39 protein-coding genes (1 of these 39 only partly in view) are annotated in these 42,767 nt (G+C 68.1%); 14 read left to right on the forward strand and 25 right to left on the reverse strand.

The genetic code is table 11. The features are described from left to right. Window positions 1-17 carry the 5' end (the start) of a hypothetical protein gene (locus R5W23_RS12035; protein ID WP_261184970.1) on the reverse strand. Its footprint begins 214 nt before the window's first position, so only the first 17 of its 231 coding nucleotides appear in the window; the start codon lies at window positions 15-17; the stop codon falls past the left edge of the window. Window positions 18-126: 109 nt separating this feature from the next. Here R5W23_RS12035 and R5W23_RS12040 point away from each other — a divergent pair, with 109 nt between their 5' ends. The 6 genes from R5W23_RS12040 (at window position 127) to R5W23_RS12065 (ending at window position 4,755) form a co-directional block, all read left to right on the forward strand. After that, window positions 127-702, forward strand: coding sequence for a glutathione peroxidase (locus R5W23_RS12040; RefSeq protein WP_407936120.1), 576 nt, complete (start codon window positions 127-129; stop codon window positions 700-702). Window positions 703-765: 63 nt separating this feature from the next. After that, window positions 766-1,614, forward strand: coding sequence for a dihydropteroate synthase (gene folP / locus R5W23_RS12045; RefSeq protein WP_320686528.1), 849 nt, complete (start codon window positions 766-768; stop codon window positions 1,612-1,614). Between the two features lie 12 nt (window positions 1,615-1,626). Next, window positions 1,627-2,919, forward strand: coding sequence for a glutamate-5-semialdehyde dehydrogenase (locus tag R5W23_RS12050; protein ID WP_320686529.1), 1,293 nt, complete (start codon window positions 1,627-1,629; stop codon window positions 2,917-2,919). Window positions 2,920-2,929: 10 nt separating this feature from the next. Further along, on the forward strand, window positions 2,930-4,297 hold the full coding sequence (locus R5W23_RS12055; RefSeq protein WP_320686530.1) for a hypothetical protein: 1,368 nt from the start codon (window positions 2,930-2,932) through the stop codon (window positions 4,295-4,297). Next, on the forward strand, window positions 4,294-4,470 hold the full coding sequence (locus R5W23_RS12060; protein ID WP_320686531.1) for a hypothetical protein: 177 nt from the start codon (window positions 4,294-4,296) through the stop codon (window positions 4,468-4,470). The genes R5W23_RS12055 and R5W23_RS12060 overlap by 4 nt, the downstream gene beginning before the upstream one ends. 81 nt (window positions 4,471-4,551) lie before the next feature. Next, the gene (locus R5W23_RS12065) at window positions 4,552-4,755 is read left to right on the forward strand and encodes a hypothetical protein (RefSeq protein ID WP_261184978.1); all 204 of its coding nucleotides are present in this window, start codon (window positions 4,552-4,554) and stop codon (window positions 4,753-4,755) included. Here the strand turns inward: R5W23_RS12065 and R5W23_RS12070 are convergent. Together R5W23_RS12070 and R5W23_RS12075 are read right to left on the reverse strand one after the other, a co-directional pair. Next, window positions 4,736-5,869, reverse strand: coding sequence for a WD40 repeat domain-containing protein (locus tag R5W23_RS12070; RefSeq protein ID WP_320686532.1), 1,134 nt, complete (start codon window positions 5,867-5,869; stop codon window positions 4,736-4,738). The two genes, R5W23_RS12065 and R5W23_RS12070, sit on opposite strands and share 20 nt — an antisense overlap. A gap of 447 nt (window positions 5,870-6,316) precedes the next feature. Continuing rightward, the gene (locus tag R5W23_RS12075; protein WP_320686533.1) at window positions 6,317-6,880 is read right to left on the reverse strand and encodes a hypothetical protein; all 564 of its coding nucleotides are present in this window, start codon (window positions 6,878-6,880) and stop codon (window positions 6,317-6,319) included. A 155-nt stretch (window positions 6,881-7,035) separates the two neighbouring features. Here R5W23_RS12075 and fumC point away from each other — a divergent pair, with 155 nt between their 5' ends. From fumC to R5W23_RS12095, 4 genes are all read left to right on the forward strand, one after another. Next, the gene (gene fumC, locus R5W23_RS12080) at window positions 7,036-8,571 is read left to right on the forward strand and encodes a class II fumarate hydratase (protein ID WP_320686534.1); all 1,536 of its coding nucleotides are present in this window, start codon (window positions 7,036-7,038) and stop codon (window positions 8,569-8,571) included. Between the two features lie 373 nt (window positions 8,572-8,944). Next, complete coding sequence (locus tag R5W23_RS12085) at window positions 8,945-9,862, forward strand: hypothetical protein (protein WP_320686535.1); 918 nt, start codon at window positions 8,945-8,947, stop codon at window positions 9,860-9,862. 32 nt (window positions 9,863-9,894) lie between these two features. Next, window positions 9,895-10,755, forward strand: coding sequence for a hypothetical protein (locus tag R5W23_RS12090; RefSeq protein WP_320686536.1), 861 nt, complete (start codon window positions 9,895-9,897; stop codon window positions 10,753-10,755). Between the two features lie 151 nt (window positions 10,756-10,906). Beyond that, a complete protein-coding gene (locus tag R5W23_RS12095; protein ID WP_320686537.1) occupies window positions 10,907-12,055 on the forward strand; it encodes an aromatic ring-hydroxylating oxygenase subunit alpha in 1,149 nt (382 codons plus the stop codon). A gap of 313 nt (window positions 12,056-12,368) precedes the next feature. On the opposite strand, the gene R5W23_RS12100 is transcribed toward R5W23_RS12095, so the two are convergent. From R5W23_RS12100 to R5W23_RS12110, 3 genes are all read right to left on the reverse strand, one after another. After that, the gene (locus R5W23_RS12100) at window positions 12,369-12,818 is read right to left on the reverse strand and encodes an RrF2 family transcriptional regulator (RefSeq protein WP_033199238.1); all 450 of its coding nucleotides are present in this window, start codon (window positions 12,816-12,818) and stop codon (window positions 12,369-12,371) included. A 90-nt stretch (window positions 12,819-12,908) separates the two neighbouring features. Next, the gene (locus tag R5W23_RS12105) at window positions 12,909-13,640 is read right to left on the reverse strand and encodes a phosphoadenylyl-sulfate reductase (RefSeq protein WP_320686538.1); all 732 of its coding nucleotides are present in this window, start codon (window positions 13,638-13,640) and stop codon (window positions 12,909-12,911) included. A gap of 830 nt (window positions 13,641-14,470) precedes the next feature. Next, window positions 14,471-14,794, reverse strand: coding sequence for an Mpo1-like protein (locus R5W23_RS12110; RefSeq protein WP_320686539.1), 324 nt, complete (start codon window positions 14,792-14,794; stop codon window positions 14,471-14,473). A 110-nt stretch (window positions 14,795-14,904) separates the two neighbouring features. Here R5W23_RS12110 and rpe point away from each other — a divergent pair, with 110 nt between their 5' ends. Beyond that, window positions 14,905-15,561, forward strand: coding sequence for a ribulose-phosphate 3-epimerase (rpe, locus tag R5W23_RS12115; protein WP_320686540.1), 657 nt, complete (start codon window positions 14,905-14,907; stop codon window positions 15,559-15,561). A 347-nt stretch (window positions 15,562-15,908) separates the two neighbouring features. Here rpe and R5W23_RS12120 read toward each other — a convergent pair whose 3' ends face one another. Continuing rightward, on the reverse strand, window positions 15,909-17,219 hold the full coding sequence (locus R5W23_RS12120) for a BBP7 family outer membrane beta-barrel protein (protein ID WP_320686541.1): 1,311 nt from the start codon (window positions 17,217-17,219) through the stop codon (window positions 15,909-15,911). A 595-nt stretch (window positions 17,220-17,814) separates the two neighbouring features. Here R5W23_RS12120 and R5W23_RS12125 point away from each other — a divergent pair. Continuing rightward, on the forward strand, window positions 17,815-18,783 hold the full coding sequence (locus R5W23_RS12125; protein WP_320686542.1) for a DUF1571 domain-containing protein: 969 nt from the start codon (window positions 17,815-17,817) through the stop codon (window positions 18,781-18,783). A 1,818-nt stretch (window positions 18,784-20,601) separates the two neighbouring features. On the opposite strand, the gene R5W23_RS12130 is transcribed toward R5W23_RS12125, so the two are convergent. From R5W23_RS12130 to ispE, 7 genes are all read right to left on the reverse strand, one after another. Then, window positions 20,602-22,212 carry a response regulator gene (locus R5W23_RS12130; RefSeq protein WP_320686543.1) on the reverse strand — a complete coding sequence of 537 codons (1,611 nt, stop codon included), beginning with the start codon at window positions 22,210-22,212 and terminating at the stop codon, window positions 20,602-20,604. After that, the gene (locus R5W23_RS12135; protein ID WP_320686544.1) at window positions 22,209-22,784 is read right to left on the reverse strand and encodes a chemotaxis protein CheB; all 576 of its coding nucleotides are present in this window, start codon (window positions 22,782-22,784) and stop codon (window positions 22,209-22,211) included. The genes R5W23_RS12130 and R5W23_RS12135 overlap by 4 nt, the downstream gene beginning before the upstream one ends. Then, complete coding sequence (locus tag R5W23_RS12140; RefSeq protein WP_320686545.1) at window positions 22,781-23,608, reverse strand: CheR family methyltransferase; 828 nt, start codon at window positions 23,606-23,608, stop codon at window positions 22,781-22,783. The genes R5W23_RS12135 and R5W23_RS12140 overlap by 4 nt, the downstream gene beginning before the upstream one ends. 93 nt (window positions 23,609-23,701) lie before the next feature. Further along, entirely contained in the window at window positions 23,702-24,073 is a 372-nt protein-coding gene (locus R5W23_RS12145) for a hypothetical protein (RefSeq protein ID WP_320686546.1), read from the reverse strand. Further along, entirely contained in the window at window positions 24,070-24,612 is a 543-nt protein-coding gene (locus R5W23_RS12150; protein ID WP_320686547.1) for a TPM domain-containing protein, read from the reverse strand. Before R5W23_RS12150 ends, R5W23_RS12145 begins: the two co-directional genes overlap by 4 nt. A gap of 507 nt (window positions 24,613-25,119) precedes the next feature. After that, a complete protein-coding gene (locus R5W23_RS12155; RefSeq protein WP_320686548.1) occupies window positions 25,120-25,698 on the reverse strand; it encodes a SpoVG family protein in 579 nt (192 codons plus the stop codon). 32 nt (window positions 25,699-25,730) lie between these two features. Then, complete coding sequence (ispE, locus tag R5W23_RS12160) at window positions 25,731-26,684, reverse strand: 4-(cytidine 5'-diphospho)-2-C-methyl-D-erythritol kinase (RefSeq protein WP_320686549.1); 954 nt, start codon at window positions 26,682-26,684, stop codon at window positions 25,731-25,733. Window positions 26,685-26,953: 269 nt separating this feature from the next. Between ispE and R5W23_RS12165 the strand changes: the two genes are divergently transcribed. Both R5W23_RS12165 and R5W23_RS12170 read left to right on the forward strand, forming a co-directional pair. Next, window positions 26,954-27,967: a hypothetical protein gene (locus R5W23_RS12165; RefSeq protein ID WP_320686550.1), complete on the forward strand. Its 1,014-nt coding sequence runs from the start codon at window positions 26,954-26,956 to the stop codon at window positions 27,965-27,967. Window positions 27,968-28,107: 140 nt separating this feature from the next. After that, the gene (locus R5W23_RS12170) at window positions 28,108-31,557 is read left to right on the forward strand and encodes a PVC-type heme-binding CxxCH protein (protein WP_320686551.1); all 3,450 of its coding nucleotides are present in this window, start codon (window positions 28,108-28,110) and stop codon (window positions 31,555-31,557) included. Window positions 31,558-31,587: 30 nt separating this feature from the next. On the opposite strand, the gene R5W23_RS12175 is transcribed toward R5W23_RS12170, so the two are convergent. The 11 genes from R5W23_RS12175 to R5W23_RS12225 all read right to left on the reverse strand — a co-directional run bounded on the left by R5W23_RS12175 (window position 31,588) and on the right by R5W23_RS12225 (window position 42,535). Further along, the gene (locus tag R5W23_RS12175) at window positions 31,588-32,040 is read right to left on the reverse strand and encodes a hypothetical protein (RefSeq protein ID WP_320686552.1); all 453 of its coding nucleotides are present in this window, start codon (window positions 32,038-32,040) and stop codon (window positions 31,588-31,590) included. A 17-nt stretch (window positions 32,041-32,057) separates the two neighbouring features. Then, a complete protein-coding gene (locus R5W23_RS12180) occupies window positions 32,058-32,468 on the reverse strand; it encodes a hypothetical protein (RefSeq protein ID WP_320686553.1) in 411 nt (136 codons plus the stop codon). Next, window positions 32,468-32,698: a hypothetical protein gene (locus R5W23_RS12185; RefSeq protein ID WP_320686554.1), complete on the reverse strand. Its 231-nt coding sequence runs from the start codon at window positions 32,696-32,698 to the stop codon at window positions 32,468-32,470. Before R5W23_RS12185 ends, R5W23_RS12180 begins: the two co-directional genes overlap by 1 nt. A gap of 47 nt (window positions 32,699-32,745) precedes the next feature. Further along, a complete protein-coding gene (locus tag R5W23_RS12190) occupies window positions 32,746-33,909 on the reverse strand; it encodes a hypothetical protein (protein WP_320686555.1) in 1,164 nt (387 codons plus the stop codon). Between the two features lie 68 nt (window positions 33,910-33,977). After that, window positions 33,978-35,126, reverse strand: a complete 1,149-nt coding sequence (locus R5W23_RS12195; protein WP_320686556.1) for a zinc ribbon domain-containing protein — start codon at window positions 35,124-35,126, stop codon at window positions 33,978-33,980. Window positions 35,127-35,154: 28 nt separating this feature from the next. Further along, window positions 35,155-36,282: a hypothetical protein gene (locus R5W23_RS12200; protein WP_320686557.1), complete on the reverse strand. Its 1,128-nt coding sequence runs from the start codon at window positions 36,280-36,282 to the stop codon at window positions 35,155-35,157. 135 nt (window positions 36,283-36,417) lie between these two features. Then, window positions 36,418-38,631, reverse strand: coding sequence for a hypothetical protein (locus R5W23_RS12205; RefSeq protein WP_320686558.1), 2,214 nt, complete (start codon window positions 38,629-38,631; stop codon window positions 36,418-36,420). A 33-nt stretch (window positions 38,632-38,664) separates the two neighbouring features. Beyond that, window positions 38,665-39,903, reverse strand: coding sequence for a hypothetical protein (locus tag R5W23_RS12210; RefSeq protein ID WP_320686559.1), 1,239 nt, complete (start codon window positions 39,901-39,903; stop codon window positions 38,665-38,667). Between the two features lie 39 nt (window positions 39,904-39,942). Further along, window positions 39,943-40,089, reverse strand: coding sequence for a hypothetical protein (locus tag R5W23_RS12215; RefSeq protein WP_320686560.1), 147 nt, complete (start codon window positions 40,087-40,089; stop codon window positions 39,943-39,945). After that, a complete protein-coding gene (locus R5W23_RS12220) occupies window positions 40,086-41,342 on the reverse strand; it encodes a hypothetical protein (RefSeq protein WP_320686561.1) in 1,257 nt (418 codons plus the stop codon). Before R5W23_RS12220 ends, R5W23_RS12215 begins: the two co-directional genes overlap by 4 nt. After that, window positions 41,339-42,535 (reverse strand): MBOAT family O-acyltransferase, encoded by a 1,197-nt coding sequence (locus R5W23_RS12225; RefSeq protein ID WP_320686562.1) that lies wholly within the window; start codon window positions 42,533-42,535, stop codon window positions 41,339-41,341. The genes R5W23_RS12220 and R5W23_RS12225 overlap by 4 nt, the downstream gene beginning before the upstream one ends. Window positions 42,536-42,767 lie beyond the last annotated feature (232 nt).

Consider the following 42,767-nt stretch of genomic DNA (forward strand, 5'->3'; position numbering starts at 1 on the left):
TTCAACCGATGGTTCATCCCGCGCCCCCGCGTTGAGCCGAACGGATTCCGCGGCCGTGAATAGCACCGGGCGGCCGCGCCGTCTACACTAGGCACCGCCCGCTTCGCCCCACACCCGAGGTTTCGCATGAAGGCGCTGTTCGTCGCGGCCGTCGCCGCCGTTGCCGGGTTCGCACTCGTCGGTCACGCGGAGGACAAAAAGGTGAGCCCGCTCGACTACACCCTGAAGGACATCGACGGCAAGGACATCGAGCTGTCGAAGTACAAAGGTAAGGTGGTGCTGTTCGTGAACGTCGCCAGCGAGTGCGGCCTCACCCCGCAGTACACCGCCCTCCAGAGCCTGTACGAGAAGTACGAGAAGGACGGGCTCGTGCTGATCGGCGTGCCGGCCAACGAGTTCGGCTCCCAGGAGCCGGGCACCGACGCCGAAATCAAGAAGTTCTGCAACACCAAGTACAAGGTCACGTTCCCGATGCTGTCGAAGGTGGTGGTGAAGGGCGACAAGCAGGTGCCGCTGTACAAGACCCTCGTCGAGGCCACCCCGAACAAAGACGGCAAGGTCGAGCAGGTGAGCTGGAACTTCGAGAAGTTCCTGGTCGGCCGCGACGGCCACGTGGTCGCGCGCTTCAAGCCGCAGACCAAGCCGGACGCCCCCGAGGTCACGAAGGCGATCGAGGCCGAACTCGCCAAGAAGGTCAAGTAAGTCGGACCGGTCCGCGGGCGGCCCCGGCCCACCGGGGCCGCCCGCGGATACAACTCTTCTGTAATGTCTCCTCTCGTGTGGCACCTCCGGGATCGCGTCATTCACTTCGGGCGGCGCCCGCTGGTGATGGGGATCGTCAACGTCACCCCGGACAGCTTCTCCGACGGCGGGCGGTTCTTCGACCCGTCTGCGGCCGTTGCGCACGCCTTACAACTGGTCCGTGACGGCGCCGACATCCTCGACATCGGCGGCGAATCCACACGCCCGGGGGCGGCGCCCGTGTCTCTCGCGGACGAGTTGCAGCGGGTGGTGCCCGTCGTCGCGGAGCTGGCGCAGCGGGCGGACGTGCCGCTCTCCGTGGACACGATGAAGGCCGAGGTCGCACGCGCGAGCCTGGGGGCCGGAGCGGCGATCGTCAACGACGTTGCGGGGTTCCGCGATCCGGCGATGGTTACGGTCGCGCGCGAGTTCCGCGCCGGCGTGGTTGTGATGCACATGCGGGGCGAGCCGGCCACAATGCAGCACAACCCGCAGTACCGCGACGTCGTCGCAGAGGTCGCCGACTACTTGCAAGAGAGGTTGCGGGTGCTGGGCGAATCCGGTATCCCTCCAGAAAGGGTGTGCCTCGACCCCGGTATCGGGTTCGGGAAGGCGCTGGAGCACAACCTCACCCTGCTTGCGAACCTGAACACGGTCGCGGCCCTCCGTCGTCCGGTGTGTCTGGGGGTGTCCCGCAAAGGGTTCATCGGAAAGCTCTGCGGGCGCGAGTTAACCGAACGCGACCCCGGTTCACTGGCCGTCGGGTGTTTCGCGGCGGCCCGCGGCGCCGCCCACGTCCTCCGCGTCCACGACGTGAGGGGCGCCCGCGACGCCGCCGTCCTGCTCGACGCCATCGACCAACACACGCGCTGAGGCGATTTCACCGTGGCCGCCGCTCTCCCCGCGAGCACGCTCGCGCCCGACGATTTGTCCGCCCTCTGCCTCGGCCTCGCCCGGCGGGCCAGGGCCGCGTCCCGCGTGCTGGCGACCGTACCGACCGCCGCCAAGAACCGGTGGCTGCTGTCGGCCGCCGACGCGCTGCTCGCGCGCCAGGACGAGTTGCTCGCGGCGAACGCGAACGACGTGGCCGCGGCGCCCGGGTTCGGGCTGAACGCCGCGGCGATCGACCGCCTCACGCTCAACCCGAAGCGCATCGCTGCGGCCGCAGAGGGGTTGCGCCAGGTCGCGGCGCTCCCCGATCCCATCGGAGAGGTGCGCGAAGCGACCGAGCGACCGAACGGGCTCCAGGTGCTCAAGGTCGGCGTGCCGCTCGGCGTGGTGTTCTTCATTTACGAGTCGCGCCCGAACGTCACCGCCGACGCCGCGGCGCTGTGCGTGAAGAGCGGCAACGCGGTCATCCTCCGCGGCGGCAAAGAGGCCCTGCACTCGAACACCGCCCTGCACCACCTCCTGAGTAACGAACTGCTCCGCGCGGGGCTCCCCGCGGACGCGGTCCAAGTGGTACCGACCACGGACCGCCAAGCGGTCGGCCACCTGCTCGCGATGAGCGACCTGATCGACCTGGCCATCCCCCGCGGCGGGAAGTCGCTGATCCAGCGCGTCGCGGCGGAAGCCCGTATGCCGGTCATCAAGCACTTCGACGGCGTGTGCCACGTGTACGTCGATGCCGCGGCCGACCTCGCGGTTGCCGAGCGCATCATCGTGAACGCCAAGTGCCAGCGCCCCGGTACGTGCAACGCGGCCGAGTGCCTGCTGGTTCACGCCGGCGTGGCCGACGAGTTCCTGCCGCGCGCGGCGGCGGCGCTTCAGGCCAAGGGCGTCGAGCTGCGCGGGTGCCCGGAAACGTGCCGCCGGGTCCCGGGCGCGCGGGCCGCGACCGAGGACGATTACCGGACCGAGTACCTGGACCTCGTCCTCTCGGTTAAAGTGGTCGCCGGTTTCGACGAAGCGGTGGACCACATTGCGACTTACGGCTCGCACCACACGGACGCGATCGTGACGCGGGACATCGGCGCGGCCCGGACGTTCACCCGCCGGGTCGATTCGGCCGCGGTCATGGTGAACGCCAGCACGCGCTTCAACGACGGGTTCGAGTTGGGGTTGGGCGCAGAAATCGGTATCAGCACGGACAAGTTTCACGCGCGCGGCCCGTGCGGGTTGCGCGAGCTGACGACCTACAAGTTCGTCGTCACCGGCGACGGGCACGTCCGCGAGTGAGTCACGGCCGATGATGTACGGCGCGCTCGTCCTGGTCATGGCGGCGGTCGGGCTGGCGTGGCTGGCCTGCCGGCGGCCCCGCCCCCGGCGGTGGCTGCTCCCGCGCCGGGTCGTGCCGCGCCCCCTGGTGGCGGCGGTGGACCGGCAGCACCGCCACCTTCTAGCCGGCGGTATGCTCGGCGAAACCGCCTGCGAGCGAACGAAATCACACTTCCGCGAGCTGCTCACCGCCGGCCGAGACGACCTCGTCAGCCGCGAGTTCCGGCCGGGCCTCGACTTCGCCGTCCGGGTCCGCGCCCTCGCCGAGCTGGGTACCCCTGAGGGGGCACGAATACTCGAACGGCTGCTCCGCACGTCGCTCACCGGCGACCGGGGCGAGCAGTCGTGGTACTGGGTCGATGTGGCGTCCGCCCTCCGGCGGCTGGGGCGCACCGAGGCGCTCCCCGCGGTGCTGCGGTGTGCGGCAGCGGCGGCCGGGTCCGCACAGGGGGACCTGCTGGCGATCGAGGCGGTCACGTTCGCGAACTTCGCCGCCGCACTGCGCCACCCGACCACGGCCGTTGGCGACCGCGCGCGGGCCGCGCTGGTGACGGCGGCGCGGGCCGCCCGCCGGGGCGGGACCGAGATCGCGGCGCTCGTGCGCGCGGGGCTGGGCGACCGGCTCGCGGAAGTGACGGACCGCACAAGCGCGCGGTCCGCCGACCCCTGGGCGACCGCCGCGGTGATCGAAGCCGAGCGGCTCGCACGACGGTTGGGGCACTGGGCGCGGGTGCTCCCGCCCGACGCGCGTGCCCGGGCGGGAGCCCAGGCCGCGCGGCTCGTGGCAGCGAACGAGCTCCGGCGCGTCTGGCTCGGCGGCGCGAGCGGACGGCTGCTCGATCGGTTCCCGCACGCGAGCGCGGACGAGCAGGTCGCGGCGCTCCGCTGTCTGAACGACCTGCGGGCGGACGTGGCCCCGCTGTTCCCCCACCCGCCGAACCGCCGCGCCGCGTGGTGGGGCGACGCCATTCGGGCGCTGCGGTGGTCGCGGTCGGCGGTGGTCGGCCCGGCGCTCGCGGGTCAGGCGGTCCGGCTCGCGCGGGCGGCGCGGCACCGCGGCCGTGCCGTCATCGCGCTGACGGCCCTCAAAGGGCACCCGTGTTACGAGGCCGAGCAAGCGCTCCTGCAAAGTGCGACCGCCGCGCATCCGGCGCTCCGGGCCGCCGCGGTCGGCTCTCTTCTCTGGGCTGGTGGGCGCCGTTCGCCCCGGGCCGCGTCGTGTGCGCCCTCCGAACCGCCCGCACCGACCCGGACGCCCGCACCCGCGGCGCGGCCGTGTACGCGCTGGCGCGACTGGGGGTCCGCTCGGCCCTTGCGGAGGTGGCCGCCGGGCTGGTGAGCGAGGAAGGGACGATCCGACAGGAGACCGCCGCCCGGATCGCGACGGAAGAGCTCACGTGGCTGTGGCCCGACCTCGAAACCGCGGCCGAATCGAGCGACGCGGAGACCGCGTTCGCCGCCGCCGAAGCGCTGGAACAGCTCCGCGAGTGCCGGTTCGGGCTCGCGGACTGAACCGCGCCCGCTCGTCAGTCCGGTTCAACTGCCGCAACCCGGCGCGCCGATAAAGGAGTAGTTCCAGCGCGGGGTCTTTGAATGCGATCAGCCGTGCGCTTCGCGGCGCTCTGCGCCGGGCTCGCGACTACCGGGTGCGGGCTCGCCGCGAAACCCTATGCGAACGACCCGCTGTTGCGCGGGAGCCGCGCCGTGTGGTTCGCACGCGACCCGCTCCCGCAACCGCCCCCGGCCGCGCCCCGCGCGGTCGAACCGCCGCCGCCACCTACTTCCCGGTGGGAGTGAACGCGACGGTCCCGTTGTCGTGGCCGGTGAACACCCCCGCTCCGTCCGCGGTGAACGCGACGCAATAGCCGGGCGACTTGACCGCCTTCGTCAGCCGCGGCTTGTCCGAATCGAGCCCCCACAGCGTAACCTGTCCGGAGTAGCCGCACACCGCCAGCGTCTTCGTCTTCTCCGACCACGCAATCGCGTAGGGGTCGTCCGAGGTCGGCCCGAACTTCTTCAGCTCTTTCGGGTCCTTGTACTCCTTAGCCTCTTTCGGCTCCTTGGCGTCCTTCGGTTCCTTGGCATCCTTTTTGTCCTTTCCGTCCTTCTTCGGTTCGGCGTCCTTCTTGGAGTCCTTGGCGTCCTTTTTCGGCTCCTTGGCCTCCTTCTTGGGTTCGGGCACGTCCTTTTTCGGCTCGGCAACGTCTTTCGTGGTCCAGGTCCGGATGGTACGGTCCATCGATGCGGTGACGATCATGTCGTTACCCGCGAACGTGACCGAGGTGACCGGTTGCTCGTGCCCCTTCAGTTGCGTGACCTCCTTTTGGCCTTTAACGTCCCATACCTTCACGAGGTTATCCTTTCCGGCCCCGGCGGACACGAGCAGCTTCCCGTCCGGGCTGAACGCGAGGCTGTACACCGAGCCGTCGTGGGCGCCGAGGTTCTTGAGTTCCTTGCCGTCGGTCGGGTTCCACAGCCGGACGGTCTTGTCCGCCCCGGCCGTGGCGAGGGTCTTGCCGTCCGGGCTGAACGCGACGGCGTCCACGATGTCGGCGTGCCCCTTCAACTCGACCTTGGACTTTCCGTCGGTGAGGTCCCAGATCTTGGCGGTCTTGTCCTGACTGGCGGTGGCGACGAGCTTGGCGTCGGTGGGGTGGAACGCGACGGCGTACACCGGCCCGACGTGTCCGGTGAGCGCGACCTTGCGCTCCGTGAGCGCGCCGTCGGGGCCGACGCCCCACAGTTTGACGACATTGTCGAACCCGGCGGTGGCGAGCGTCTTGCCGTCGGGGGACACCACGACCGCATGGACCAGAGCGGTGTGCGCTTTCACGGGCGCCGGCTGTGCCGCGGCGGGCGGCAGAACGCTGATGAGCCCGAGGAGGAAGAGTGCGACGCGAACGCGGAGCATAAAGCAGCGCCTCGAAAGGGGTCAGGTGGGGCTGCCATTGTGTGCGACGTGACGGGTTGAGGCAACGGCCAAATCGGCCCTACCAAGCAGGCGGCCGTGGTTGTGCGGCACGTTTCGACGAGCCGCGCCCGCCCGGGAGCGGGCATCGCCGCAACCGCGAGGCGATGCGCCGGCGCTACGCGGCACACGATCCGGGTGGACTGCACCCGTGCTCGACGGGCTACGAAAGGAGCGCCGGCGCGGCGCACGTGAAACGGCGCGAGCGGTGTAAAGACGCCGCGGGCGCGCAGCGTTATTTCGGAACAGGAGCCGCTTCCATCACCTTCACGGCCACAACGATACCTGTGCGGGTGAGTTTGGCCGCGGTCCTGCTTCAAACGCCCCTCAGCGAATTTCGTCTTCCGTGGGCAGAGTTGGTTCCTCGGGCGCGGAACAGCCCCTTTCGGATCATGCGGCCAACGGGCTGGCGTGAGCACCGGACACCTCGGCCGGCAAGCTACCGAAACTCGGAAGCTGTTCGCGCCGTCGTGTTAACGGATCGAATGTAGCGTTAAGCGCTTCGGCCACTTCCTTGATGCGTAGATCCGCGCCGTTCAGGTCTGCCGGCGTCAACGTGAATACCACTTGCCCCGGAGCCGCTTTTGCCTCCGTGAAGATTAACCCCCGCCCGCCGAGCTTGACTTCATATTCGCCCAGCCCTGCGAGGAGGCGCTCAGAGTCCCGCGCCAAGCGCCCGACATCGACCACCAAGTCAGGGTCGGTCAGATCGAGCGTGAGCCGGAGCACCGACGGCTTCGCCCACGCGGTGACGAACTGGCTCACGGGCAGTTCCGGGTGTGCCGCCGCTTCCTGAAGTTGGGCGAGGAATCGCTTGTGCTCCTCGTCTCGTTTCGCGCGACGTGCGATATTCGCCTCGATCTCGTTCCGCGTCTGTCGCACGGTCCGCAACCCGACGGCCACAACGACTGCGCAGATACAAAACTGGAGGGCCAGTAACCCGTAAAGGCTCATGATTTCGTCCCCTTGTCCGCTTGCCCGAGCCGGTCGCTCGGTTCGCTCACCTTCTTCTCGGACATGGGCGGCACCGTGAGCGCGGGTGTCGTCGGCCTCCGGCTTCTACAATACCCGCAATTCCCGCTCGTCTCCAGCACAGGAACCGCACGCCGATGCGCGAGTACCGCCTCGAAACCGACAGCATGGGGCACATCCGCGTCCCCGCCGACCGCCTCTACGGTGCGCAGACCGCCCGCTCGCTCACGCACTTCGCGATCGGCGCCGACACCATGCCCCGCGCCGTGATCCGCGCGTTCGGCACGCTCAAGAAGGCCGCCGCGCTCACCAACAGCGCCCTCGGGCTGCTCCCCGCCGACCGGTGCAAGCTGATCGCCGACGCCGCGGACGAGGTGATCGCCGGGTACCTCGACGACCACTTCCCGCTCCGCGTGTGGCAGACCGGCAGCGGCACGCAGACCAACATGAACGTCAACGAGGTGATCTCGAACCGCGCCATCCAGATGGCCGGCGGGGTGCTCGGCAGCAAGAAGCCGGTCCACCCGAACGACGACGTGAACATGTCGCAGTCGTCCAACGACACCTTCCCGACGGCCATGCACATCGCCGCCGCGGAGGAGCTCGTTCACGAGTTGGTGCCGAGCGTGCGGGCGCTCCGCGACACGTTCGCCGCGAAGGCCGCCGAGTTCGCCGACATCGTGAAGATCGGCCGCACCCACCTCATGGACGCGGTGCCGCTGACGCTGGGCCAGGAGTTCGGCGGGTACGTCGCGCAGCTCGATTACGGCATCGCGGCGGTCGAGAAGGCGCTGCCGTTCCTGTACGAACTCGCGCTCGGCGGCACCGCCGTCGGCACCGGGCTCAACGCGCATCCGGAGTTCGCCGTCCGCGTCGCGAAGCAGATCGCCGACCTCACCAAGCTGCCGTTCGTCACCGCGCCGAACAAGTTCCAGGCGCTCGCGGGGCACGAGCCGCTGGCCTTCGCGTCGGGCGCGCTGAAGACGCTCGCCACGGCCCTGATGAAGATCGCCAACGACGTCCGCTGGCTCGCGAGCGGCCCGCGGTGCGGCCTCGGCGAGCTCACCATCCCCGAGAACGAGCCGGGCTCGTCGATCATGCCCGGGAAGGTGAACCCGACCCAGTCCGAAGCGATGACGATGGTGTGCGTGCAGGTCATCGCCAACGACCTCGCGGTGGGCCTAGCGGCGTCGCAGGGGAACTTCGAGCTGAACGTGTTCAAGCCGGTGCTGATCCACAACTTCCTGCACTCCGTCCGGCTCCTGACGGACGCCTGTCGGAGCTTCCGCGAGCACTGCGCCGCGGACATGCCCGAGACCGACTACGAGGCGCTCGAGTACGTCGTCGGCAAGGACAGCGGGATGGTGGAAGTCGATCAGTCGAAGATCGCCCCCAGGGCCGGCGGCAAGGTGCGCAAGGGGATCGACGCCAACCGCGCGACCATCGCCCGGATCGTGAACGAGTCGCTGATGCTGGTGACCGCACTAAACCGGCACATCGGGTACGACGCGGCGGCCAAGATCGCGAAGACCGCGCACCACAACGGCACCACGCTCCGCGCCGAGGCGATCAAGCTCGCGCCGCCGCTCAAGGACGGGACCGGCCCGCTCACCGCCGAGAAGTTCGATCAGATCGTCCGGCCCGAGAAGATGACCGCCCCCGGGACCGACTGAGCTGAGAAATTCGGAGTGCGGAATTCGGAATTCGGAATTAAAGAGACAGAGAAGAGCCAAAATACGCTCCGCACTTTGTCTTCAATTCCGCATTCCGAATTCCACATTCCGCATTACTAAAGAACACCGCCCGGCGGTGCGGGGACACCACCGGGCGGCCGGGAGACCGACCCACGCGGGGTGCGATCTTGCTGTCAGCGTAAACACGTCGCGCGGCCCGTTCAATGGCCTGACACGTTTTTTCTTAACCCTTCCCCGCCCCGGCCCGCGACAATACGGCCGATTTTCGCCTGCGCCCCAACTTTTTCGGCCGCCGTATCGTCCGGAATCGAGAAGCCCAGATGTCGCTCTCACCTTTCTCAGGCTCAACGAAATGCGGAAGTTCCTGCTCGCAACCGCCGCTCTGGTGCTCGGCGTCGGCTCGACCGACGCCCTCATGATCGCCATCCGCCCGGCCCCCCAGCGTGCCATCACGGCCGAGGCGGTCGTGGTCGGGAAGGTCACGGCGATCGAAAAGGACACCGTTGAAGCGGTCCCGCCGTTCCCGGGCGCGAAGGAAAAGGTCACGTACCGGGTCGCGGTCGTGAAGATCGAATCGATGCTGGCCGGCGCCGACAACCTCACACACATCAAGATCGGCACGCAGCCCCCGCAACCGGCCCCCGTTCCGGCCCCGCCCGGCGGCCCCGGCGTCCGGCCCATTCGCCCCATCCGCCCCGGGTTCCAGGTTCCTGAGCTGAAAGAGGGTCAGGAGATGCTGTTCTTCCTGACCAAGCACCCGTCCGCCGACTTCTACATCATCCCGAACATGAGCCTGCCGGTCGACATCAAGACCGACGCCGGGAAGAAGGAACTCGAAGCGGTCAAGAAGGTGACCGGGGTGCTGGCCGACCCGATGAAGGCCCTCAAGAGCGATAAGGCCGAAACCCGGCTGCTCGCCGCCACGACGATGGTGACCAAGTACCGGTCCTACCCGGATTTCGGCGGCGAGGTCGAACAGGCGGCGATCCCAGCCGACGAGAGCAAGCTGATCCTGAAAGCCCTCGTCGAAGCGGACTGGAGCAACAAGGTGCGTCCCGCCCCGGGCGCGGATGTCTTCGCGAACCCGATCAACGCGTTCTACCAGCTCGGGCTGAGCGAACAGGACGGGTGGGCGCAGCCGGCGTTCCCGCGCCCGCAACCGGGCCAACCGCCGGTGGACTTCAACGCGCTCACCAAAGAGGCGTTCGTGAAGTGGCTCGACGGCCCCGGCAAAGACTACCGGGTCAAGAAGCTGGTCCCGAAAAAGTAACAAGCATAGGAGCCCCGCTCCGGGGTATTTACATGATCCGCACGCTGTTCGTCGCGGCGCTCGCCGCGCTGCTGCTCGTGACCCCGGCGGAAGCCAAGCGCGTCCGCATGTTCACGCCGCTGGAGAAGCTGGCCCGCGCTAACGCGGTCGTGGTCGGCAAGGTGACGGCCATCGAGAAGGAACCCGCCCTCGTGCCGGCCGAGCCGGGCGCGAAGGAGAAGGTGTCGTACCGGGTCGCGGTGGTGAAGGTCGAGACGCCCCTCATCGGGGCGGGCGAGGTGACGCACATCAAGGTCGGGTTCGAGCCGACCGGGACCAACATCGACGCCCCGGCCCCGCCGCGCCGCGGCGGCCTGTCCCCGTTCCGCCCGACCGTGGACGCGGAAGGGCTGTTCTTCCTCGTCAAGCACCCCACCGGGGACTTCTACACCATCACCCCGATGCTGAGCCCCATCCTGGCCGACACCGCGGACTACAAAGACCGCGTCGCGGAAGCGAAAAAGGCCGCCGCGGCGCTGGCCGATCCGATGAAAGCCCTGAAGGCCGATCAGGCGGCCGACCGCACCCTGGCCGCCAACGTCCTCGTCGCCAAGTACCGGGCGTACCCCGAGGGGGGCGGCGAAGCCACGATCGCCAAGGTGCCCGCGGACGAGAGCGCGCTCCTACTCAAGACGCTGGCCGAAGCCGACTGGAAGGCCGAGGCGAGCGGGCTCACGGCGTACCAGTCGTTCAGCATGCTCGGGCTGAACGACAAGGACGGCTGGACGTTCCCGATGGTGAAGCCCGGCGAGGACTTCATCACGAAGACGAAAGAGGCGTTCGTGAAGTGGCTCGACGGCCCCGGCAAGACCTACCAAATCGACCGCTTCACGGTCAAAGTGCCCGGCAAGTGAGCCGGTGATTTCCCGACGTTGAGTTGCCCCACCCGCCTGCTGATGCCGGCGGGTGTAACTTTTGGACCGTTTGCATCCCGCGAGACGTTCTCGTAAACCCAACAAGAGGATCTGTCGCCCCCGTTTGCCTAAATCCCCCAGACGCGCCGCGATGTTCACCAACCAACACCACCTCAAGCACCTCCTGCGGCCGCACCATTACACGTCCGAAGAGCAGTACCGGGCGGAACTGCGGCACCTGTTCCAGCCGGCGTGGCACCCGGTCGCGACCACGAGCGACCTCGCCCGGCCCGGCGACTTCGTCACGCTCGACCTGCTCGAAACCCCGTTCATCATCCGCAACTTCGACGGCGAGCGGCGGGCCTTTCTGAACGTCTGCCCGCACCGGCACAGCAAACTCACCGAGAAGCCCCGCGGGCACGCCGAGAAGCTCCGGTGCCAGTACCACGGGTGGGAGTTCAACAAGGACGGCGGGACCGGCAAGATCCCGGACGCGAAGGTGTTCCGCCCGTGGGACCGCGAGAACTCGTGCCTGAAAGCGTTCCGCGTGGACACCTGCGGCGACCTGGTGTTCGTGAACTTCAGCGCGAGCGGCCCGAGCCTGCGCGAGTGGCTCGCGCCGGTGTGGGACGCGTGGCAGGACTACGGCGGCGCGTACCGGCACGCGGCGACGTGGGAGAAGGACTTCGCGTGCAACTGGAAGGTGGTGCTGGAGAACTCGCTGGAGTCGTACCACATCCCCGAGGTTCACCCGCACACGTTCAAGGAGTTCCCGCCCGAAGAGAACGTGTGGCACACGCTCTCGGACCGGTCCACGTGGTTCAAAACGGTACCGCCGAACGACTTCGCCGGCCGCGCGCAGGCGTGGATGGTCCGGCGCATGGGCCAGCCGGTGACGAACGAGTACTGGCACCGCGTGCTGCACCCGCACGCGACCGGCAGCTCGCTGGACTCGTTCCGGATGATGCAGTGCGTGTTCCCCACCGGCCCGACGACGTGCCGCTACCGGTGCATCTTCTTCACGCTCCGCGGGACGCGCACCAACCCGCTGGCGTGGGGCCTGTACCGCACCCTGAAGTCGATCGCGACGGCCATCGGGAAGAAGGTGTTCGCCGAGGACGGGTCGATTTACCTGGGCATCCAGCGCGGGATGGAGGCGAGCCCGTTCCCGGGGGTGATCGGGACGCGCGAGGAGCGCGTGTACCACTTCCAGAAGTACGTGCTGGACAACACGAAGGGGCCGCGCGAGTTACCGCAAGCGCCCGCCCCGTCCGAACCGACGCCGGTCTGCGCGGGCTGAAAACCGAGGGCATCTTGTCTTGAGTGTGGCCCGCTCGCTCCGCGAGCGGTCGCGATGCACGGACGGTTGCGAAATCGGTCAACCCGCGCACACTTCACAACAACCGTCTCATCTTCTGCCTCTAACGGTTGCGAAATCGGTCAACCCGCGCACACTTCACAACAACCGTCTCATCTTCTGCCTCTATGGGCCAGCTATTCCATCCCGGCCCACACAACCAGAAATAGCTCCGGCCGAGCCGTTCATGACACCCGACGCACCGCTCGCGGAGCGAGCGGGCCACACTCAAAACAGGAACGGACGGCCGGCACAATCAAATCACGTACTGGAGCGGCTCGCCGGAATCGACGAGTTGAGCGAGCGTCGTGGACTTGAGAATCGCGGCCTGTTTCAGAAGGAAGTCTTCGTGCGCGGTGCGGACGCGGTCCCACACGTCGTCGAGCGCGGCAGCCAGCGGCGACGTGGGCTTGCGGGCCTTCGTCCGCGTCCCGGCCTGCTCCGTCCCCTCCACCGCGGCGATCACGTCGGCCAGGGTGATCGCCGACGGCGCCCGCGCGATGTGGTACCCGCCGGCCGCCCCGCGGGTGCTGGTCACCAGCCCGTCCTTGTTCAACTGGATCAGGATCTGCACCAGGAAGCGCGGGGACGAGATCCCGTGCTTGTTCGCGATGTCCGTCAGGCGCACCGGCTTCGGGTCGCCGTAATGGGCGGCCAGTTCCAGCATCGCCAGACACGCGTATTCGGCACGAGCGGAAAAAAGCATAGCGTCACTAAGGAGTGAGAAGTGAAGCGCGAGGGGCCGAACGGGAGCGGCCGGCGCTCTCACGTTCCTGCCCCTCATCCTCACCCGAAACTAGATCCCTTCCCCGTCCTTGACCTCGATGACGTGCAGCCCGCACTCCTTCTTGGCCTTGCCCGCCCAGCGGCCGGCGCGCTCGTCCTCGCCCGGCGCCACCGGGCGGGTGCAGGGCCAGCACCCGATGCTCGGGTAGTCGCGGTCGTGGAGCGGGTTGTACGGCACGTCGTGCTTGTGGATGAAGCCCCACACGTCCTTCTTGGTCCAGTTCAGCAGCGGGTTGAGTTTGACCAGCGAGAACTTCGCGTCCCACTGCACCACCGCCGCCTTCCCACGATCGGCCGTCTGGTCCTTGCGGATCGCCGAAATCCAGGCGAGCGGGTCGATGCGCTCGACCGCGCGCCGGAGGGGGAGGATCTTGCGGTCGTGGCAGCACTGGTCCGGGCGGAGTTGGTGCAGCGGCCCGCCGTGCTCGGCCTCGTAATCGGCGACGGTCTGTTCCGGGTAAATGTACTCGACCTCGGTGCCGTAACGGGCCTTGATCCGCTCGCGCAGTTCCAGCGTTTCGGGGAACTGGTAGCCGGTTTCGAGGTTGATGATCCGGGCGTTCGGCTGGATCTCCGCCAGCATGTGAATCAGGCAGCACCCTTCCGCACCGAACGCGGTCGCCATCAGCAGGCGCGGCGAGAAGCGGTCACTCGCCCAGCGGAGCACGTCTTGTGGGGTCGCGTTCAGGAGCCGCTCGTTCGCCGCGGCGATCTCCTCCGGCGTGGCCTGCGTTACCGGCATCCCGTTCTCCGGACGATTCCAACACATCCCGCATTGCCATCGTAAAGATTCTACACCCGAACGCGCAGGGCGGAACTATCAGAATGCGAATTGCGGAATTCGTAAACCGTAACGGAACGCAGAACGCGCAACACTTCTCCGTTTTCCTCTGCCCCTTGGGTGGAGCGAATGTCGCCCAGACAACCGGCCCATTGCCGTTACGCCGTAACAACTTATGGCGAATGATCTTGAATGAGAATAAGAGCCGCGCGCATCTGACTCCGGTTGGAGCGCATCTGTGTTCTGTAGCCAGCTTGCAGCGGCCGGGCGACCCCACCCGTTTACCACCGCCACACAGGGGCCGGCTACAGTTCGAGAGCGAGGTGATCCAAACGGCCACGAACCTGATCCGGTAGCCGCCGCAGAGTCACTCCGGGTAGCGAGTTATCGCGCCCGGTTGCCTACGAGCCGACCGGGCGCGACAACTCGTGTCTTGTCGTCGAGAAGACAGTTTTTGACAGGATAAACCGGATGAATACAGATCAATTTGAAATCTTGTTTATCCTGTTGATCCTGTTGATCCTGTCAAACTCTTCTTGGCCCCTCTGTCGCGCGTTGGTGTGATGCCGAATCTGATTGATCCGCATCCACACCGCATTCTGTAGCCGGCCTCTGTGAGGCCGGTGCGACATCGGTCGTATCGCACCGGCCTCGCAGAGGCCGGCTACAGAATGCAGTCACTCTTCAATTGAATCTGGTACGAGTGCCCACCGAACGACCTCCGGGCGCGACACGCGGCGTGTCCTCTTCCGGGTGCTCACAGACCGCGCCCCAAAGTGCCTCGCGTTCGCTCACGCCTTGGTCTCGCTCAGGGGCCGGTGCTGCGGGGCGATTGCCACCACCGGCTGCCCCAGCAGTCGCTTGATCGGGATGAACTCCCCGACATCATTCCCCTCGATCCGGTGCCCCACCCATTGCAGGAAGTACCCCAGAACGATCGCCCCCGCGCCCCAGTACCATTCGGCGAGGAACAGCAGCGGGACGCCCGCGAACGCGAGCGGGATACCCAGCATGTGTATCCAGAAGTTCGCGGGGGTTTGGTGGCGGTCGAGCCAGTTACGGCGGGCGCGGCCGGCGAACCGGATGAGCGCGCGTGCGATCGGAAATCTCGGCATCGCTTGGGGTGTTTGGCGTTTCGTGGTTGGTGTTTCGTGCTGATTGTGTACTGTTTTCGGGGGGCGGTTTGCAGCCCCGCGCCGCCCCGAACACGAACCCGGCCACTCACATGATCGCACCTTCCATTCTGGCGGCCGACTTCTCGAAGCTCGGCGAGTTGGTCCGCGAGGTCACGAAAGCCGGCGCCGACCGCATCCACGTCGATGTCATGGACGGGCACTTCGTCCCGAACCTGAGCATGGGCGCGGTCGTGGTCGAGGGGCTCCGGCCGGTCACCACGGTCCCGCTGGAAGTCCACCTGATGGTCGAGGACCCGGGCCGGTTTCTGGACGGGTTCGTGAAGGCCGGCGCGGACACCCTCATCGTTCACCTGGAGGTGCTGCCGGACCCGCGGCCGATGGTCGAGCACATCAAGAAGGCGCTGGGCAAGAAGGTGGGTCTGGCGTTCAACCCGGACATGCCCGTCGAGCGCATCGAACCGTACCTGAAGGACATCGACCTGGCGCTCTGCATGACCGTGTTCCCGGGGTTCGGCGGGCAGGCGTTCATCCCCGAGAGCCTCGAACGGCTCCGCAAGCTCAAAGCGCTGACCGCCGTTCACAACCCGGCGTGCGAGATCGAGGTGGACGGCGGCATCGGGGCGAAGACCATCGCGGGCTGCGCCGCCGCGGGCGCGAACGTGTTCGTCGCGGGCAGCGCGGTGTTCGGCGCGAAGCAAGGCCCGGCCGCCGCAACGAAGGATCTCATCGCGCTAGCCAAACAATAAGACAGGATTGGCCACAAAAAGACGAAGGCAGGATTGGCCGCAAAAAAGCACAAAAAGCACAAAAGAAGGCAGAAGAGGAAGGCAGAAGGCAGGATTGGCCGCAAAAAAGCACAAAAGAAGGCAGGAAGCCAAGACAGAAGAGGAGTTTTTAAAACCACTTTTTGTTTTTGTCTTCTGTTTACTTTTGTGCTTTTTGTGCTTTTTTGCGGCCAATCCTGCCTTCTGCCTTCCTCTTCTGTTTACTTTTGTGCTTTTTGTGCTTTTTTGCGGCCAATCTCTCTTCTGTCTTCCTTTCGTGGCCAATCCTGTCTTATCTCAACTCTATTGCGGCCGTTTGCGTCACGTCATCAGTACCCGACTTCTAACCCGAGGTTCACGGACTGCACGGAGAAGTCCGTCAGTTTGAGCCCGTTTGCGGCGGGGTCGAGCACATTACTCAAGCGCCCGGCGCGGCTCAGGTACTGGAACGAGTAGCCCACATACGTCCGCATCCGCGGGGTCAGCTGCCAGCCCGCGGACACGTTCACCACCGGCATCACCGCGAACCGGCTCTCGTCGCGCGTGTCCAGGGCGGCGAAACGGCGGTAGTTCCCTCCGAGCAGCCCCTCGGCGCCGGTGAACAGGCCGCCGGCGCGGACCTCCGGCGTGACCGCCCCGAACGCGACCTTGGCCGACCCGGCCACGTACCACCCGCTCTCGGCGCGGTAGTGCCCGGACAGCCCGATCTGCCCGCCATGAAACGGGTTCGCGACCGAGACCCGGTACGGACCCGGCCCGCGCCAGTTCCGGCCCCGGTCATCGTTGTCGTTCACGCGGTCCGATTCGCCGATGAACAGTTCGTCTTTCAAGTACGCAAAGCGGTATCCCGCGAGCGCGTCGAGCCAGGCGTGGTGGTCGCCGTAGAGCCGGTGCCGGTAGTTCACTTCGGGGGTGACGAACGAGTTCGTGAGGCGGACGGGGAACACGCCCGTGAACATCGACGCGAGCGGCTCGAACAGCGGGAGCAGTTGCGGCGCGCGGGCCGTCCCCTGCGGGAACAGCACGACCACTCCCGGCGCGTACCCGTCGAATGAGTTTTCTGACGAGCGGAAGAAGAACCCCAGGTCCACACCGGACGTGTTACTCGCGCCGAACCGGCGCCCGACATCCAGCCCCAGCGCGGCGTCGAACCGGTTCGTTGAGCGCCCCGCGACCGGCAGCATCAGCCCCGGCCCGGCCCCGCCGAGTCCGGACACGACGGGGAGTCGCACGGTCGCCGGAAGCGTGTCGCGATCCGCCCACGCCAACCCCAGCGCCACACCGCCCCACCACTTCCCGCCCGGCTCCTCTTCCGCACGAAACCGCGGCCGCTCGGGCTCGCGTTCCGGGAGGTACAGGTAGTTCGGGTCGTACTCGACGGGTGGCGGGGTGCCGCCCGGCTTGGGCACCTCGGCGAGAGGGGGAACGGGCGGGACCGGCAGCAGTGGTGGCAGGGTCGCGTTGTCAGGTAGTGGGGGTGACGCGGGCGGCGTCGGCGCGACCGATGCGACCGGCGGGGGCGGGGGCGCGACCGGCGAGGGCACGAGCGGTGGGGGCGCGGGCGACGGAAGCGGCTGCGCACGCCCGACGCCGACCGAGACCAGCACCACCCCGACCGCGACCGGCCAACGGCTGCGCATTCCTCACCCCCGTGCGTGTACTGTTTTGTACCCCGCGCGGATAGTCGCCGCTGACGGCGATTTCAACTGGAGTTTCGCCCGGCAGAGGGCCGAAGGCGGAGAACCATCTCGTTTCACTTCCGCCCGCGCCCGTTCCGGTGACTCGTACCGAGTCCAGTCGTTTCGAGTTCGGTCCGTACCGCGGTTCCGGCCTGGAGTGTGGTCCGCTCACTCCGTGAGCGGTCGCTCCGCGGATCCGATCCGCTCCCGGTGTCATCCGCTCCGTCGCTGTGCGCCACGTGCATCCGATACCCGGAGCGACCGCTCACGGAGTGAGCGGACCACACTCCGAACCACGGCACGGGTGCTCCACACTCACTTGAAACGACTGGAATCCGGTTGGTGCGTATCCAGGCCGTATTCTGTAGCCGGCCTCTGTGAGACCAGTAGCAGACGAGTGGTGTCGCACCGGCCTCACAGAGGCCGGCTACAGGAAGCCGTTACTCTTCAATCGGATTCGGTATCACCTGCCCCACGCACTCGTCCGCGCGTTGTTCGGGCTCTCGGCCCGGAGTACACTGCCTGAACACTCGCCCCCAGGGCCGGAGGATTCAGGATGAACCGGGTGTTCGCTCTTATCGTCGCGGTGCTCGCGCTGATCGCGTGCGGCGGGTACGTCGCCTACGACCAGTTGTTCCGCGCGCCGCCGCCCCCGCCCCCGCTGGCGCACGAGGACCACGGCGACAAGCTCCCGACGCAAAACGAGTTCGACACGTTGGCCCGAACGGACCCGGTCAAGGCACTGTCGATGTGCCTCACGCGGTACCAGCGCGAGGTCCACGGGATGCGCTGCGTTCTTGAGAAGCAGGAACGGGTGCAGGGGAAACCGGAGCCCCCGCAGCCCCCGCCGGTCGAGGTGCTTGAGTTGTGCGTGCGCGGCGACGTGCCCGACCCCGAAACGAAGAAAACCGCGATCGAGGTGGCGGCGAAGTGGCGCTCCGGAGCGCGGTCGTTCCTCGGGTCCGAGATCACCGGCACGCTGTTCAGTGAACGTCCTGAGGCGGAGGGCGGGTTAGGGAACAAAGCCGTAACCTGGCGCCCCAAAGCCTTCGTCAGCAAGCTGAGCACCCCGATCCCGCCGGACAGCCCGCTCGCAACGGGCCAGTCGCGCTACTGCGTCCGCGACGCCGGGCTGTACCGCACCATGCTCCGCACCCACGAGGCGTGGAAGGACCGTCAGGAAACCGGCAAGTTCAAGTACGAGTACCTGGGAACCAAACCGGTCGAGAAGGCCGGGAACCGCGAGTGCCATGTGATCCGGCGCATGTGCGAGGGGGTCGAGGTGGACGCATTTCAGTTGGGCGGGGCCGCCAGCAAAGACCCGAAGGTGATCGCGGCCGAAGGGTTCACGGAAGTGACCATCTTCATCGACCGCGAGCGGTGGCTCCAGGTCGCGACCGAGACGCTCCGCGACGCGCCGGGCGGCACGAAAGTGACGATCGGCACCTACTACTTCCGCGACATCGAACTAAACCCTACCTTCCCACCCGACACGTTCACGGCCGCCTGGTTGAAGACGCCGTAGTACACGAACCCACCCGCGGCGCCACTGTCTTGACGAGCCACGCACTCCCGGGAGTGGGAGACGTGGCACCGGGGCCGCTCGCCCTTCACGCTCCGGTGGTCACCCCCGGTCACCCGGTGGGCCGGGGGTGTGACCGCCGTAAGTCCTTGCGGCACAAGGCGCGGTCACCCCTGGTCACCCTGGTCACCCCTTTTCTTTTTTATTTGTCGAACATCTTCTCGCGGGTGTAACGTTCTCCGGTGTAACGCCGTCCGGCGCTCGTTACACACGCGCCAGGGGATGGGCGGCGGAGTGTTACGGGGGTAGAGAGGGGGTGACCGGGGTGACCACGGGTGACCAAGCCTTGCGCCGCAAGGAGTTACGGCGGTCACCCGGGGTGACCAGAGGGTGACCAGGGGGGGCCGGGGGGGGCCGGCGCGACATGCGCACGCGGGGCGAAGACCCACCCCCAGCCCCTCCCTTCAGGGAGGGAAGCAAAGGCAACCTACCACCCCCGGCCCCCCCCTCGTCGTGCTCGCCGGCCCGGTCAGCGAAGCTTCCGTGGGCCGGCGGAAGGGAGGGGGAGCAAAAACCACCGCGGCCCCGAGGCGGAATCGATGCGCCGGTGCCTTGCTCCCCTCCCTTCAGGGAGGGGCCGGGGGTGGGTCTCCGCCCCCAGCACCCTCTCGCACCGGGACCAGCCCTCCCGGCGCCCCTCTCCCTATCAGGGAGGGGGACGGGGGGTAGGTCGTCTTCGGGGCCGGGGCACCTTCACAGGCCAAGCGCCCTTCTAGCTCAACCGGCGCAAACTATAAAACAGATACGCAGAAAACACGTCTGATTTCTTAACGAGCCGTGTCCCCCACTGTCATTTCCCGTTCGGGCGCGTGCCTTGGCGAGCTCTGCGGTCGCGGCCCGTCAACACACGCGACACCGCAAGCAGGTTCACAGATGAGAAACAGACGCACCCGCCGGACCGAAAGCCGGTGCCATCTGCCGTAAGGGGGCGTTGCGCAGACACGCGACCGGGAAAAAGTGCCCGCAGCACCAGAACGGAGCCAGAACATGACCGCTGCTAACAGCGCTGTGTGTGGTGATGCGGCGTACCACGGGTACGGGGTAGTGACTTCACCCACACGTTTTGCTAACGCTGGCCCTGGGGCTGTCCCCAAGTTCACTCGGCACTGTAACGGAGGTTACACGCGCGACGCCACTGTACCCCCCCCGTTACACTCGCGACGCGACACCACTGTAACCTCCGTTACACTCGCGACGCGACACCACTGTAACCTCCGTTACACTCGCGACACGAACCCGCTGTCCCCCCCCGTTACACTCGCGTCGCGACACCACTGTCCCCCCCCGTTACACTCGCGTCGCGACACCACTGTAACCTCCGTTACACTCGCGACACGAACCCGCTGTAACCCCCCGTTACACTCGCGACGCGACACCACTCGGGGGTTACAGTGCCGACGCGACCGCTGCCGATGGGTCACCGACTGGACGTTCGCTCGCGTTCGACTGGTCACGAGCTGGCAGTTCGCTGGTGCATCGCTACCACCGAATCGCACCTAAAAACCCGCGCTCCGAGCCGTCAAAGGTTGAGAAGAATGGTTCCCGCGACGGGCAAGAGATGCGTCGCAACAGGTTTTCAGGATGTCACTTGCGACCGATATGGCCCAGCCGAGCGGTACCCGCTCGGGCTCCAAGCCGGTGGGAGTTTCGCGGCCCGCAAGCAGCGAAACGAGACGAAACGAACGACCGGAAACACCACCAGGGAAGCACCCGATGCCAATCGCAACGCAACAAACGAAGGGGCCGGTTCCCGAGCGGGCGCTACTGCCCCAACCCGGCGAGTACGGCATCGACCTGGCTCAGGTCGGCGGGCTTCACGAAGTGGTAATCGAACCCGGCCTCTTTCGTGCGGCGTCGGTCCTCGTCCTTGCCCCATCCGGTGAGCGCGGCGAGCGCCACGCCGCTCAGGGCCGGGTCGTCGCGGAGCCGCTCGGCCAGTTCGTACCCGCTCATGCCGGGCAGCCCCAGGTCGAGCAGCACCAGCCGCGGGCGGAAGGTGCCCAGCACCCGGATCGCCTCCGCCCCGTCGCGGGCGGTGCGCACCGTGTGACCCTTCATTTCGAGCAGCTCGGCCAGCGACTCGGCCGCGTCCAGGTTGTCGTCCACGATCAGCACCGGCGCGCCGCCCTTCAGCCGCGGCTCGGGGGGCGCGGCAACCGAAGCCGCCGGTTCGGCCGCGGCGGGGCGGTTCACGAGCGGCAGGCGCACGACGAACTCGCTCCCCTTCCCCTCCCCGGCGCTGTGCGCGGCGATCTCCCCGCCGTGCAGCGCGACCAGCCGCTTCACCAGCGTCAGCCCGATCCCCAGCCCGCCCTGGGCGCGGTCCACCGCGCTGCCGACCTGGGTGAACAGGTCGAACACCTGGGGCAGCATCTCGGCCGAGATGCCGATCCCGTTGTCGCCCACGCGCACCACCGCTTTCTCCCCCTCGCGGGCCGCCGAGAGGGTGATCCGCCCGCCCTTGGGGGTGTACTTCGCTGCGTTGTTGAGCAGGTTCGCGAAGATCTGCGTCAGCCGGGTGCGGTCGCCGTCGAGCAGGAGCGGCTCGGCGGGCACATCGACCGTCAGCTCGTGGCGCCCGACCTCGATCAGCGGGCGGCTCGTTTCGACCGCGGTGCCGAGCACCGGGGCCAGTTCGAGCCGCTCCTTCCGGAGCACGATCTTGCCGCTGGAGAACCGGGCCACGTCCAGCAGGTCGTCCACCAGGTGGACCATCTGCCCGAGCTGCCGCTCCATCATGGCGAGCGTGCGCGCGCGGGCGGGGCCGTCTGGCTGCCCCACGCTCATCAGGTGGACGCCGTTGCGCATGGGGGCCAGCGGGTTGCGCAGCTCGTGCGCCAGGGTCGCCAGGAACTCGTCCTTGCGGCGGTCGGCCTCGCGCAGCGCCTCGGCGGTGCGCTGCGTCTCGGCCAGGAGCCGGGCGTTCTCGGCGGCGATGAGCTTCAGCTCGTCGCGCTGCCGGGCCACCTCCTGGCGCTCGCGCCACAGCTCGAAGAACACGTCGGCCTTACTCTGGACCACGTGCGCTTCGAGCGGCTTGGTGAGGAAGTCCACCGCGCCGGTCTCGTACCCGCGGAACCGCCGCTGCTGGTCCGGGGTGCCGGCGGTCAGGAAGATGATCGGCACGCGCCGGGTGCGCTCGGTGCCGCGCATCAGCTCAGCCAGCTCGAACCCGTCCATCCCGGGCATCCGCACGTCCACGAACGCGAGCGCCACCTCGTGGACGAGCAGCAGCTCCAGCGCCGCGGGGCCGGACCGGGCCTTCAAGAGCGTCAGCCCGTCGCGGCGGAGCAGCCCCTCGAGCGCCAGCAGGTTCTCCTCGAGGTCGTCCACCAGCAGAAAGTGAACGGGTGCCGGTGCGGGTGTGCTCATGACGTACCTCCGAGTTCGCGGAGGTGAGCCGCGATTTGATCCAGCGTGAGCGCGCGGGCGGCGGGGTGGGCGGCCAGCGCGGCCAGGGGCATCGCCGTCGCCGCGGCGGTTGTGGGGGCCTGGACCAGCCCGATTCCGCCGGCCGCGAGCACGGCCCGCAGCCCCCGGGCGCCGTCGGCGTTCGCGCCCGTGAGCACGACGCCGACCAGCCCGGGGCCGAACACGTCCGCGGCGGACTCGAACAGCACGTCCACGGACGGGCGTGAGAAATGGACCTGCTCCTCGCTGGAGAGCGAGAGGCGGCGGTCCGGTTCCACGAGCAGGTGGTAATCGGGTGGCGCGAAATACACGGTACCGCCGGTCAACGGCTCCTTGTCGTCGGCCTCGCGCACGTCCACCGCGCACTTCCCGCGGAACAGCTCCGCCATCACGCTCTTTTTATCGGGCGGCAGGTGAACCACCACCATCACCGGCAGCGGGTACCCCTTCGGCAGCGCCGGCAGCACCGCGGAGAGCGCGTCCACCGCGCCGGCGGACGCGCCGATCACCACCGCCTCGGCCCCGGCGCTCACAGGTCCCCCTGCTTCTGGTAGATCCGCTCGTCGAGGGCGAACGGGGCGAAGGCGTCCGCGTGCGCGGAGAACCGGAGACTCTCCTTGGCCCCCAGGCCCAGGAACCCTTTCCGCACGAGCGAGTCCTTAAACAGCCCGACGGCGCGGTCCTGGAGGTCGCGGTCGAAGTAGATCAGCACGTTGCGGCACGACACCAGTTGCACCTCGGCGAACACCGCGTCGGAGGCCAAGCTATGATCCGAGAACACGGTCCGGCGGCGCAACGACTTGTCGAACACGGCGCTGCCATAAGCCGCGGTGTAGTAGTCCGACAGCGACGACTTGCCGCCCGCCTTGCGGTGGTTCTCGGTGAACAGCGGGAGCCGGTCCAGGTCGTACACCCCGGCCTCCGCCCGCTTCAGCGCCTCGGGGTTGATGTCGGTGCCGTAGAACATGGTGCGCTCGTCCAGCCCCTCCTCGCGGAACAGGATCGCCAGCGAGTACACCTCCTCGCCGGCGCTACACCCCGCGACCCACACCTTCAGCGACGGGTACGTTTTCAGGTGCGGCACCACCTGCTCGCGGATCGCGCGGAAGTACGCCGGGTCGCGGAACAGTTCGCTGACCTGCACGGTCAGGTAGGGGAGCAGGGCCGGCAGCACGGCGGGGTCGTGGAGGACGCGGTCCTGGAGTTGCGAGAAGGTGTCGCAGCCGAACCGCTCGCGGGCCTGTGTGAGGCGCCGCTTGAGCGACGCCACGGAGTACCCGCGGAAGTCGTAGTGGTACCGCTTGTGGATCGCTTCCAACAAGAGCCGCAGTTCGATGTCTTCGGTCTTGTCGCCCACGGCGGGAGGTCTCAGATCAGAACGCACGAGGGTTTACGGCGCTCCACGAACGCAGTGCGGGCACTCCGACGTGCAAGCGGCGGGCCAATGTCTTCACCCATTTGCGCCGAGCCATTCCCCGATCTTCGCGTCGAGTTCCGTCACGAACTGGCTCCGCGGCATCACCCGGTCGCACCCCGCCTGCCGGGCCGCGCGCAACACGTCGGCCTCGACGTGCGACCCGTAGGCGGTCACGCGCGGGGCGGGGTCGCAGACCGCTTTCAGGTCGGCGAGCAGCGCGGGCAGGTCCAGCCCCGGGTTGTGAACGTCGAGGATCACGCCCCCGGGCGCGGCCGCGCGGGCCGCGGCGAGCAGATCGGCGGCGGTGCGCACCATGCGAACGGTCAGACCCGCCGCCCGCGCGGTCCCGGACACGCGGCTGAAGAAGATCAGGTCGTCGCACAGCATCAGTCCGGGCGCGCTCACTTCTTCTCCCCCAGTCCTTTCGCGTCGAGCGTCATGTCGATGGCCTTGTTCAGGCCCTCGTCGAACTTCTGCTCGCGGAAGCTGGCGATCAGCGCGGCCTTCAGCTTCGGGCCGAAGCCCTTGGGCAGGTCGGCGGCCTCGGAGACGTGAACGTACAGCGTCTCCGGCTTCTTGCTCACGAACACGTGAACCCCTTTGAGGTTCAACTCCTTGGCCCGTGCGTCGGTGAACTCCTTGAAGAACTTCTCGCGCTCCGCCGGCCTCATCGCGGCGATTTTATTGGGATCGCCTTTCGGCGGGGACGGCGCCGTTTCGACCACAAAGTCGATGCCCTTCTCCTTGAACAGCCGCTCCGCGGCGGGCGCGAGTCGCGCCCACGCGGCCTCGCCGAACCGCTTCGCCTCGTCCTTGCTTTCCAGCGCCTTGTCGCGCTTGGGCGTGTCCTTTTGCGTCCCCGGCGCAACCGGTTCAGTTTTCTGGGCCAGCACAACCGAGCCAAAAGCCCCCGAAACAAGCAAAGCGAACAGCGTGCGGCGCATCTTTCACCTCATGAGCGAGTGGGGAGAGCACTGCCAATTCTACGCCGGTGTGCGTGGCGCACAGGGGAGAAGGCTCGAATCACCTGCGACCCGAGCAAGTGGGCAGCCCGCTGGAAGTGGATTTGAACCGTGATCCATCGAGGAGCCGAAATGCCTGCGACCGTGCTTACAAAGCGCCTACAACGGCCTTGGTTGGTTGCGCGCGTTCAGGTCGCCGCTCTGCGACAGGCCGATGTTGCGTCGGCCGGGCGTTCCGCCTCACACCCCGCGTGGGGAGCGCGGTTCCCGCACCGTACCGCCTGTGGCGGAAGTCAAAAGGTCGAAGTGAAAAGGCCGCAGTCGCAGCCGGTGGGTGCTCTCCTTTTGCCTCTTCACTTTGACCTTCTGACTTGCTCCGGTGCCGTGAGCGCTCCGCGCCCCAGGAAGGGAAGTGAGTCGCGCAACCCACGCCGTCGGCCCCGAGGTGCGACCCCGGGGCGGATGCGTTTCGTCGCTCACGCGAACGATTCAGGCGATGCCGTCGGCGAACCCGTCGGCCTTCTTGATGCTCTCGGCGGGCGCGTCGGTGCTGTGGAAGTGCGTCCCCTTCGGGCCGGTGTGCGGGCCGTGCGCCTTCACGGTCTTGCCCATCTCCGTCACCATCCCGCCGTAGCTCACCGGCACGTCGTCGTCGTAGTCGAACTCGTCGTAGGTGCAGACGTAGCCCGGCAGCTTGGCCCGCTCCTTCTCCTTCGCGTAGGCGTCCACTACCGCGCCCTGGATCATCTCGCGGGCGCCGCTGTGGATCGGGTGCGCGATGTCCGCGTGCAGCTTCGCGCGGCCGTCGATGGCCCGCATCGCGCGCTGGTCGTCCAGGCGGGTGCCGCACTGGTTGCAGAACCGCGACCGCAGGTGGTTCTTGCCGCCGCACCGGCCGCACCGGTCGGTGAGCTTGCGGCTGGGCATCGCCACGAAGATGCCCTTCGTGCCCTCGATGATTTTCAGATCCCGGACGACGAAGGCGTTGTCGAAGGTGACCGAGCAGAACGCGAGCAGCCGCTCGTTGTTCTCCTCACACAGCTTGATGCGAACTTCCGTGATGACCACCGCAAGTCTCCTTCAGCGGGATCTGAACGAAATCAGAGCGCGACACCGCGAACGATCAGGACACGTGATTCGGGCTCGTCCGCCGGGCGCGTGTTCCGGAACGCCTCGGCGACTTCGAGCGCGTGGGCGCGGTCGCGGCACACCGCGAACACCGTCGAGCCGCTGCCCGACATCAGCGCCCCGCAGGGGGCCGGGTGCAGTTCCGCGAGCCGCCGCCGGAGCCGCCCCACCAGTGGTTCGGCCCCGAACGCGGCCGGTTCCAGCCGGTTGAAGAGCGCCGCCCCGACGGCCGCCGGGTCGCCGGCGCGGAACGCCGCCCGCAGGCGGTCGCCGCCCACCGGCTCGGCGGGCACCACGAGCCGCTTGAACACCGCCGGCGTGCTCACGCCAACGGGCGGAAGCACCAGCACGAAGTCGAGGGCGCTGCGCGGGGGCGGCTCGGGTGCGGTGATCTCCCCGCGCCCGGTACACCACGCGGCCGGGAGGGTCAGGAAGAAGGCCACGTCCGAACCGATGGACGCGGCAATAGCGACGAGTCGCTCGCGTGTCAGCCCCAATTTCCAGATTTCGTTCAAGCCGACCAGCGTCGCCGCCGCGTCACTCGACCCGCCCCCCATCCCCGCCTGCGTCGGGATGCGTTTCGTCAGCCGGATGTGGGCGCCCAGGTCCGGCCGACCGGCGACCGACCGCAGCGCCACCGCCGCCTTGTGGACGAGGTTGTCGGGGCCGGAACCGAGCGTGTCCGGTTCGCACCGCAGCTCGACCGCCCCGCCCGGAGCGGCCCGGAACTCGAGCGTGTCGTACAGTTCGACCGCGACCATCAACGATTCGAGGTCGTGGTACCCGTCCGGCCGCTTCCGAACGACTTCGAGAAAGAGGTTGAGTTTGGCCGGGGCCGCGAGGGCGAGCGCGTCGCCCCCGGCCCGAAAGTGTGGGTAGACCGCGAGCGGGTCCGCGGAGCGGAGGCTGGTTGGTAGAGCCGTCATTCGGTGCGGGGCTACTGACCCGTGAAGGGAGCGGCCCATCCGTGGGTGCGAGTCGAGAACGTTCGGCCGGCGCACGGTCCGGGGAGGGCGTGGACCGTGTAAACTAGGGGCGAACGTTAAACGAAGATTCGGCCCGCGTCAAGAGGGTGATCGGGGTAAAATGTGGCGCCCCTCGTTCCCCGTTGACGGGGCGAAACCCGGGCACCCGGGCGGAACGCGTTCTAAGCTCGTGTTGGCCCGGTCCGTCCCCCGTCGTGGAAGTTGCCGCCATGCTGCCGCAGCGTCCGTCCGCTTCTACGTACCTCTCGATGGGCCAAGCCGGGCCGATTGGGTTCACCCCCGTACACTTCGAGGCCGCCCGAAAGCGGGTGCTGGCGCGGCTCGAGGAGCGCCTGGACATGGGCTCCTCGAAGCGGATGCCGCAGTCGCTGCTGCGCCAGAGCCTGAAGCAGTACGCCGAGCAGGTCGTCGACCAGGAGGCCCGGGGATTCGCCAAGCCCGACCGCGACCGGTTGCTCGAAGAAGTCTTCCGCGAGCTGTTCGGCTACGGCCCCCTTGAGGAGCTGTTCAACGACCCGACCGCGCGCGAGGTCATGGTCATCGGCCCGGGCATGGTGATCGTGCGCCGCGACGCCGCGCAGTGGCTCCCGACGAGCGTGAAGTTCCGCGACGAAGGGCACCTGCGGGTCACCCTGGACCGGATCGCCGCCCAGGCCGAGCCGGTCGGCCCGGTGTTGGCCAGCGTGACCCTGTTTGACGTCCGCCTGCCGAACGGGTTCCGCGCGCTGGCCCTGATCCCGCCCGAGGCTCTGGGGCAGCCCGCAACGGTGTCGTTCGTCCGCGAAACCACGACACCGCCGCCGGCCGCGGCCCCCAAGGACGCGACCGCCGCGCAGCCGGGGCTGCCGGCCACCGGCTCCGCCTCGCCCGCGGTCAAGGCCCCGGCCCCGGCCTCGACCCCGGGGCTGCCGCGCCCGGGCTCGATCACCGCGTCGCCCCGGCCCGGCAGCGGCCTGATCGCGACGCCCGCCCCGCGCCCCCCGGGCGACCCGTCGCAGACCATGCTGGACCCGCTGCTCCGCCACCGCGCGCGCATCCTGGAACGGCTGCTCGCGAAGTTCGCGGCGCTCAAGGTGTACGACCTGTCCCGGCTCGACGTGGCCGAATTGCGGAAGATCATCGCCGCGTACATCCGCGAGTACACCGAGAGCGAGAAAATGTACCTCAGCGACGCCGACCAGGGCCGCCTCATGCTCGAGATCCTCACCTCGCTCCAGCGCTGAGCGCGGCTCGGTTCCAAGCCCCAAGTTCCGGTCGAGGAACCCGACGCGGTGCCACGACCGGAACTTGGGGCTTGGAACCGAGCCGCGCCCGGCGGTACCATCTCCTTCACGCTTATTTCCCGCCGTGAAGGACGCACGTTATGCCGCGATTCTCCCTCGCGCTTCCCCTTGCGCTACTCGTTTCACTCGGGGGGCTCGCGCCCCCGGGCCGCCTGCTCGCGCAAAAGGAGTTCGGGTTCGACAACCGCAAGGGGTCCGGGCAGCCGTACCTCAAGCCCGACGAGACCGTCGCGAAGTTCAAGGTCGCGGACGAGTTCGAGGTGAAGCTGTTCGCCGGCGAACCGCAGGTTATCAACCCGGTCGCATTCACCATCGACGAGAAGGGGCGCGTCTGGGTCGTCGAGTGCTTCGAGTACCCCAAGCGGACCCCGAAGGGCAAGGCCCCCCGCGACCGGATCGTGATCCTCGAAGACACGGACGGTGACGGAGTGTGCGACAAACGCACCGTGTTCGCCGAGGGGAAGGACTTCCCCGTTCCGAAGGAGCGCGCGAAGGCGGGGCTGGGCGCGTTCGACCTCTGCACCGGAATCGAGGTCGGGCACGGCGGGGTGTTCGTCGGCGCGGCCCCGTACCTGTACTTCATCGAGAACAAGAACGACAAACCCGGCAAGTTCGAAGTGCTGCTGAAGGGCTTCGGCAGCCAGGACACGCACGAGACGCTCAACACCTTCCAGTGGGGGCCGGACGGCTGGCTGTACGGCCTGCACGGCGTGTTCACCCAGAGCAACGTCCAGTCCGCGGACGGCCCCGAGACCCGCATGAACGCCGCCGTGTGGCGGTACCACCCGAAGCAGAAGAAATTCGAGGTGTTCGCCGAGGGCACCAGCAACCCGTGGGGCATGGACTGGCGCAACAGCGACGGGCAGTTCATCCTCGCGTGCTGCGTGATCCCGCACCTATACCACATCGTCCCGGGCGGCGTCTACAAGCGCCAGGCCGGGGCGAGCTACAACCCGCACGCCTACGGCTTCATCAACGAGATCAGCGATCACACGTTCCACAAGGAGAGCGGCTGGGCGCACGCCGGCCTCATCTCGCTCGACGTGCCGCACATGCCGAAGCGGTTCCAGAACAGCGTGATCTTCGGCAGCATCCACGGGTGCAGCATCAAGCAGAACGTCCTGAAGCCGAACGGCAGTTCCTACACCGCCAGCCGCGGCGACGACTTCCTCCAGAGCGGCGACAAAAACGTTCGACCCATCAACTTGCGCTGGGGGCCGAACGGCGACATCTACCTGATCGACTGGCACGACCAGAACCCGTGCCACCAGACCGCGCCGGACCAGTGGGACTACGAGCGCGGCCGCGTGTACCGCATCCAGCTCAAGGGCACGAAGACGAAGAAAGCGGAGGACTTGGGGAAGAAATCAACTGCCGAACTCGCAAAGCTGTTAGACGATAATGGCCCGTACCACTGGCGAACGGCACTAAGGCTGTTAGGTGAACGGCTCAATGACACGTCGGAGAGGGCACAGTGCCTCAAAGCAATGGCGGAGAGCAGCGGGCATGGGGGCCGTTCGTTGCTGATCTACACGTACATCACCAACATCATGGATCGGGAGAGTGCCGAAGCAACACTGAAGAACGCCAAGCGGCTCCTTAATGTGCTGAAAGCCGACGGGAAAACGGTTGACGCGGCTGCGCTTGGTTTCATGGTCCGGGGTTTGGCCGATGCGGGCCTGTCCGGAGATGCTATCAGCTTCTTGACCGACCTGGGCAATCAAGTGCCTCCCCGCGCCCGCCGCGAACTCGCCTCGGCCGCCGTTCGCCTCGGCGACAAGCACGACGTGGCGCCGCTGCTCCGCGCCCTCCTGGCACACAAAGAGGATGCGAAAGATCCGATCATCCCGCACTTGGTCTGGCTCGCCTACGAAAAGGTGCTGACGCAGGAGCGCAAGGCGCCCGCGGAAACCCCTCGGGGGGCTGACGCCCCCCGCTCGCCGGCGGAGAGCGAACTCGCGTGGCTCGCCGAGCAGGCGCCCGACAACATCTTCGTGCGCGACCAGATCGTGCCGAAGGTGATGCGCCGGCTGGTCGCCACCGGGAGCACGCACGACCTCAAGCTGTGCGTCGAGTTCATTGCGAAGGTAAAGGACACCGCCACCCGCGAGAAGGCCCTCGACGGCCTCGCTCTGGCGCTCGACAAGCAAACGGTGACCGCACCGCACGTGTGGACCGCACTCCAGACCGAAATCGCGAAGGAGAACAACCCGAAACTCGTCACACTCGCGAACAAGCTCGCGGTCAGCTTCCGCGACCCGGTTGCGGTGAAGCGGGCGCTCGACTCCGCGGCCAACCCGAAGCTCGCGGTGGAAGCGCGTGGCGAGGCCGTGCGGCAGCTCGCGTTGCTCAAGCCGGCCGAGGCACTGCCGCTGCTGGTGGCACTCGCGAGCAAGGCCCCCGACGCCCCCGATGCCCTCCGCGCGGAGGCCGTGCGGGCGCTCGCCGCGTTCGACGGTCCGACCGTGCCGAACGCCCTCCTCGGCAACTGGAAGGATGTGCCCAAGAGCGTGCGCCCCGACGCGGTCAACACCCTCAGCACCCGCAAGGAGTGGGCGCGGGCGCTGCTCACCGCGCTGGCGGACAAGAAGCTCGACCGGGCCGAGGTGACGGACAACACCGTCCTCCGCATTCAGGCGTTCAACGATAAGGAGTTGAACGCGCTGATCGAAAAGGCATGGGGCCGGACCCGCGCCACGCCCGCAGAACTCGCCAAGCTGATCGACAAGACCCGCGACTCGCTGTACGAGGCGCCGGCGTCGTTCGAGCGCGGCCAAAAAGTGTTCGAGGCGAACTGCGGCAAGTGCCACAAGTTCGACGGCAAGGGCGCCGAAGTCGGGCCGCCGCTCGACGGCGCCGGGCGCGACATCGAGTACCTGCTCGCCAACGTGCTCGACCCGAACCGCGTCATCGGCGCGCCGTACTTCCTGCGCACCGCGCGGCTGCTCGACGACACCGTGTTCTCGGGGCTGCTCGCGGAAGAGGACGACAAAACCATCACGCTGAAGCTCGAAAACGCTGTCGTGAAGAAGATCAAGAAGGAAGACCTCGCGGAGCCGGTGCGCGTCGCCGAGAAGTCGCTGATGCCCGAGGGGCTGGGCTACAACATGACGCCGCAGGACTTCCGCGACCTCGTCCGTTACGTGATGGCGAACCCGTTCGTGACCACGGCCGCGGTCAACGGAACGAAACTGAAGGTGGGCGTTCCGGGGCGGCTGGTGCTCCCGGACACGAAAGGCGCCCCCGCGGTGCTGGAAGCCGAGTTCACCGCACCCGTGGAACTGAAGACGAAGCTCCTCATCGGCTCGACCGGCGACTACGAACTGCGCCTGGACGGGAAGGCGATCGGAACGGGTCAGGGCGCGGGCAAGGACGTCCGTCCCGACCGTGACGGTGTTGAAGTGACGCTCCCGGCGGGCACGCACACGCTGACGGTGGTCGTGAAGGGGGCGGGTGTGAACGTGGTGTACGCCCGCTTCCTCGACCCGGACCGCAAGCTCCGCTACCCCGAACCGGCCGAGAAGAAATAAGGGATGCGAGACCGCGACCCGCGCGAGCCGTCAGCCGCGCAGGTCACAGTCTTGGTACTTCAGCTTCTCGTCAAGTTCGATGACCAGAACGTGCCCGCCAAAGAGTTCCGTTCCGTCGTAATGGAACTCGATCGCGCTGTAACCGCTGACATCCACGTTAACCAATTCAAGACGCAACCGGTTCAGGAGTTCTCCCTCACCCAGTTCGCCACTCCCGCCCGACCACGACTCGTTGTAGAGGTCCGAAACTTCTGCTCGCAAAGCCGTGCGAAGGATCTTTCGCTCAGCGCGAACGGCCCGCTGGTACAACATCACCGACGTGTCCAACATTTCGGCTGAGCCATGCTCGTCAACGATAGCAACAGACCACCCGCCGGATAAACTCGAGACGCGACCAACCCATTCGCCGGACTGCTTCGTCCAGCGCAATTCGCCAAGGATTGCATGTGCGATAACAAGTTCGGCGGGTTGCTCCGCGTTCATGATCCCGGCCTCTGTTTTCACTTCACTGCAAAGGGACGTTCGGTTCCCATCGTCAGCGTCGCTCGGAATCGGAGCATGAGCACGTTCAAATGCGAACGACTTGCCGGGCTGGAACGTCCACCGTCACGGCCAAGTAGCAGAAGGCCGCGCGGGTACACCGTGACCGGCTCACTCAGACTTGACGAATCTGCCAGCACGCCAGCACTCGAACGCGCCTCTCGCTGGGGTACACGCGATACCGTGCCCCGAGCGGGGAGGCGTACATCACGCGACGACTGTTCGGCCGACTCGCCTTCATTTTCTGGATCATTAGCAAGCGCGGTATCGATCGCTTGCGAGGCCGCAGCCACAGCGTTCTGGTCGGTTGCGTTCATCCAGATGACGGCCAGTTGGTTAATCGCCCGCCGGCTCCACGTCACCTGAAGCATCAGATTTTCTCCCCGCGGCGAATCTTTTCCCACGCCTCGGCGAGTGAATAAGAAATGGGATCGTTCTCGATCTCGGCCCACTCGGCCTCGGTCAGATCCGGTTCACCGGTCGGGACCGGCGGAAGTATCACCTGCCGCACCGGTTTACCGTTCTCGTCGGCCAGGATCACCTCACCCGTTGCGGCCTCGAACTGCGCCAGCGTCGCGGCGTCCAAGCGAATGACGGTCATGCGTTTACCCTCCGGTACCTCATTTTCGCACAACCACGGGCGCCTGTCTACTTCACCGCGAACGGGCGTTCGGCCACCTTCGTCACCGCGCGTTCCGGGATCGGCTTCAACACGTCCAGCTCAAACGGCTCGCCCACCCGATTCCCGCACACGTCTTCCAGCCGGGCGTCCACGATCAGCTTGTACTCCCCCCTGCCCCACGCCCGCGCCGGAGCGAACGTGACCACCCGCTCCCCACCCCCAACCGTGACAACACCCTCTACCGATTTGCCGGTCGCGTCGCGCACCGACAGCAGGCGGGCCAGCAGCGCGCGGTCCAGCGGCTTCGCCAGCCGGATGATGAGCGGCGCGTCGGAACCGGCCCGCGGGGGCATCAGCGCCCAGTCCTCGGGCCACACCGGTTCGTCGTCCGGGGCGGCCACGCTGAACGCTTTCGTGAACTTCGCCGTAAGCGGGCGGCCGTCCACGTCCTCCCACGCCGCGTCGATTTCGAACGTGTACCGCCGCCCCTCTTCGAGGATGGGGCCGTCCTCCTCGCGCGGCTTCAAGCCGCGCTTCACCCGCCCCGGGTCGAAGAGGAGCGTCAGCCGCGTGCCGTCCGGCGACCACAACTGCTCGTCGATTTCGAGAAACGGCGTCAGCACCTGCCGGCCGTCGTCGCGGATCAGTTTGATGTGGCGGTAGGTAGCGGCGCGTGACACCGGCCCGGAGAACTGGACGTAGAACCGGAGCGTGTTTTCGGGCAGGCGGTTCGCCGACGGGAACACGCCCGCCACGCTCACCCGCGGCCCCGGCGGCGGCTTCGGGAGCAACATCGCTCGTTCGAACGACGCAGCGGTGATTTTAACCCGCGGCGCCGCTCCAGGGGCGACGAACAACCGGTATTTCGTCCCGGGGACCAGCGGGAACAGCGGCTCGAAGCGTAGTCCGTCGTCGGTCACGGCCCACACGCCCGCGATCCCTCGCTTCTTCGCGACCTCTTCGGGTGTGCCCTCGTCTACAACGAGCCGCGCCACCCGGGGCCACTCGTCCGCCGTCAGCTTCGCGGCGGCGAGCGCGGTCAGGTGCCGCTTCTCGATGCCGGTGACGACGACCGCCGCCGGAACGCCGTCCCTCGCGGGGCGGAGTTCGGCGTTCGGTTCGGCGCCTCGCGCGGGCGAAAGGGCGACGAACAACAGCAGGGCCGCGAGGGGCGCGCGGGGGGCGGTCATGGGGTCGGTTCCGTGCGGTGGTGGGCGCACGGATTGTACCCGCCGAACGGGCGGAAGGCACGCGCTGGCTACATTTGCGGAATCAACGACTGGAACGGTTCCTCGCACGCGTCGGCGACATCACGCGCGGCCATGTACGACGGAAGAATGACCCCGTTGAGGATCGCGTAGGCCCCCATGTGTACCGTCGAGAACAGCACGCGGGTGAACATGTTCACCCCCGCGTTCGTCTCGATCATGAAGGCCACGAACACGAAGATGAGGACCGCGAGCAGGGCGGGGCCGCCGGACACGCGCCCCGCCGCCCGGGTACAGCGGTGCGCCAGTTCGTCGTCCAGGGCCGCCCGCGCGAGGCGCGACAGGAGCATCAGGATGAGCACCATCCGGATCATCTCCGCGATGCCGGTGATCATCGACAGCAGCATGCGCCCTTTCGGGGCGATCCCCTGCGCGTCGGGGTACACGACGGCGGTGAGGTAGAACATGGTCGCGTTCAGTTGCGTGGGCAGCATGTCCCAGCGCACGTTCGCGCCCTCGACCCGCAGCGCGCTCGATTCCGTCCCCTGCACGACGAGGATCAACAGCAGGAACAGGTGAACGGCGGTGGCGATGGCGGCCGCGACCCCGTACCCCAGGTGCCCGCTCGCCCGCGGTCCGGTCAGGCACAGCGCCACGCCCAGCGCCCCGAGCGACCAGTTAAACATCCCGAGCAAGCCGGCGACGACCACGATCGCGCCGCTCGGCTCGGTGAACGCGCCCTGGAAAAAGAATCCGGTGGCGAACAGCATCGACAGCATGAACAGGCCGAACGACACCTGGATCAGCTTGCTGCCCCACGAGGCCCGGTCGAACGCGGCGCGGCGCGAGGCCCGCTCGTCGGGCGTCAGCCCGTCGTCCGCCGCGGACCGCCGTCGCTTCCGGGGGCGCTCGTTGTCCTCGTCGGGCGGGTCGAAATCGCGGTTCTCGTCGTCGCCGTCGTCGTACTCGTCGCGCCGCGTCCGTCGGCCGGTCAACCGCTTACGCGGGCGGTCGTCCTCGTCGTCTTCGTCCTCATCGCGGGGGCGCCGGCGGGGACGGGGGGCGTCTTCGTGTTCCGCTTCGGACGCGAGGCTGTCGGCGGGCGCGAACACGGTCGTACACGCGGGGCAGCGGATCAGCGCGGTGGTGCCGTCGGGCACCTCGAGTCCGCTGCGGCAGTTCGGGCAGGTCAGCAGCATCGATCGATCTCGAAGGGGCAGAGACGGTTCAGGCCCGCGCCGCGAGCGCGCTCGCGGTGTCCTTCGCCAGCAGCGCGGGCGCCATCATCATGAGCGCGTACGCGAGTTGCGACAGCAGCGAAACGGCCGCCGCGAGGTGGAGGCCGGCCCGCATGAGCCCCCACTCGGCGACCAATATGGTGACGAACAGCGTGACCGCCGTGACCCCGCCGCACACACCGGCCACGGCCATCACCGCGGGGCCGGCGCGGGCGGCAGCGGCGCGGCTGCGGGCAGCCTGGGCGAGCCCCTTCAGAGTGAGGGCGATCAGGATCAGCCGGGCCACCTCACACCCGCCGGCGAGGAACGCGACCAGAACCCCACTACCGAACGCCTGCGGGGCGTAAAGGAGCAGCGACAGCACGCCGTTCAGTGACGGGATGGCGGTCGCCATCGTGACCCACATCGGGTCCCCGCCGCCGAACCGGTCGGGCGCGCCGCCCCGGAGCGCGAGACCCACGAACAGCAGTCCCAGGTGAACGACGGACAAGACGGTCGCGGCGATGGCCGCTCCGCGGGCGCGTTCCGGGCCGGCGATGCAGAAGCCCAGCCCGATCAGTGACACCACCCAGTTGGCGCACCCGGCCAGTCCCGCAAGCCCCATGAGGGGCCACGGTTGCTCGCCGCCCGCCCAGCCGAACAGCGCCAACAGCGCCAACAGGCCGAACGTGCCCATGTAGATCCAGGCGCCGGTGCCGAGCATCAGCGCGCCGGTGCGGGCCAAGCCGAAGCCCGCGGGCCGGCGTTGCGGGCGCGGCCAGTCGTCGTCATCGTCGTCGTCGCGGCGCCTCGTTTTCTTCCGGCGCCGGCGGTCCTCGTATTCGTCGTCGTCGCCGCGGTCCCTCTTCCGGCTCCGGGGGCGCTCGTCCGCCTCGTCCCAGTCGCGCGACCGCCGGGGCGTTTCGTCCACGACCTCGAAGTCGTCGTACCCGGCCGCGGGTGCCACAGGGGGAGACGGCGATTGGGGGGCGGGCTCGCCCCCCGTGACGTGGTTCCCGGTCGGCACGGGCGCGCTAACCGGGAAGATGCTGCCGCATTTGGGACATTTGACGTTGCCGCTGACCCCGTCGGGGGTTTTGAGCTGCGCGGGGCATTTGGGGCAGGCGACAACCGGCACGGGCGTCCTCCGCGGGAGGGACGGTAGTGCTTTGTTTCTACCGCCCGGACCGCAGGAAGGGCAATGCCGGAAACGTGCAGAAGCCGGGAAACTGACGATCCGGTCGCGCCGAGAAGCACCGGCCCGCCCGGTCGATCACGGCCCCGCACCGGACGGCGGGGCCGGCGGCTCCAGGCGCCAGTTGCAGAACGCCAGCAGCGCCACCGGCGCGCCGGCGGGCGGAGTCGGGGTCGCGGCTTCCACAACCGACAGTTCCACGCGGTTCAGGCCGGGTTGAAGTTTCAGCGGGATCGCGGCTTTGTTCTCTGTCGGCACGGACAGATCACCGGTTTGCGTGCCGAGCTTGTACCGCAGGGTCCGGCGGTCGCGGTCCGGGTGCGACGGCCCGGCGCTCGTGGTCCCGTGGAGCACCACGGCCCGCTCCTCCCCGGTCCCGTTGTGAATGAGGAACGTGGTCGGCGTGTTCCCGATCCACACGCCCGGGCGCCACTCGAGATCCCAGAGCATCTCCTGCGCGTCCGCGACGCCCATCACGGTCACGGCGTCGCGGTCCTCGATGAGCTTCAGCCGTTTGCCCACCCAGCGCTCGGTTCCCGGGGGGGCATATGCGTTCCGCTCGACCAGCGCGAACCGGCTCTTGGGAACGAGCAGATCGGGGGCCGGACAACCCACCACCGCGGCCCAGTTCTTGAGCGACCGCTCCCAGCCCGGCGACCGCAGCCGCACCGGAACGCCCTGCGCGACCATCTCCGCCAGCACCACGTGGTTGTCGCCGTAGTACCCGAGCGCGACATCGATCGCGTCGGCCCCCGCGGTCTCGCGCATCGCCCGCGCTTCGCTCTGCCGCATCACCGTGCGGTGCGGCTGTTTCGACAGCAGGTAGCGGTCGGCGGTGGCACGGGCCTGCGGCACCCGCAGCCCGGCGGTCGCGAGGAGCAGCACCGCGAGCACGGCGACGCGAGCCCCGCCCCACCGGGCCGCCGCAAGCGGCGCCGCCAGCAGCGCCACCCCCGCCAGGGTGAGCGGGTACACGATGCCCTGGAACGTGTACAGCAGGTTCTGGTTCAGCGCCCACGACACCGGGACCACCAGCGCACAACACAGCAGCGCCACCGCCGCCGGCTGCCGGTGCCGGAGGGCGATGCCGGTCAGCACCAGGAACAGGGCCGCGCACCCGCACAGCAGCTTCCGCTCGGTTTCGGGCTTCAGGAGCGGCATCGCGGGCGGCTCGAGGTCCAGCGCCACCGGGATCACCACCGACCACACCGCCGGCGCGCCGGGCACCGAAACGGCCGGCTTGTCCGCGTAGTACAGCGCGAACGAAGGGGCCGCCGTCACGAGGTACAGGCCGACCGCGGTTGCGGCCGGTTTCAGCACCGTTCGCTTGAACGAGGTGGCGCGGTCGCGGAAGCGGTTGAGGGGGTACACCAGCGCCAGCGCGCACAGGTAACTTCCGACGGCCATTCCGAGCACGACCGAGAGCAGCACGGGCGCCAGCGTGAACGACACCCCGTAGCCCAGGACCGCCAGCGCCGCCAACTTGGCCCTCGTTGGCCGCTCGACGGCCAAAAGCAGCAGCCCGGCGAGTGCGATCGCGCCAGGGTACGTAATCAACCGGCCGAAGTACCCCGTGCGGGCGAGCGCGAACCAGTTCGACACCGCGCCGCCGGCCACCAGCAGCACAAGAGCCGCCGGATGCGCGGCGAACGCGCCGCCGAGCGCCAGCATCCCGGCCGCGAACAGCACCCCCGCCGTCCAGTCGTACGAGAACAGCGACGTGGTGCCGCGCACCGACCCGCCGACCGCGCTCAGGAGGTGTGTGACCCGGCGGGCGCTGTCGACGTGCAGGTTGACGTAGGGCAGCACCTCGAACGGCACGTCCGCGCGGGGCGGCTGCGACGCCGGGTGCGAGCGGACCCAGTCGCCGATGATCGCGTACCCGAACGTGTCGCCCCCGTCCATCGACGTGACCGTCGGCTCGCGGGCGTCGATCGAGGACTTGTTGCAGCTCACCGTGCCCCAGTACGCCGCGCCCAGCGCGACCGCCAGCGCGAGCCCCGTGCGCCCCAGCGGCGGGCGCACCGGCGCCCCGCGCAGGAGGCACACGGCCGTGCCGGCCGCGTTGCCGCCGAACCCCAGGACGAGGCACCACACGAACGGCAGCCCGGCCCCGAAATAAAGCGCCTCCAGCGCAACGCCGAGGGTGAACGCCCCGGCGAGCGGGGCCGCGAGCCACAGGTACGGGCGCCCGGCGTGCCGGAAGGGCCACAGCGCCCAGCCGCCGGCGGCACCGAGCGCGGCGAGGACCAGGAGGGTTTGGCCCAGCAGGAGCCAGCCGTAGGTGTTCATCGGGCCTCCGTGCCTTTCGGGCGGGTCAGGCGCTCACGGCCGCGGGCCGTACAGCTTCGCGTTCATGGCGCGGATCGTCGGGGCCAGATCCGTCGCCAACTTGCGCCCGCCCGATTCGCTCAGGTGCGATCGGTCGGCGTAGTCCCGCTCCTCGTACCGCTCGCCCACCAGTTCCACGTTCAACCCGGCCTGACGCACTGCATCGCGGTACCGACGGAAGACCTCGTCGTACTCTTTCCGCTCGTCCGGCGGCAGCTTGTTTCGGTAGTACATGCCCTCCATCCGCAGCACGAACAGCACCCGCTCCTCGAGCGACGGGGGGAGGAACTTCTTGTACTGCTCACCCACTTCGCGGTAGTAGTTGCCGCGCAGCAGGTTGTACCCGACCCCCGTCTGGAACTGGCCGCGGAGGATCCGCAGTTCGGGGTCCACGGTGGCCGGTTGGTGGCCGGCTTCCCACGGCACGAGCGCCCCCGGCTCGTGGTCCGCTAGCTCCCGGTGCGGCTGCCAGAACTTCGGGTATTTCATCGGGGTCCAGACGGTCCCGCGGTACCGGTCGGCGATGTACGTCCACAGGTCCGCCGCGTAGGCGACACCGTCGATCCGACCGCGGTGGCGGAACTCGAGCGCCTCCCGCCGCTGGGCGTCCAGCACCTTCCGCACGGCCGGGTCGTCCCCTTTGTACTCGTACTGTGCTTCGAACTCGTCCGTGAGCCACCGGTCGCGCGGCGGGTGAGGGAGGAGTTGTCCCTTCCCCCAGGCGTCCCAAAAGAAGTACCGGTAGAACTGGCCGTCCCACAGCCCGCCCCAGCCACCACCCTCGGACCCGATGGTGACCACGACGAGTCGCACGCCGTCGGCCGCCAGTTGCTCGGCGATGAGGCCACCGAACTCGTTCGGGTGCGACCCCCGCATGGCTAGGTTGAGTACGACGTAGTCGTCGCCGAGTTCCTCCTGGAGGTGCTTGCTCCAAAGGTGGGTGGGCCGCTGGCCGACCCCGTACAGGACGCTGTTCCCGCCCACGATCACCAGCGTCGTGTCCGGTTTCACGTGCTGCCGGGCCAGGTTCAGGGTCTGCGAGTACGTCGGGTAGTAGTGCGACTCCGGCGCGATCCCCGGGTGGAACCGCACGAAGTTCTTGAACGGCTGCTGCCGCGCGGCCACCCGCCCGGCCACGCAGCACCCCAGGAACCCCACCGCCAGCCCCAGGAGCACCGGCAACGGCCGCCGGGCCACCCGGGCCAGGAACGTCGGACGCGGTTCGTCACTCATCGCCACTTCTCCCGCGGGTGCGGTCGCCGGTTCGGAAGGTCAGAACGTTTGATAGATGAACGGCGGGATCGGCATCCCCATGCGGTACAGGGTGTAGTGCAGCACCACCCCGGCCCCGACCCCGAGCCAGAACCGCACGCTCCACACCGCCACCCGCCGCACCCCGAGCAGGACGTTCGTCGTCATGGCTTCCGCTCCTCGGCTCTCGTGCAGTACAGTTTCGCACTCATGGCCCGGACCGCCGGGGCGAGGTCCGCCGCGAGCTTGCGCCCGCCCGACTCGCTCAGGTGCGCGCGGTCGAAGTAGTCCCGCTCCTCGTACCGCTCGCCCACCAGTTCCACGTTCAGCCCCGCGCCGCGGACCGCGTCCCGGAGCCGGCGGTACACGGCTTCGTAGGTGGCCCGGTCGTCCGGCGCGAGGCGGTTGCGGAAGTACGCCCCTTCCATGCGCAGCACGTACAGGGTGCGGTCCCGCAGCGCGTCCGCCAAGTACATCCCGAACTGGTCCCCGACCGCGTCTTGCCCCCGGCCCTGGAGCAGTTCGCGAGCGATCGGCGACCCGGCGACGTGGCGCATGTGGTTCAACTCGAACGGCTCCTGGGCCGGGCCGTTGTACGCCTCGAACGGGATGGTCGCCCCCGGGTCCGAGTCGGTCAGGGTGCGGTGCGGCGCCCAGAACTTCGGGTACTTCATCGGGGTCCAGATCGTGCCCCGGTACCGGTCCGCGACGTAGGTCCACAGGTCCGCCGCGTAAGCGACCCCGTCCACGGTGCCGCGGTGCCGCTCCTCCCGCACCTGGTCCCGCCACGCGGCCCGCCGGCGGCGCGCCGCCGGGTCCGCCGGCTCGTCCCCGAACCGGTCGTAAAATTCGTGTTCGAGCCACTGCTCGCGGCGCGGGTCGGCCGGCACCGCGCCCTTGCCATAGGCATCCCAGAAGAAGTACGGATACGTGCCCCCGGCCCAGTCGCACCCCCAGCCCACGTTCTCGGTGCCGATGGTGATGTACACCACTGGCACCCCGTCGGCCGCGAGCCGCTCGGCGATCAGCCCGCCGACCTCGTTGGGCCACTGCGCGCGCATCGCCAGGTTGAGCACAACGTACCGGTCACCCAGCAATTCCTGGAGCCGATTCGTCCACACGTGGGCGGGCCGCTGGCCGACCCCGTGCAGCACGCTGTTCCCGCCCACGATCACCAGCGTCGTGTCCGGTTTCACGTGCTGCCGGGCCAGGTTCAGGGTCTGCGAGTACGTCGGGTAGTAGTGCGACTCCGGCGCGATCCCCGGGTGGAACCGCACGAAGTTCTTGAACGGCTGCTGCCGCGCGGCCACCCGCCCGGCCACGCAGCACCCCAGGAACCCCACCGCCAGCCCCAGGAGCACCGGCAACGGCCGCCGGGCCACCCGGGCCAGAAACGCGACCGGCGCGTCTGCGGCACTCATCGCCACTTCTCCGGCAGCAGGAGGTGGATCATGTGGGCCGCCTGCGGCACCGGGTAGAAGAAGAACAGCCACGCCAGGAACACGAACAGCGTGGTGAGCGCCCACCCGAGCGGCGGCAGCTTATCGAACACCCACCCGAGCGCCCGGCCGGGCCACCACAGGCGGCGGTAGTTGCCCGCCACCGCGAGCCCCAAACCGTGTAGAACGCCCCAGACAAGGAAGTTGTACCCGGCCCCGTGCCACAGCCCGCACAGCGCGAACGTGAGCAGCCCGTTCGCCGCGGTGCGGAACACCCCGTGCCGGTTCCCGCCCAGCGTGATGTACACGTAGTCCCGGATCCACCGGCTCAGCGACATGTGCCACCGCCGCCAGAACTCCCCGATGCTGCGCGACAGGTACGGCCAGTTGAAGTTCTCGGGCAGCCGGACCCCGTGCATCCGCGCGTACCCGACCGCGATGTCCGTGTACCCGCTGAAGTCGAGCAGGATGCGCATCCCGATGCAGAGCACCAGGAACCAGCGCCACGTCAGCGTCATCTGGTCGTAGCGCGCGGTCGCGAACGCGATGTACGCCGTGAGGTTGTCGGCGACGACCTTCTTGGCGTACCCCAGCGCGACCCGCAGCAGCCCCTCGCAGACCTGCGCCGAGCCGGTATGCGCGAGCCCCTCCTCGAGCGCCGGGACGAACTCCTGGTACCGCTTCACCGGCCCCGCGACGATGGACGGCCAGAACACGCTGAACAGCGCGAAGTCGACCGGGTCGCGGAGCGGCTCGGAGCCCCCGGCCACGTCGAGCAGGTAGTGGACGTACTCGAACACGAAGAAGCTGATCGCCAGCGGCGGGATGATGTCCTTCAGGTACGGGCTGGCGGCGCTGTACTCGGCCACCTCCGGCCAGACCGCCCCGAGCACCTGCTTGCTAAGGAACATCGCGTACTTGTAGTACACCAGCGCCAGCACGTTCACGCCGACCAGCGCCCGGCACGCGAGCCGCGACCGCGACAGGCCGCCCAGGTACGTCACGAGCCCCAGCGCCGCGATCGGCAGCACGCCCGCGGGGCCGGCGAAGTGGGTGTGGAACACCACGCTGCCGGCGAGCAGCACGAGCCGCCGCACGGGCCGGTACGGAACGGCCCAGTAAATGGGGAACAGAACGAGAGCGAACAGGACGAACCAGTACGTGAGGAACAGCACCGCGCGGCCTCCTTGCGCGACTGGAATCGCCCCCGTTGGGGCACAACGTCCGGGTGTTATCGGCTCGGCCGGTGGGGGCGAAGCACCCAAACCCGGAACCGACGGGTGAAGATGCCGTGGCGTGCGAACCGTGGCAAGGTCAACTGTGCGAGAGTGGCTCTCGGCGGGTGCCCCTCTGGATTTTGGCCCGTTATTGGTTTTCCCAAAACCCCTTCCACTCCGGCCCCGCTGC

The sequence above is a fragment of the Gemmata algarum genome (assembly GCF_034097035.1).
GTDB lineage: Bacteria > Planctomycetota > Planctomycetia > Gemmatales > Gemmataceae > Gemmata > Gemmata algarum.

What these genes read in the sequence shown, in the direction of transcription:
- R5W23_RS12040 (WP_407936120.1), top strand. Translation starts at nt 127, where the DNA reads ATGAAGGCGCTGTTCGTCGCGGCCGTCGCCGCCGTTGCCGGGTTCGCA.
- folP (WP_320686528.1), top strand. Translation starts at nt 766, where the DNA reads ATGTCTCCTCTCGTGTGGCACCTCCGGGATCGCGTCATTCACTTCGGG.
- R5W23_RS12055 (WP_320686530.1), top strand. Translation starts at nt 2,930, where the DNA reads ATGATGTACGGCGCGCTCGTCCTGGTCATGGCGGCGGTCGGGCTGGCG.
- R5W23_RS12065 (WP_261184978.1), top strand. Translation starts at nt 4,552, where the DNA reads ATGCGATCAGCCGTGCGCTTCGCGGCGCTCTGCGCCGGGCTCGCGACT.
- R5W23_RS12070 (WP_320686532.1), bottom strand. Translation starts at nt 5,869, where the DNA reads ATGCTCCGCGTTCGCGTCGCACTCTTCCTCCTCGGGCTCATCAGCGTT.
- R5W23_RS12075 (WP_320686533.1), bottom strand. Translation starts at nt 6,880, where the DNA reads ATGAGCCTTTACGGGTTACTGGCCCTCCAGTTTTGTATCTGCGCAGTC.
- fumC (WP_320686534.1), top strand. Translation starts at nt 7,036, where the DNA reads ATGCGCGAGTACCGCCTCGAAACCGACAGCATGGGGCACATCCGCGTC.
- R5W23_RS12085 (WP_320686535.1), top strand. Translation starts at nt 8,945, where the DNA reads ATGCGGAAGTTCCTGCTCGCAACCGCCGCTCTGGTGCTCGGCGTCGGC.
- R5W23_RS12090 (WP_320686536.1), top strand. Translation starts at nt 9,895, where the DNA reads ATGATCCGCACGCTGTTCGTCGCGGCGCTCGCCGCGCTGCTGCTCGTG.
- R5W23_RS12095 (WP_320686537.1), top strand. Translation starts at nt 10,907, where the DNA reads ATGTTCACCAACCAACACCACCTCAAGCACCTCCTGCGGCCGCACCAT.
- R5W23_RS12100 (WP_033199238.1), bottom strand. Translation starts at nt 12,818, where the DNA reads ATGCTTTTTTCCGCTCGTGCCGAATACGCGTGTCTGGCGATGCTGGAA.
- R5W23_RS12105 (WP_320686538.1), bottom strand. Translation starts at nt 13,640, where the DNA reads ATGCCGGTAACGCAGGCCACGCCGGAGGAGATCGCCGCGGCGAACGAG.
- R5W23_RS12110 (WP_320686539.1), bottom strand. Translation starts at nt 14,794, where the DNA reads ATGCCGAGATTTCCGATCGCACGCGCGCTCATCCGGTTCGCCGGCCGC.
- rpe (WP_320686540.1), top strand. Translation starts at nt 14,905, where the DNA reads ATGATCGCACCTTCCATTCTGGCGGCCGACTTCTCGAAGCTCGGCGAG.
- R5W23_RS12120 (WP_320686541.1), bottom strand. Translation starts at nt 17,219, where the DNA reads ATGCGCAGCCGTTGGCCGGTCGCGGTCGGGGTGGTGCTGGTCTCGGTC.
- R5W23_RS12125 (WP_320686542.1), top strand. Translation starts at nt 17,815, where the DNA reads ATGAACCGGGTGTTCGCTCTTATCGTCGCGGTGCTCGCGCTGATCGCG.
- R5W23_RS12130 (WP_320686543.1), bottom strand. Translation starts at nt 22,212, where the DNA reads ATGAGCACACCCGCACCGGCACCCGTTCACTTTCTGCTGGTGGACGAC.
- R5W23_RS12150 (WP_320686547.1), bottom strand. Translation starts at nt 24,612, where the DNA reads ATGCGCCGCACGCTGTTCGCTTTGCTTGTTTCGGGGGCTTTTGGCTCG.
- ispE (WP_320686549.1), bottom strand. Translation starts at nt 26,684, where the DNA reads ATGACGGCTCTACCAACCAGCCTCCGCTCCGCGGACCCGCTCGCGGTC.
- R5W23_RS12165 (WP_320686550.1), top strand. Translation starts at nt 26,954, where the DNA reads ATGCTGCCGCAGCGTCCGTCCGCTTCTACGTACCTCTCGATGGGCCAA.
- R5W23_RS12170 (WP_320686551.1), top strand. Translation starts at nt 28,108, where the DNA reads ATGCCGCGATTCTCCCTCGCGCTTCCCCTTGCGCTACTCGTTTCACTC.
- R5W23_RS12175 (WP_320686552.1), bottom strand. Translation starts at nt 32,040, where the DNA reads ATGAACGCGGAGCAACCCGCCGAACTTGTTATCGCACATGCAATCCTT.
- R5W23_RS12180 (WP_320686553.1), bottom strand. Translation starts at nt 32,468, where the DNA reads ATGCTTCAGGTGACGTGGAGCCGGCGGGCGATTAACCAACTGGCCGTC.
- R5W23_RS12185 (WP_320686554.1), bottom strand. Translation starts at nt 32,698, where the DNA reads ATGACCGTCATTCGCTTGGACGCCGCGACGCTGGCGCAGTTCGAGGCC.
- R5W23_RS12190 (WP_320686555.1), bottom strand. Translation starts at nt 33,909, where the DNA reads ATGACCGCCCCCCGCGCGCCCCTCGCGGCCCTGCTGTTGTTCGTCGCC.
- R5W23_RS12195 (WP_320686556.1), bottom strand. Translation starts at nt 35,126, where the DNA reads ATGCTGCTGACCTGCCCGAACTGCCGCAGCGGACTCGAGGTGCCCGAC.
- R5W23_RS12205 (WP_320686558.1), bottom strand. Translation starts at nt 38,631, where the DNA reads ATGAACACCTACGGCTGGCTCCTGCTGGGCCAAACCCTCCTGGTCCTC.
- R5W23_RS12210 (WP_320686559.1), bottom strand. Translation starts at nt 39,903, where the DNA reads ATGAGTGACGAACCGCGTCCGACGTTCCTGGCCCGGGTGGCCCGGCGG.
- R5W23_RS12215 (WP_320686560.1), bottom strand. Translation starts at nt 40,089, where the DNA reads ATGACGACGAACGTCCTGCTCGGGGTGCGGCGGGTGGCGGTGTGGAGC.
- R5W23_RS12220 (WP_320686561.1), bottom strand. Translation starts at nt 41,342, where the DNA reads ATGAGTGCCGCAGACGCGCCGGTCGCGTTTCTGGCCCGGGTGGCCCGG.